This is a genomic window from Ralstonia sp. R-29, assembly GCF_049913345.1.
Classification (GTDB): Bacteria; Pseudomonadota; Gammaproteobacteria; order Burkholderiales; family Burkholderiaceae; genus Ralstonia.
Genome location: NZ_CP184379.1, coordinates 112,185 through 169,855 on the forward strand (window position 1 = coordinate 112,185; position 57,671 = coordinate 169,855).

The following is a 57,671-nucleotide window of genomic DNA, read 5'->3' on the forward strand; positions in this document are numbered from 1 at the left end:
TCAGTAGCAGTCCCTTTCGCTTCAAGCTCTTGCACTCGCAGCTGAGCAACAGCAAGCGCGCCAGCAAGACCGGGCGCTGTCTGTGTGCGGTTATTCCGGGGCACTTCACCGTCTTTGATGTCCGAAGTCTTCCGAAGACCGGCGGTCTTGTTCAGCAGGGATTCCCGCAGATTGTTGCTCATTGTTCGTTCCTCCACTTCTCGGCGTACGTCTCATCAATCCAGCGGCAGTAGTCGACCAACGGCTGCCGAATACGCTGAAGGGACTTTGCTGCGCTATGGGAGCTGCTCACGTCAAACACGGTTGAAAACGCCAACGCGCCGGTACTCATTACTGAACTCGCCGGCACCTCGATGGAATGAAGCCACTTCTCATATGCTGACTCCGCCCATGCACGAACAACCGGCGCGGACGAGGTGCGTCCGTAGTCGACCTTCGACAACACTAGTGAAACGAAGTCGTACTTCTTGCCTTGTTCGTATTGAAGGAAGCTCTTGGACACGTCCGAGAACAATTTCCAGAATGACAGCGAGCTAATGAAGTCCAGGCTCTCAGGAACCATCGGCATGACCATAGCGTCGGCCGCCAACAGAGCATTGAGATTCATGTAGGAAAGCGACGGCGAAGTGTCCATCAGAATGTAGTCATACTTCGCGCGCAGTGGCTCGAGCCCATCGCGCAACACGGTCCAGAACTTGAAGCCTGGAGTGACTCGCTGCATGGCCGGTAGGTGAAACTCTGCCCCAATGAGCTCGGTATGGGCGGGGAGCACATCCAAGCCGTCCCAATATGTCGATTGGATTTTTGACTCCAATCCACCTGGCATCTTTTGGTCGTAGATAAATGGCAGCACCGTGTCGTCCGACGTGACATCCTTCTCGGCATACAACCCACACAACTCCGAGAGCGACGCTTGCGGATCCAAGTCCACTACAAGTACCTTGCGTCCACGGAGCGTCAGCCCCTGTGCGATGCACATGGTTGTAGTGGTTTTGGCAGACCCCCCTTTAAGTTGGGCTGTAATCAAGATCTTCCCCTTGCCATCGCCAGTTCCAGAAGCCAGCGGTGTTTGGTAGATGTCGCTGACCTTCTGGACCCACGTACGTGCTTCCGCTAGGGTGAACGTACGGGTCCTACCGGTGCCGGCAGCAGTCCCAGCGGGCAACTCACCATCTCCTTTCGTCGCCAGATACTGGACTTGCGAATGCGAGATGTTGCACATGTCGGCAATCTCGCCTGTCTTGAAGACCGGTGGGGTCTTCCTTGGTCGTGGTGCGAGAATCGTTTCGCGCAGTTCGTCGGTAAAAATCGTGACCTTGTCTGCAAACTGGCTAATCTGCTCCAGCGTAACAGTCCGGTCGATCGCCGGAAGTTGGATCGTTTTTACCATTCTGAGGTTTTCCAGAAAAATTCGACAAACCTCAGAATATAGCAAAATGTAGAAAGCGTCTTTAGTAAACGGTAGATTCTATTGAACAGCTCGGCACTTTTCGACGCTTTAGTTGCAGAAACGCTTCGCCACCGGACAGTTCCCAAATAGCACCCCCGAGTTGATCGACCCTCGATAGGATCCCAATTCCGTCTTCAAGGTGAGGTCCGTTGTGCTGGTTAACACGGAAGTGCATTTTTACGACTCACATCCCGTGCACGACCTGACCTGCGCTTCCCATCCCGAAATCTCCGGCACGGAAATGGTGGAGGCACGAACCATCTGGTCCTCTATCCATTGAATTCTGCACAATCAGTCTCACCATCGAACTCCACGCTCGGCTTATCCGCACAATGAACCTCACCCTGATTGAAGGGGTATGGGCACATCTTGAACACAGCCATGACGTCATTCCGCGCGCACGCACAATGCACCTCACCATGAAGGAGCCCGAGAACCTTCGCGTCACCCCTCCTCCTTCTTAGAAGCCACGGTTTGTTTGTTTTCTTTTTCAAAAACAACCGACCAACAAACCAACAGAAGAACTCGATACTGAATAAATTCAAGGACTTAGGTTAGGAAAGGTGCGGTCTGTTGTGCTTGAGGTGAGGTTTAGTGTGCTGGCAGGTGAGAGCAGTTGTGCGACAAGGTGAGGCGCCTGACTACACCAAGGTGATCCCGCGTGTGCACGATCAATTCGGATACCCGGTGGGTGAGGTAGGTTGTGCGTGCGCCTGTGGATAACCCATAGGCCTGCATTCAGTAAGGCTTCCCGGGCATCGAACCACATTTGTTGGTGAGGTAGGTTGTGCAGGGGCAGGGGAGGTTGGTTGTGCGGCTGTCCCTTGAACGCTACGGTGAGGTTCTATGTGTTGACTGCTCACCATCGCGTGCTACAGTCCACGGGACAGAAAAAGGGCAGACCTAGCAATGGCAGCGGACAACCCAGCAGATGGCACCATCAAAGCGACATCACGGCAGATGGCGCTCGCACTGTTCGAGGACATGTTCGATACCGGCGTGCCCATCAACGAAGCCAACCGGGAAATTGGCTACCAGCGCAACAACCTCTTCACGGAGATTGTCAACGTAGGCCTGCCAGCACGCCGCTTTCTCGACGCGGCGTATTTCCTCATCGCACAAGACGCTTCCGAGAAGGACTTCTTCAACGTCGACCTGAGTTACTTCAAGTGGCTCATGCGGTATGACAGCCGCAACCTCAAGCACCTGAGGTCCGTTGCGGACGAGTGCCAGAATGGCAAAATTCGCGTTACCAGCACGCCGCCGGGTCAAGAGCCGCGCGACGACGACTCGTGGGTGTCAGTGCAGTTGATGGGTACGGTGGCCATGCATCGTGGTCGAATTGGATTTCGCGTACCTCCTGAGCTACTTCCCCACATCCGTGACCCACAACGCTCGCATTGGTTGAGCCTTCGCATTGCCACGGCGTTCACGCGAAGTCTGGCTCGTGCAATTTACGACCGCATCCTGCCAAGTGTTCAGCAGGGCAGGACCGACTGGATACCGCTCGAGGAGGTCCGCAATTGGCCAGGAAAGATGGGCGCGAATGCGGCCATCTTCAAGTACTTCAAGCGTGATTGGCTGGAGCCTGCCGTGAAGGAAATCAACGAGATTTCCGACATCGAGTTGGAGTACGAAACGCGCAGTGAATCGCCTTCGTCGAAGAAAATTGACCGCATCCGGTTCGTGAATTTGAAGCGCAAAGAAACCGCCGACGCAGTCCTTGTGAATCTCTCCGATGCGAGCGACTTGTACATGACGCTGAAGAATGAGTTTCGCCTGTCGACAGAGCAATTCACGGAAATCTCTGAAAACCGGAGCACGTGGACAGATGATCGGATTCTGCAGGCGCTGGAATACACCCGATATCGCATCAATCAGGGCGTGGTGAAAAAGAGTCCGGCCGGGTATCTCATGCAGGCCTTGCGAGGCAACTGGGCCGTCAGCGAAGCCGAGCTGAAGATGAATACCATTCAGGGGAACCTGCTAACGGCCGAGCGCAAACTAGCAGAGGAGAAGTCATCAGTCCACAAGGCAGTCCAGACCAGCACGGCCATGCACGACGCGGCGACACGAGACCGGGTCAACGATGAAATCCAGTCCGGACGCAAGCACTTCACTCAAGCCGACGCGAAAACACGCAAGGACCTTGTTCGGACGTTCCTTGCGTCCCCACTGCACGGCAAGATTATGGTGCGCCGACATAAACTGACCCCCGCCGATATCACCGAAAGCAACGTCCTGGCTCTACACACGGACATCGTCACGTCCTTCTGCCAGTTCGTCTGTGGGAAGATTAGCAAAGCGGCCCGCGCAGGCGACAACACCTAACTCGGCTTCACTTGACTGCGACGCAAAGTTTGCGCCGGCCTCAGCGGGGTATCCGTGTGCTCGGGACCTAGCACTGTTGCGCTGATGCTGCGCGCGTAAGCGCCTAGCACGCAAGTGGAACCCTTGCTCGTTTTGCGGGCAGGGCATTTGGTAACTGCCCCCACGGTTTCAATTCCTACGATACCCACAGTCGGGCAGATCTTCAGGCTCGACAGAGATGGCCGCTTGTGGTGTCTCGAGGTGAATTTCTTGCCAGAAATGACTGCGACCAGCTTGCGTCCTCAATCGGCCGCAGCCAGTGGGATTTCATTCTCGTTGCTTTGTGAGCAGATTTGCCTTGCTGCCATTGCGTGGCATTGGAGCAAGCAGAACGTCAGACCGAGTGGCGACCTCGATGGACCGGTGGCGGCCAGTCAGCCCCAGCCGGTCAGACTAAATCTCCCTTCAATCGAAAGGAGATAGTCATGAACACGCTAACGAACACCGATTGGCCGCGAGCGCCATGGAACAAAGGGAGATTGATTGGTCAGAAGCTGCCGCTAAAGCTCAAGGAGATTTGGGCCATCCGCGTACGCCTGCAACTTTCGTCTCGTGTACGAGATCTCGCCATGTTTAATCTTGCCATCGACAGCAAGCTTCGCGCATGCGATTTGACCAAGTTGAGGGTGCGGGACGTTTATCACAGTGAGCAAGTTGCCAGCCGCGCGACGATCATGCAGCAGAAGACGCAAAGGCCGGTACATTTCGAGATCACCGAACAGACCCGCGAGAGCGTGGCGGCATGGATAGGGCATGCAAGACTGCACGCACCCGACTATCTGTTCCCTAGCAGAATTCACGACTCTCCGCACCTGTCGACGCGCCAGTATGCTCGGGTTGTCCATCGGTGGGTCGCATCAATTGGCCTGGACGACACCGCTTACGGTACCCACACGATGCGTCGGACCAAGGCGTCGTTGATCTATCGTCGCACAAAGAACCTCCGGGCTGTCCAGTTACTGCTCGGCCACACGAAACTTGAAAGCACGGTCCGCTACCTTGGCATTGAGGTAGAGGACGCGCTTGAGATGGCGGAGCAGACAGAGGTCTAGCGTGGAAGCTCTGGTAGCGAGGGGGCGCTGACCGCCCATTCGCCGCCAAGCGAAGGGGGGCGGAACCGAACAGGTTGGCGAACCGGACCACAGGAGCCGGCAGGGCCGAAGCCCTCCTGCCCGGCCCGCCCATAGGAGCTGCCAGACGTGCGCATACAAAAAAGCCGCGCGTGAGAATGCCAAGCGCGGCTAGTCGACGTCGAGCGACGGCGTCGCGGTCGTCTGCTGTCGGCCAATAACAGTCAGCAGCAATGACCCGCACCGCCATCGCCAAACTGGCCGGCGATGCGAGCCGCGAGGTAATCCCTACACCCTCGCCTCAATCAAATCCGCAATCCGGAAGCGCTACGCCCGCGCGGATTCTGCGGCCTTGGCCAGTTCCGCCATTGCCTGCCTTGCGGAACGAAGCTCTTTATCGCCTATCCGACCGGCCAGTTCTGCTTTGGCTGAACGCCACACCGGGAGCGCATCCGCCACGAGTCGGCGCCCAGATGCCGTGAGGGCCAACTGCTTTCCGGCACGGCCGCGTCCGCCAGTGGCGTGGACCAAATCGCGGCTTTCTAGATTCTGAACAGATCGGCTGAGGGTCGTGGCGTCGACCCCCGCCTGATCCGCTAGCTCGACCAGAGTCGCCCCCTCGGCTTCACCGATACCAACCAAGAGGCTGAATTGCTCTGCCGTCAGCCCGAGCGGCTTGAAACAGGCGTTGTAGTAACGCGTGAGTGAGCGCGCCGTTGCGCGCGCCTGGAAGCCCGGACACTCCGCCGCAACGTTCTTCAAAGCTTCTGGATCAAAACCCTTCATGTCTCCCCCCGGTTGACAACCCTGCCCTCCGGTAATAATGTATATGCATTATTTCGGGGGCACAATGCCAGCATACGTACACGTCAATCTACGCATCATCGACTCCGCCAAGCAGGCGGCGCTTGCTCCACGCTTTCAAGCTGCCCTGCAAGAGGCAGGTGGGCGAATCTTGCATTTCGGTCCTGTTGCGCAGGTTCTGGAGGGGGACGAGGCCCCGTTGCCGATGGCCGGCGTGTTCGAGTTCCCGACGCTGGCGCAAGCGCTCGCCTTCTACAATTCCGAGACTTATGCGCCGATCAAGGCCGATCGTCAGGAAGCCCAGCAAGCGCGGATGTTCATCGTCGAAACGCAGGCCTGATTGACCGCTTCCGGCCAACTGCAGCCGCTCACGTGGGCCAAAGCACCGAGAGCGAGATGACAGCAACCAAATGGCGACTCCAAGCAGCGAAAGGCGCTTGTTTCTGCTCCAGAGGTATTCAGTCAGACTTTGCGGCGGCTCCGGGCGATACGCCGACCACATCCAGACAAAGCACACCGAGCCTAGCCGAAGGGTCGATGACCGGGTCCAGTGCGATCGGGGTGTGGGAAGCTACGCAAACTAGCCTTAGTAGGGGCAGCGATTGCTACACGGACAATTGTTTCAGAGGTTTGGTCGATTCTGCTAACACCGACGGCCGGGCAATGAGGCATCACTGATCATACGGGCTATGTTGCCGGCTGCCGTTTCTGGCGCAGTTCCTTGATAGCGCTTCGCGAAGAGATCCGCTTGCAGTTTCAACGATGAAGTCGACAGCGCGGCCCCGAGCACTGTGCGAGCGCTTTCTAGCGTGCGAGGCGGTTCCCACATGATCCCTGCGCCAAGGTCCTCAATGCGTCGCGCCGCCAAAGCTTGCTCAATGACCTGCGGAACCATTAACAGCGGTACCCCAGCCAGTAGTGCGTCAGCCATGGTGCCGGTTCCGTAGACCACGGCGAGGTCCACGCCCTGGAGCGTGGCATTCAAAGCGACCGGGCGCGGCAAAATCTTGAGGCGCGGCGAACTCAGTCGTTTTATATCGTCTGCCGACATACCAGGCGAAACGCAAAGCACTGTCGCCGCTGTGTCCCTGAGTGCTGCAAGCATGTGCTCGAATCCGGGGACGGACGGGCGAAGATAGGCAAAGATGCGGCGACTCGCACCCGCTGGCCATGGGCACTCAACCGCGTTCGTCAGCATGGAGACGGGGCCAACGTACAGGACATCAGTGCGCGCCCCATAGTGGTCCAATTCCGGAAACGTCGTTAGTACAGTCGGCAGATTGGTGAACAAGTCCGCTACACGCAATATCGGGGCTTGGCCAAATCTGTCCAAAACCGAATTGAAGGTATGCAGCACGACTGAATCTGCTTGCTGCAACCGCTCGACGGGAATGCCTTCCCACGGCCGGATGCTCGGAAGCGGGCTGACGGCAGGCGGCAATTCGAAGCCAATGCAGGTCAGCACAGCAGGTAGCCCGAGAGCGCGCGCCGCGAGGAGTGCCGTTGGTGCGTGGTTGATCACCACAACGTCGGTTCGGTGCAACTCAACGAGGGCCGCCCATGCCTTGACGCGTGCGAGGATGCCAAGCACATCCCCGTATCCGGCCCCAATCAACATTTCGGAGTAATTCGCTGGGGCGTAACTATCTTGAGGGGTGCTTGCGGCAGCCGGGGCTTGGACAAATTTGAAGCCGGCTGGCGACAAAACCTGCTCGGCGACGCGCAAGTCCTTTACCGAGAAAAGCACGTCATGGCCTTGTTTTCGTAGCACTTCGGCTACTGGCAGATCGCGCGCGAGATGCCCGAGATTGGCGCCTAACTCCCAAGCGAACAGGATGCGGCTCATGCTGGAAAAAAGTAATACGAATATCTGATTTTCAAAAATTTCAACTGCTGTAGCGAAACATGCACACCCACCTTAGGAGGTGCTTTTTCCCAGACGTCTTGCTGCTACGCTCCGTGCCCAATAACAAACGCGTCCATACGCGTAGCACGGGGAGTTTTCAGCATGACCGAGGGCAATCACGTCAACGCCACCGGGAGCGTAGCCGATAAAGTCGGGGCTACGCGCATCAGCACGGGCCTTATTTGCGTCTGCATTGTGGCCGGACATCACCAGCGGCCAACGGATGCCAATCAACTGGCGCGCTCGCTTGCGTTCGAGCCTGGCCGTCTTCTCTCGGACGTGGATGTACTTCGGGCTGCAGGAGAGATTGGCCTGAAGGCCAAGTTCGCATCGTCCTCCTGGGAGCGGCTCGCGCGTACCCCCTTGCCTGCCATTGCAACGTTGGACGGCGGGGAGCGCGTTGTTATCTTGCGCATCCTCTCGGATGACAGAGTCGTCGTGGCAGATCCACGGCAGCCGCGCGCCACGCTTTTTACTCGCGAGGCATTTGAAGAGGTCTGGACGGGACAGCTTTGTCTCATCAAGACCAAGCTCCGGCTCGACAATCCCAATCGCCCTTTCGATATTGCGTGGTTCGTTCCAGCAATCTGGAAGTACAAGCGCATTCTGGGCGAGATCCTGGTCGCGGCTTTCGTCATCCAGCTGTTTGGCCTGGTCACACCGCTGTTCACCCAGGTCATCATCGACAAGGTGCTCATGCACAAGAGCTTGTCGACGCTACACGTGCTGGCAGCCGGCATGCTGATCCTGATCGTGTTCGAGGCCATCCTGAGCGTGCTCAAAGCGCAGTTGATGGCGCATACCTCGAACCGAATCGACGTTGGGCTGGGGGCGAAGCTGTTCAAGCATTTACTGCACATCCCTCTGCGCTATTTCGAGGTCCGGCGCGTCGGCGACACTGTGGCCCGCGTACGCGAACTTGAGGGCATTCGCCAGTTCCTAACGGGTTCGTCCATCAATGTCGTGATGGATCTGTTGTTCGTAGTCATCTTCATCGCGGTGATGCTGCTGTACAGCCCGCTTCTGACGGCGGTTGTGCTGGCGTTCATTCCGCTATTCGTTGCGCTTTCGCTGGTGATGCGCCCGCTGATGCGTGAGCGGTTGGAAGAGAAATTCGATCGCGGAGCGGAAAGCCAGTCTTACCTGGTGGAGGCCGTTACTGGCGTGCAGACCGTGAAGGCCATGGCGCTGGAGCCGATTCTGTACAAACGCTGGGAAGAACTGCTGGCGCGGTACGTCACTGCGTCCTTCCGGACCTCACATCTATCCGGGATTTCCGGCGCGCTGGGGCAATCCATTCAGAAGCTATCCACCCTCGCCGTACTATGGGTCGGCGCCTATCTGGTGATGGAGAACAGCCTGACGGTCGGGCAACTGATTGCATTTCAGATGCTGTCTGGGCGCGTGATTTCGCCGGTGCTGCGTGTCGTCCAGACATGGCAAACGTTCCAGCAGGTGGGGCTCTCGGTTGAGCGATTGGGCGACATTCTCAACACGCGTGCGGAGCCCTCACTCAATCCAAACAAGGCGAGCCTTCCCGCGATCCAGGGCGCCGTGCGGCTGGAGAACGTGCGCTTCCGCTACAACGTCGACGGCCCTGAAATCCTGCGCAATCTCTCGTTCACCATTGAGCCAGGCACGACCGTCGGCATCGTGGGGCGCAGTGGTTCCGGTAAGAGCACGCTCACTCGCTTGCTGCAGCGACTGTATGTACCTGAATCTGGGCGCGTGCTCATCGATGGCGTGGACTTGCAGCAAGCCGATCCGATGTGGCTGCGCCGCCAAATCGGTGTCGTGCTACAGGAGAACTTCCTGTTCAACGGCAGCGTCCGCGACAACATTGCCATCCACGTGCCCGGCACCTCGATGCAGCGCATTGTGGAGGTTGCGAAGCTCGCCGGCGCGCATGACTTCATTCTCGAGCTGCCCGAGGCGTATGACACGCCGGTTGGCGAACGCGGCACTGCGCTTTCCGGTGGGCAGCGCCAGCGCATTGCCATCGCTCGTGCCTTGCTCGCCAACCCACGCATCCTGATTTTTGACGAAGCGACCAGCGCGCTGGACTACGAGTCGGAGCGGATCATTCAGGACAACCTGAGCAAGATCTGTGAGGGGCGCAGTGTCTTCATCATCGCGCACCGGCTGTCTACCATTCGCCATGCCGACACCATTCTGGTGATGGACAAGGGCGAGCTGGCTGAGCGCGGCTCACATGCGGAGTTGCTCGCGCGCGGTGGCATCTACGCGCATTTGTTCGCTCAACAAGCGGGGCCCGAATATGCCGCTGCTTAAGTTGATGAAGTTTGACCGGGCAGATGCAAATGGCCAGACAAAGGCCGAACGTCGGCGTGCCCGTCGCAATGCCCCGCTGACTCCGTTGGAGCAGGAGTTTCTCCCGCATCTGTTGGAAATCCAGGAGACACCACCCTCTCCAGCGCATCGCAAGGTGATGTGGAGCATTGTCGGGCTCGTGGTGATTTCGATTGTGTGGTCGTGCATCGGCCAAATCGCAGTCGTAGCGACGGCCCCGGGTAAGTTCATCCCCGACGGGCGGATCAAGCAGATCCAACCCCTGGAAGCGTCGACCATCAAGGCGATCCATGTGCAGGAGGGCCAGCACGTGCGGGCGGGTGACCTGTTACTCGAACTCGATCCGGCCATTAGTGGTGCTGCGTTACAGGCAAGCTCAGACAAGTACGCCTACAACCGCCTGGAGCAAGCGCGGCTCGCCGCCGAACTGACGCACGCCGCGCCTGACTACCGCAACGCTGACCCTGCATGGGTTGCGCTGCAGGAAAGTACGCGCGCCGCGAGGGAAGCAGCGTATACCGCCAAGCGGGAGCAAGCGCGCTCGCAAGTCGAAGAGAAAACCCACAGTTTGGCTGCAGCCCAGGCCACGCTGACGAAATACCGAGAGAACACCGCCATCAGCGAAGAGCGCGAATCCAGCGCGCGACCACTGGTGGAGACCGGTGCCATCTCGCGCGTCGACTACCTCCAACTCAAGCAAGAACTGACCAGCAATCGCAACGATCTTGCTGCGCAAACCAAAACGGTGGACGAGCAACGCGCAGCGCTGCAAGAAGCCCAAAAGCGTCTAGCCGAAGTCGAGCACGACCACCAGGCCGAGGTCTACGGGCAGTTGAGCGACAAGGTGGCCAACGAGCCGGGGCTGCGCGGCGATATGGAGAAGAGCCGCGAACTGCATGAGCTGAAGTGGCTCAAGGCGCCGGTGGATGGCTGGGTGCAGAAGATCAACGTGACGACGGTGGGTGGCGTCGTCAATCCTGCCCAGACGCTGATGACCATCGTGCCGGACGGCATGCCGCTTGTAGTCGAAGCCACGCTTTCCAACGACGACATCGGTTACGTCAAGGTGGGGCAGCCGGTAGAACTCAAGGTCGACACCTTCCCATTCCAGAAGTACGGGACGCTGAAAGGAACGCTAGTGTGGGTGAGCCCCGACGCAGAAGAGAAAAGCAGCGCTTCCATCAGCGATGAGAACGGCGCGGGAGGAAATCAGCCAGAGAAAGCTATCCAGAACGTGAAGTCGGTGAAGGATGGCTATGTCTACAAGGTGCGTATCCGGGCGGAACGGAGTGGCTTTGTGGTGGATGGAAAGCCTGCGCCACTGCAAGCTGGGATGACGGTACAGGCCGATATTGCAACCGACCACCGCCGAATAGTCGAGCTCCTGCTGTCTCCATTGGTTAAGTACTTGGATGAGGGTGCCAAGATCAGATAAAAACTCTGAATGCGAAGAGCGCTATGGGGCTCTGTCAATACTCTGATGATCTTGGACCAAAATTTCAAACAAATGACTGCGGGTGTCTCTTTTTTTGAGGAAATATTTTTGGAGGTGAAATTGAAGAGATTTATTTTTCTCGCTTTCGTAATTTTTTTGATCGACCCAGTGCGGCCTGTATTCTCCCAAGAGGCGAAGGGTGTTCCATTCATCCTAGGTGGCAATGCTTTCGCCAAAGAATATTGGGAGGCGGAGCGCTTTAAGACTCGTATTCATCTGTCAAAGAAGGCTGTTGTCTACATTGCCCCAGATGACCACTACTATCCGGTTGCCTTGGATGAGGCTCGATTAAAGAGAGTCGGATGCGAGTACGTCGTTGATGAATCTGATGGGGTTTCTAACCTTGTCGAGCTACTTGAATCGGGCGGAATAAGAGAGGCTAGTTTTTCATTGCAGAAATTTGAGCCTAGGGAGGCCATATATTTGACCCTAAGCGATTCCAGTGAAATGAGTTTGATGTTCGATCGCGAATATGATGGGCAGGCAAACATACTCGGCCGCGTAGGGGGCAAGCTAGTCGTTGCGGACAAGAATTTAGCGATAAGCCTCTATCGCTGGGCCGCTAAGCAACGTCCTGTTGAAAAATGCGAGTCCTTCATTAGTAAGTATCGATGATCGTCTTTATATTTCGAACTATAAATTTTGTGAGGTAATACTTTGACCATTACTAGCCATGATCTCAATGTGCGCGGCGCTACTGTCGATGACATTGCATCACTAAATGCGGCACTTGCATATCTTCAGCGCAGTTCAACTGCGAGTGCGCTGCTCGATCGCCTGAGGAGCGCCGGAACCGTCATCAATATTGTCCATGGAAATCAGGAAGATGAGTATGCAAACAATGCCATCAACTGGAATCCTGATACTGCCCTGATGGTGAGTGCGGGTGGACTTGTTGTTGGTGTGGTTTCGGCTGCTGTCGACCTGGTTCACGAGATTGCCCACGCTCTCGATAAAAATATTGTTGATGAAACGAAGATTCCGGATCCAGATTATAAAAATGATGCCGAGAAGACCGCAATTCAGCAGGCTAACGTTGTGGCTTCGGAGCTTGGTGAGGCGCAGCGGCTTCACTACGACGATGGCACAATCAATCTGACGAACTCGACCGAGCATACCGTTGCTAATAGTGATGGAAGCATGGCTCTCCAGATGAATACTCCGGATGGTGGCGCCACGGTGACGATGGGCTCGCTTAATGGGTACGACATAATTGCAGGTGTTGACCTTCCCCAAGCAACGGTTAGCGGAAACAAAGTAATAGCAGATAATGCAAGAATCGATGTTGTAAACGGTGCGCAGGTTTCGGTAGTCGGGTCAGGGGACAAGGTTTCGCTTGGCAATGGGGCAAGCGCCGATATTACGTCGTCCGGAACAAATACCGTAACTTGCGATAACAACACCGTAACCGTCTCCGGTAATTCATCTGTTTCTTGTGTCAATGGCAATGTTCAAGCTACGGACAAAAGCCCTAATGCCAGCGTCGACGTCTCAGGTACAGGCGCCTCTGTCGCGGTAAACGATGGGACGGTTCGGTTGGATGATGGTGCCCAAGCAACAGTCTCGGGAGATGGTGTAACGGTAACGACTGGGGCCGGCTTGAGTTGGGGCCTGACAGGCTCAGCGAACGTAGCCACCAATGCTGATGGCAGTGCGTTGACTGGAACGGTGGCGAATGAGGCGGGCGGTATCACCGCGTCGGTGTCCATGTCGCTGGATGTCCAGACTGGCGTAACGACGACATCCGTTACGGGCTACGACCCGGTCACCGGCGTTCAAATTGGTCGCACCGTCCAAACAGATGATGGACACGGTGACCGGACCACAACCAACTACGATCCGAAAGGAAGCGTTACCTCGGAAAAAGACGTCACGACTCAAACTGACGATCAAGGCAACGTCACCACGGTAACGACGACCACCAACTACGATCCCAATGCGGGGGTGGAAACGGGACACAGCGTTAGCGTCAACGACGGTCATGGCGACACCTCAACCAGCACCTATGACGGCAACGGCAACCTGACCTCCTACGGCTGGCAAACCGAAGGCGGAGCCTCCGGCTCCAACACCTACGGCTCGAACGGTCAGATCACCAACGAGTCCTGGAACGACGGCCACGGTAACTCCGGCAGCAACAGCTACGACTCGAATGGCACGCTGGAATCCTCCTCGTGGCAAACCAATGATGGCCACTCGGGTACCAACAACTACGATCAGAACGGCAATCTGGCCTCGGACTCGTGGCAATCCCCGAACGGGACGAGTGGCACCGACACGTATAACTCGGATGGTTCTCGCGCGTCTGACACCTGGCAATCGGGCGGCAGCTCCGGATCGGATAACTACAACCAAGACGGGTCAGTCGCCAGCTCGAGCGTGACCACCGTTACCACCAATGCTGACGGCTCTGTCACCACCTCAACGCGAGAGGACAACTACTCTACCGGCGGCGGTGACAGCTATGGTGGTGGCTATGGCGGTGGCTACGGCGGCGACTATGGTGGAGGTTACGGCGGTGGCTATGGTGACATCTACAACGACACGACCGTCACCACCAACCCGGACGGGTCGTCGGTAGAAGTCGTCAGCACCAATCAATACGGCTACGGAGATACCACCACGACAGTCACGTCGGCAGACGGCTCGTACAACACGACCGAGACGACGGCGATGGGTATTACTTGGGAAACGTCATACAACGCCACCACGGGTGAGTACGACCATTCCACCATCTATAACGACGGTTCGCGTACCGACACGCAACAACAGGCGGACGGGACCACCACGACTACCAACTATGACGCAGACGGTAGTATGGAACGCAGGGAGGTCACAGATGGATCGACCACCACAACGACCTACGGCGACGGGACGGTCACTGTGGATCAGCGTCTCGGTGATAACAATCATCTGATCGACACGACCAACCCCGACGGCTCGCATTCCGAAACGCGCACGTCCAATGAGGGAAGCGACGGCATCACCGACAACTATGATGCAAGTGGTCGCTTGATCAGCGAGGACGGTCACCTCGCTTCGATACCGAGTGACTACACGTCGAACGGAACCACTAGCAGCAGTTGGGAAACCACGTACAACAGCGACGGCTCGAGCTCAACCCATGAAGTTGAGATGGCAGGGAATGGGCAGGTCACGCACGACACTGAGACGGACTCGGATGGCCATACTGTCAGTACCACTACGACGGTCGAGGTGAACGGCGTCTCGGATCAAACGACGAAAAACGCTGATGGATCGAGCTCAACGGCACACTGGGACGACAACGGAAACTACCATTCCACGGATTACGATCCCGAAGGCCACATCACCCAAGACGTGTCTCGGAGTTCCGACGGCTCGTACTCGGATGTGAGCTACGACACTGCCACTGGTAGCACCACAACGAACGGCTACGACGCCTCGACGGGTACATATTCCACCCGAGAAGAGTCGCACGATGCCAGCGGCGCTTACCGAGACGTCGAAACCGACACCCACGCTGATGGCAGCTCCCAGACAACTGAAATCGATACGATCAACGGCATCTCGCTGACACACATCACCGGCAGCGATGGAACGGACCAATATGAGATCGGCAGCTCTAACATCACGGTGGATCAGTACGATCAGTACTGGCAGGACTATTTTGCGGGCGACGGTGCCAGCAACGATCCTGGCGCAGGCGACCCGGGCACGGGTGATCCCGGTGCAGGCGATGGGAGCAACAGCACTCCCGATATGCCAGCCGGAACAACGGACCAGCAGGCAGCTGCGTAGTAAGTAACGGAGGCGAGCCGTGCGAGAGTGCGGCTCGTCTTTTTTTTGTGATTTGTCCGCTTTCCGTCGTGGCAGCAAAGTTGTCTTTCATGTTCGATCGTCTCGCACCCGTTCTAATAACAGCGCTTTGGTGCAGCGCATGTCATGCCGCTGGAGTTACCGGGGGAGCCGAATCGGATGGTGCCGTGCCGTGTCAGGGCTTGAGTGCGGAGCCGATTGCCCTGAGCAAATCGCTGCAGATTGCATCACAGGGGCAGCCGCAGTACTTGATGGCAATCCAGGACCAGGAAAAGTCCAAGGCAGGTGTGCTGAAGGCTTGGTCAGCCTTTCTGCCTTCCGCTGCCGCAACGATTGAGAACGACCGCTACAAGCCGGCAAACGGAGGCACTCCCGCAATCGTCGTCGGTAACTCCATCGTAGGTGGTAACGGCCAGGGGTACACCAGTTACGGCGCTGTCAGCGTGAATCTGAACCTATACAACGGCGGCCGGGACGTCGCCAGTTATCGTGGCAGCAAAGCGCTGGAACGCGCCAGCGAAGCGACACTCGATGCCACGTTCGCTGACACCCTACAGGCTGTCATCGTTGCCTATGGCGACTTGTATAAGGCACAACTTGCCGTGGATGAAACTGGGCGGGTTTTGAAGAGCCTGAAAGTCATTCAGGGCACGGCAACGGAACGCTATCGTGATGGCCATGGGACCACCATCGCCATCGGGAAGGCACGCAATGACGTGCTGGATGCAGAGCGCCAGCTCTACCAGGCTTGCCACACGCTGCGCGATAAGTCGGATGCGCTGGTCAAATCCATGGGTGCGGATGTGTCGCCGGGCAAAGTCCTGGTCGCGAGCGGCAATGTCCCCTCCGCGGATACGGAGATGGCCGATGCCGCCACCATGGATGCCGTGGTCATGGCTGATCCGGCCGTGATTGCAGCACGCCAGCAAGTCGACGCAGCATATGCAAAGGTCGATCAGGCCCGTGGTGCTTTCCTGCCTGTTGTCAGCGCTTTTGCCAAGAAGGATTTCCTAGGGCAGAGCCTCTCCGGCTTCGGCTCAGCCAACGGCGCATTGGGATACCAAAGCTATCGCGTGGGCGTATCGGTTCAGCAGCCGCTGGGCCCATTCACCACCGAGTATGCCGACCTGGAGACCGCGAAGGCCGATGCACTCCGGCAGGAAGCCGCGTTACAGCAAGTCATTGTCGACACGAGAAATCGGCTGCACGCGGCTTTCAATGCCTTACTTGAGGCGAAGGATGCTGTTCGAGCGGCCAAAGACAGCGTCGAGGAATCGCGCCAGCTGCTGGCGCTTACTGAATCACTCTACAAGGCTGGGCGAGTCGCCATCGATAGCGTCGAACAGTCGCGCATCGACGTTCGAAAATCGGAGCGCTTATTGGACGAGCAGACCGCTGAGCTGCGTGTCGCTGGCTGGCGATTGTCCAGGTCTATGGATGCGCGCTCTTTTGCGGACCGAGTGCTTGGAACGATTCCTTCGCCATGAAGAACTCTTTTGGGCCCCGAGAAGTGGGCCGGCTCTGATGCTGGATGGTGGTGTACGGGGGCATCGGCCACTGCTCAGGAGCAGGTGCGCCGCACATCAGAATCCGCACCGGATAGTTGAAAGGTAAACACGGACAGATGAAATATCTTCTGCCAAAACGGTCCACGGCATATCACCAAGTGTTCCTGGCGTGGCTGGGAGTTGCAGTCATGCTCAGCGCGCACGGAGCGCCGCGCGAGGTGGATGGTCGTGAGGCCAGGGCTTTATGCCAAGACCCAACGGTCTTCTATCCGGTGGAGGCGCAAAAGTCGCGCGCTGAAGGTCGTGTCGTTGTTGACACAGTAGTCGATATCGGTGGAAACGTCAGTGAGACAAAACTTACCAAATCGTCCGGAAGCGCGGTCCTGGACGACGCGGCCCTCCGGGCTGCCCGGACTATCAAATGTGTTCCGTTCCGAGACCCTGAATCGGGCACCGTAACGTCGGTCCATTTCCTGAAGCCATTTGTGTTCAGACTGGAGGACTAAGAGCAGTCATCGGTTCACTGACCGCTCTCGGCCGAGGCTGTGTGAAAACACCCCGATGGTCGCCTATATTGAGCCAAGCGTTTTGAAGCGAGGTGGCCGTGAAGCGATTCATCGAGGGTGAAGACCGCCAGCAAGTGACGTTACTGCCTGCGTGCTTGGATGACTATATCGGCCAGGACAATCCAGTACGTGTCGTCGAAGCCTTCGTCGAAGAACTCGATCTTGTGTCCCTTGGGTTCGAAGGCGCTCAGCCCGCCGCCACTGGCCGTCCTTCGTACCACCCGGCGGTACTGCTTAAGCTCTACATCTACGGCTACCTCAACCGCATCCAGTCCAGCCGCCGCCTGGAGCGCGAAGCCCAGCGCAACGTCGAGCTCATGTGGCTCACCGGGCGGCTGGCGCCGGACTTCAAGACCATCGCCGATTTCCGCCGCGACAACGCAGCTGGCATTCGCAACGTCTGCCGCCGCTTCATTGGTCTGTGCCGAGACCTGAAGCTGTTCTCGCAAGCGATCGTGGCCATCGACGGTAGCAAGTTCAAGGCGGTCAACAGCCGCGACCGCAACTTCACGCCAGGCAAGATTGACGGCCGGCAGAAGCAGATCGAGCAGAGCATCCAACGTTACCTCGATGCCCTGGAAACTGCCGACCGCACGCAGCCCGCAGAAGTCGAGGCGAAGGCCGAACGCCTGCAGGACAAGATCAGGAAGTTACGCGAGCAGATGAAGCAACTCGATGACACGAAGGAGGCGTTGAAGAACGAGCCCGACGGGCAACGTTCACTTACCGATCCCGACTCGCGATCGATGAACTCGCAGGCCAAGGGAACAGGTTTGGTGGGGTACAACGTCCAGGTGTTGATTTGCACCGAATCCTGACCCAGGATTTGCATCGAAAACTGACCCACCCCAAAGGCTGTTAGGTGTCGCTTTGTGCGGGTTGTTTGGCGGTGCGTTTCTCCTTCTTGGGCTGGGTGGTGCTGTGCTTGAAACGATAGCTATCGTTGCCGGTTTCAACAATGTGGCAGTGGTGCGTGAGGCGATCCAATAGCGCGGTGGTCATCTTGGCGTCCCCGAAGACGCTGGACCATTCGCCGAAGCTCAGGTTGGTGGTGATGATGAGGCTGGTGCGCTCGTAGAGCTTGCTGATCAGGTGGAACAGCAATGCGCCGCCGGTCTGGCTGAACGGCAGATAGCCCAGCTCATCGAGGATCACCAGGTCGGCATACATGAGTCGCGTGGCCAGATGGCCTGGTTTGCCGGAGACCTTCTCCAGTTCCAACGCGTTGACCAGCTCCACGGTCGAGAAGAAGCGCACCCGGCGGTGATGGTGCTCCACCGCCTGCACGCCGATGGCAGTGCCGAGATGGGTCTTGCCGGTCCCGGGGCCACCGACCAATACGATGTTGTGCGCTGACTCCAAGAACTCACAGCGGTGAAGCTGCCGCACCAGCGCCTCGTTGGCCTCGCTGCAACTGAAGTCGAAGCCAGTCAGGTCTCGGTAGGCCGGGAAGCGCGCCACCTTCATCTGATAGGCCAGCGAGCGCACCTCGCGCTCGGTGAGCTCGGCCTTGAGCAGACGCGACAGGATGGCCACGGCCGACTGGTAGGCCGGCGAGTCCTGCGCCGCCAGGTCGCCCAGCGCTTGTGCCATGCCGTGCAGCTTCAACGACTTGAGCATCTCCAACATGACTTCATGCTGCATGATGCACCTCCCGATCTCGCAAGCTGTCGTAGCGGCCGACGTTGGCCTGCGGTTCGACGTGCAGCGCCAGTGCCTGTGGTGAGGTGATCGGTGCCACGGGCTCGCCTTCCAGGAGGCGGCTGAGGATGTTCAGGATGGTTTGCTTGGACGGGGCACCCGCCTCCAGTGCGAGCTCCACCGCAGTGAGCACGGCCTGTTCGTCGTGCAACAGCACCAGCGCCAGGATCTCGACCATCTCGCGATCGCCACCAGGGCGTTTGAGCAGTGTGGATTGCAGGCGTCGGAAGCCCTCTGGCAGTTCGGCGAACGGTGCGCCGTTACGCAGCGCACCGGGCTTACGCTGCAGCACCGCGAGGTAGTGGTGCCAGTCATAGATTGTGCGCCCCGGAAGATGGCTACGGTCGATGTGCCGCACGTGCTCGGCAATCACCTGGCCTTCGGCCACGAACACGAGCCGATTGGCATAGACGCGCAGACTGATGGGCCGGTTGGCAAACGACGCCGGTACGCTGTAGCGGTTGCGCTCGAAGGTCACCAGGCAGGTTGGTGAGACGCGCTTGATGTGCTCCACAAAGCCATCGAACGGCTGCCCCACGGGCATCAGGTGTGGCCGCTCCAGCGACCAGGCCTCCCAGAGGGTCATGTCCAGCTCAGGATGGCGGGTCTGCTGCCACAGCCGTACGCACTGGTCGGCCAGCCAGTCATTAAGTGCCGCCAGAGAGCCGAATGCAGGGATGCGTTGCCAGATGCGGTGACGGCTGTCCTGCACGTTCTTCTCTATCTGCCCCTTCTCCCAGCCCGAGGCCGGGTTACAGAACTCGGCGTCGAACAGGTAGTGGCTGACCATGGTGCTGAAGCGCAAGTTGACGTCACGCAACTTGCCCAGGCGCACGCGATCCACGGCGGTCTTCATGTTGTCGTAGATGCCGCGACGCGGGATACCGCCCCAGGCCACAAAGGCGTGGTGATGGGCATCGAACAGCATCTCGTGGGTCTGCAGCAGATACGCGCGCAGGAAGAATGCGCGGCTGTGGCTGAGCTTGAACTGAGCCACTTGCAGCTTGGTGCGCTCGCCGGCGATGACCGCCCAGTCCTCGCTCCAGTCGAACTGGAAGGCCTCACCCTCTGCGAAGCGCAGTGGGATAAAGGTGCCTCGCCCCGACGTGCGGGCTTGCTCCTGTTGCTCCTGGCGCCAGCGGCGAGCGAATGCGGCAACGCGATCGTAGGAGCCGGTGAAGCCCAAGGCACACAGATCAGTGTGGATCTGCTTGAGTGTGCGCCGTTGCTTGCGTGGCTTGTTGGCCTCGGTCTTGAGCCAAGCGGAGAGCTTGGCGGCATGGCCGTCGAGCTTGCTCGGACTCTGCCGTGCAGGATAGGCCGGTGCCGTGGTGTCAGCGCGCAGATAGCGCCTGACCGTGTTCCTGGAGATGCCCAGGCGTCTGGCGATCTCGCGCAGCGGGATCTGGTCGCGAAGATGCCAGCGTCGAATGATGCTCAGTATGGCCACGTCGATCACTCCGATCTCCCGCTCGTTGCCGAGCGGGACAGTGTTCTATACGTGGGTCAACATTCGATGCAAAAACCTACCTCGGGTGGGTCAGGATTCGGTGCAAATCAACATCCGCACACTCGACGCAATCAGCGGAGCACCCCTCGCTCGCACGCATTCGTGAACGTGCAGCGCAATTCGGGTGTCAAACGCAGCCTCAAGTTGATACAGAGGGTCATGATTCCGTGCAAGTCAACAACTACGATCGATGAAGGTGGTGCAGTACGGGCGGGAGTTCGCGCCACCCGTTTTGCTGTTTCGACTCAGGATGATGAAGACAAAGCCATGCCGTTGACGCGACGGTTCGATGCCACGGTTGGAGCGATCACGGCAAAGGCGCCGATCGACGACAAGGACACCGAAGATCTGGAACTGACTGGCTTTCTTACGCGTGCGTGGCTTGAGTTGGTCAATCGCAGACCCAACCCGGTGCCAGCGTGCCCGCGTTGCGAATGCACACGAATCCGCCCCGAAAACCCCAGGAGAGCGGAGCAGCTTCCCACATTCTTTTGCCACGGCTGCAAGCGGCAGTTCAATCGGCTGACGGGAACCCCCTTCACACAGCTCGCCAACCGCAGTGCAGGCGCAGCGATGATTCCGCTGCTTTCTCGGCAGATGTCACTGCAACAGGCGGGCCTGCGGTTGGGCCGCACGCAAAAGGCGGTGCTCTCCTGGCTGCTGGCGTTTCGGCGCTGGCTGCTCGAACTCGATCCGTCGGGACGCTGGGAGGCCCGAGTGCGGCTCGGTGTCCGAGTGGCGCCGCATGCAACATGCGTTCGCTGCGGCTTCGAAGGCGGTTTCCAGTCCGGCGGATTCGATCCCCAAGGACGCCGCCGCATCCGCTGCCCGAACTGCGGCCGCAGCCGGCTGCTCGACGCGCTTCAGAAGGAGGGGCAGGCGCGCAATGCGGTGATCGTGCAAGATGCCATCGACACTGCCTTGCGAGTCAAGCGCCAAACTTTCCCGGAAACGTCGATCCCGCACATCGCACGCGCGGCATCCCTGCGTGACGCGGCGCCGAAGGTGGGCGAGCGGCATATGCCACGACTAGACACCATCGAATTGCCGGAGCGCCGCCGCGCGCGCAGCCGTACGGCGCGCATCGAAGACGCCGAACTGACGGCGTTTCTACAGCCCCGCGTCGAAACAGCGCTTGGCGATAGCAGGGAGTCGGCCGCGTGCCCATGGTGCGGGAACGCACACACCGAATACCACGCCGTGCCTAGACCGAGCGGACTGCCGGGATTCCGGTGCAGAGCCTGCTTAGCGTACTTCACACGGGTATCCAATACGCCCCTGACGACCCCAGTCGTGCGCAATCTTGCCCACCGCTTGATCCCGATGCTCGGGTGGAGAGAGCACAATCAACCCGCAGCCGACGAACTTGGCATCCGGCCCCAGACATTGCAGGCTTGGATACGCGGCTGGCGCCAATGGCTGCTCTTGTTGGACCCAAGCGGCGCAATGGAAGCGCGGCTCCTGCTCGGTATCCGAACAGCCAAGACAGACGTCTCCGACAGCAGCCCTGTGCTGAGGGGAAGACCTCGCAAATCCAATCGGCGCAAGTTCCAGGAGCGAATTCGCCGCGACGATGCGAGTGATATCGGCAGCGGAACGGCAAGGGAAGCCGCTGCGTGGGTACCAGAATCTCCCCACACCGAAGGTTCGCTCCCGGCCAATGGATGGATCAACTGGGCATCTACGCGAGAGTCAAAGCGCCGACGCTGGACATCGCGCACCTGGCGCAAGGCTTCGGATGGTTCGTCATTCCTCCGTGCGGATGGCTTCCTGACACGGGTGGTAAGTACCGCCACGGCTTGGCATTTTGAGATCAGCGCCGTGGGCGAGGAACACATCCTGCGCTCTGGCGACGGTTTCCGGAATGGCGAAGCAGCGCGTCTGGCGGCATTCGATGCTATTACGGGACTGCTGATGGCACCTACCTACTCGGCGGGGAATCGAGCGTCATTCATGGGGCGAGCTGGCAGCCAATGAATTCAATGATTTGAATATCTGATTTAAAGTCACATGAATGTTTCTCAATGTTAATAATGCGATTGTAATATTTGTCTTAAATGGGGTGCACATTTAAACTGATGCGCCCGTATCGTTCTGGTGTGCTGGGCATTCGGATCAACTGACATGCCCGTGATGGACGCCACCACCCTCCTGCAGAACCTTTTCACACCCACACGCCGCCTGTACACGCTGGAAGGCGATGGGCCGCTTGCGGACCTTGCGGTGGAAGCCTGGCTCGGTCGGGAAGCGCTGTCCGAGCTGTTTGAATGGCGCGTGGTGGCCGTCAGCGCCAATGCGCGCATTGCACTCAAATCATTGCTGGGCCAGCGCGTCACGCTGGTCACGACGCTGGCCGACGGCACGCAGGCCAAGCGTACGGGTCTCATCCGGCTGGCTGAGAAGCTTGGCGCGGATGGCAGCCTCACCCGCTATCGCCTGACAGTGGTGCCCTGGTTCTGGCTGACCACGCAGCAGCGCCACAGCCAGGTGTTCCAGAACCGGCCGCTGGCGGACATCGTTGAACAGGTGTTGTCGCCCTACGATCCGTATGCATCGTGGCGTTACGCCGCCGGCGCCGAAGCGCGCATGAGCGCGTTCGGCACGCGCAGCCACATCGCGCAATTCCGCGAGACGGACTTTCACTTCGTCACACGCCTGCTGGCCGAAGCGGGACTGGGCTTCACCACGGTCGAAGATGACCAGGCGCACGGGGGCCATACGCTGCTGATCTTTGCTGACAGTACGCAACTGGCTGAAGACGCAGAGTCGGCTGCGGCGGGTGGCATCCGCTTCCATCGCGCGCACAGCCTGGAAGAGCGCGACGCCATCCAGCAGTTGGCCTGCCACAGCCGCACCACCGTGGGCGGAGTGGCCGTGGCCGCATGGGACCCGGAAGGCAAGCAGAACGCGCGTGCGCATGCGCCGGCGCGCTTCGCCACCAGCGCGGGCAGCCCCGACGCGTATCTGTCGATCAGTCCATCGCTGGCCCCCGATGCCGGCAACGCACAGCGCATCGCCGAACAGGTGATGGAGAGCCTGGAAGCGCGGGCGCTGCTGCTCTTGGGGCGCGGCACGGTGCGCACGCTGCGCAGCGGTACGCGTATGCAGGTCGTGGATTGCCCGCACCTGCCGCAAGACGTGGAGGGCGCGTACCCGCTGCTGATGGATCTGGTTGAGCACTGCGGCATCAACAACCTGACAGCGGACACGCATCTCGCACTCGGGCAGCGCCTGGGCGGACTCGATGCCGCACTGACGTTCGACACACCGCCCACGCCGCCAGAAGCCGGCCCAGGCCCGTTCGGTTTCATGGCTGACGAAGAGTCGATCGAACGCAGTACGCCCACACGTGAGGTGCTTGCCGCTGCGCACGCCCACGGCTACGCGGGTCAGTTCCGCGCAATCGATGCCCGCCGCCCTTGGCGTCCGGCAGTAACGCACCCCGACACCGGCCGCCTGTATGCCGAGCCGACCGCGCAGGGCGTGCACAGCGCCATCGTGGTCGGCCCCGACGGCCAGACCCAAGCAGGCGGCGATGGCGAACACCACGCAACCCCGGCCGGAGAAATCCGCGTTCGTTTCCCTTGGCAACTGGGGGAACGTCAAGACGATCGGAGCACCCGCTGGATGCGTGTGGCACAGCGCCAGGCCGGCGCCGGCATGGGCTGGCAGTGGTTGCCGCGTATCGGTCAGGAAGTCCTGGTCAAATTCCAGGAAGACGATATCGATCAGCCGGTGGTCATCGGCGCCCTGTACAACGGCCAAGGCGAGGCCGGCATTGCACCAACGCCAGGCGGGCAGGGCGCTGGCGCCAGCGATGCCACCGCGCTGTATAAGCAGGGCAGCGACAACGCCGGCAGTGCGCAAGGCAACGTCGCCGGCGGCCACAGCCCGGCGTGGCACGGCATGGGCACAGAGACTGACGGCCACCGCAACGCTGCCGCGCACACCGGTTTCAAGAGTGCAGAGCACGGCGGCAGCGGCTATAACCAACTTGTCTTTGACGACAGCGACGGCCAGTTACGCACGCAGCTCGCCACCACGCAGCAGTACACCCAGCTTAACCTGGGCTATCTCGTTCATCAGCAGGACAACCGGCGCGGCAGTTTCCGGGGCCAGGGCTTCGAGCTGCGCACGGATGGCCATGGTGCCGTGCGCGGCCAGTCCGGACTGCTGCTGACCACGTACCGCGATGCCGTGAGTGGCAAGGCCGTGCCCACCGGAGACAACGCCGCCGGCATCGCGCTCATCAAGCAGGCCAAGGCGCTGACCGCATCGCTGGGGCAGGGCGCCGTCACACACCAGACTGCGGCACTCGCCACTGCTAAAGACGGCACAGCACCGCTCGGTAAGCAAGAGAAGTCTGCGGCCGGCATGGTCGACGGCAAGGCGCTCGATGCGGCCAAGCAGGATGCCACTGCCGGCAACATGAGCACGCAGGACAAGGTGCCGCACCAGGGCGAGGCCATGGTGCACGCCACCGGCCGCGCAGGGGTGGTCTTGGTGGCGGGCCAGGACCTGCAACTGGCCAACGGCGAGAGCATTGCGCTGGGCAGCGGCCAGGACACCAACATCGCCGTCGGCAAGCAGGCGCGCGTGCATGCCGGGCAGGCGATCGGCATCGCGGCAGGCTTGTCCAAGGCGGGTGACAACAACACCGGCCTGCAGCTGACCGCTGGCGAGGACAACATCGACGTGCAGGCTCAGCACGATGCGCTCAAGCTGATGTCGCAGCAGGACTTGAAGCTCGTGTCGGCCAACATGAACGTGGACTTTGCGGCGGCCAAGCGCATCCGCCTGGCGACCGCCGCTGGTGCGGCCATCACGCTGGAGAACGGCAACATCACCGTCGAGTGTTCCGGGCCGATTACCTACAAGGCGGCGGAACGCTCCTTTAATGGGCCGGTGAACCAGTCCTATTCGCTCCCATCATTCCCGCAATCCGTGTGCCTCGAATGCTTGCTGCGAGCAGCGGCGGCTGGCGCGCCGGTGGCGGGCGTCTAAGGCATCCACGAATCCCCAAATTGCTATGTACCTGGCCGTTGATTCTCACCACCCGAAAAACTGGCTCGATGGCTTGTTGCAGACGATCGAAGCTGCATCGGACGTTCATTGGTTCGCGCTCGTCGATGGTGTCTTCGACCATGATCGCAAGCCTTTTGCCTCGCCAGTTCCGAAAATGCCTCTGTACGGGCAAACCAGCACGCTGCACGAACTGCTGCCGGTTTCGCCATACCTTATCCCGCTTGAACGGCACGCCGACGCCCCGCTGCGTGATCTGGTGACTGGCCTTGGCACGCATTGCCAAGGCCGGCCGATGCTGAGCTTCCTCGCTTCTTGGCAGCCCGCCGATCAATTGGTGCGGGTGTGGCAACCGTGCCTGCAGCCGGTGGTGGAAGAAGACGGATCTCGCTACCTCTTGCGCTTCGCTGACACACGCGTCCTGCCCGCCCTCCCTGGCGCCATGAATCCCACTGCCTGGGCGCAGTTGACCGCACCACTCATGCACTGGTGTTATGTCGACCGGGCTGGCACCTTGCAAACGCTGTGGCTTTCGGAGTCGCATGTGGAACCCGCGACATACCAAAGCGCGCAACTGGTCCTGCCGCTGAGCGATATTGATCGGATGGTCGATGCGGCCATGCCGGATGCCATCATCGACCTGATGGAGAGGATGTCGCCAGGCACATTGCCGGATACGGATAAAGCACAGGTCTATCGCCTGGTCGCGCAAGCCAGTACGCTGGCGAAGGCGCACAGTGTCGATGCGACACCGGATGTTGTGCAACTGGCGGCTTACGCACTTGCGACTGATGGGGCTGGATTGCGGGAGCCGGAGCTATTGGAGGTCCTCGGGAACCCACGTCGCAACCCCGACGCGTTGCGAGATTTTCTGCGTGCATGCACGAGTGTGGCCAGCGAAACATGACCAGTATGAACGTGACGACATTGAAGCAAATCTGCACGGTTGTTCTCGCAGGTGCGTTGTTCAGCCTAGCTGGGTGTAGCAAGGCCGAAGCACCGATGGCCGCCGTCGAACAAGACGACTCGCTTGGGGGCTCCATCGGCGTATTGAACTACACCGATATTCCGATCGGTGTTGTGTACGTGAATGGCCAGTGGGGTGGGTCGATGATGCCGCACTCCGGAGGTACTGCTTGGACTACGGCCATCTCGGTTCCCAAGAATTGGGACCCGAACTTCAAAGTGACGGTCAAGTGGAGCGACGACGAACTCTACGAGAAGGACAAGAACGCGCTCTACGCGAAAGAGGTGCCGCTTGAGAAGTACCCGCCTAAGGGCGCTTCCTATCTGTACGTTGCATTCTTTCCAAATAAAGAGGTGAAAATCTATCTGACAAACTGGCTTCCTGGCTGGGAAGGCGATCCGTACCACCTTGAAGACCCGACCGATGCATGCTTAAAAAGAAAGCCTCCGAAGGACAGGGAGACTTGCTACGCCCCAGAATATCGCGAGGAATATCGGGCGCTACAGAAGCAGAAAGCACAGGGCAAGTAGTTGCGGCCACCGTCCATATAAGTCACGAAAGACCGTTCACTGAAAGCGCTGCTTCAAGATGACCACTGTTAGTTTTGCGCCGGAATGCCCGGACAAGCCGTTTGAACTATCAAAAGATGACGTGAATCGCCGACAGGCACGGATTGAGGTCAATCTGAAGGGTCCGCAGCCTTGCGAAGAGGAACTACATTTTGGTTTTTTCTTCGATGGCACTCGCAACAACTCCGAGAATGATCGGCCCAGGAAAGCGCACAGCAACGTCGCCAGGTTGTTCGATCTCTTCGATATCACTCCGCGACCCACCGAATTAAAGAGATACCGATTCAAGAGCTATGCCGCTGGAGTTGGCACACCGTTCTATAAAGAGGTGGGAGACCTTGGCATCGGCATCTGCGCCGTCGCGGGCTCCGCTGCTGGATGGGGCGGTGAAGCGCGCATCAACTGGGGTCTGCTGCAGATGCATAACCACCTGCACGCCCACTATCATGGCCAACCGTTGACGGATCAAAGCGCTGACCGTGACTTGGTCAAACAGATGAGCGCGGATCTCAATGCGCCCGAGGTTCAAATTCCGAACCTTGGCAGTCCCGCCACGATCGAGGGCCAGCTGCAAAGCAAGTACCGGGCCCATGGCGAATTCGATCGCAACCTGCGCGCTGGTGTGGGGTCGATGGCGTCCATGACGGCCGTGGCCCGGACCAACTGGCGCGAGGTCAACACCAAGGGGCGCCGCCGGGTGTTGGACGAGCGCAAGGCTGCACTGGCGAAGGCTCTGGGCAACATGCCCAAAGAGCGCAAGCCCATCATCAAGCGCATCCGCCTGCACGTCTTCGGTTTTTCGCGCGGGTCAGCGCAAGCCCGCGTGTTCTGCAACTGGCTGCGGGACGCCTGCGATGCGAACGGCGAAAAGCTCAGCCTGTGCGGCATCCCGGTACAGATCGATTTCCTCGGGCTGTTCGATACGGTCGCGTCTGCCGGCATCGCACAGAGCATGATCGAAACCATGGCCTCGGGGCACGGTGCCTGGGGCCAGAAGCGCTGGATGCGTATTCCTGGCCAAGACCTGGTAAAGCGCTGCGTGCACCTGGTGTCTGGCCATGAGGTCCGTGGTTCTTTTCCGCTCGATAGTGCGCAAGGCGCGACGGTGGAGGAATTTGTCTACCCCGGCGTGCACTCCGACCTCGGTGGGGGATACGAGCCGGGGGAACAGGGGCGCGGCCGCCGCATCGACTGGACTCCGGACGACAGCGCCAAGCTGTCACAGATTCCTTTGTCGCATATGTACCGGGAAGCAGTGATTTCGGGGGTGCCGTTAAGAAGTCCGACGTTAGTGCCGCGCGAACTGCAGGACCAGTTCAAAGTCGATCCCGACCTGATCAAGGCGTTCAATGCTTACCGGAGCGCCACTGCGGACACCAGTGCAGCGACGACGCCGGAGCTGATCCACCATCACTACGGTTATTTCCTGCGCTGGCGACACCGCTGGTTGGGAAAGGTCGCGAGCATGCCAAGCGTGCAGCATGCCGCGAAGTGCGATCAGGTGGACCTTGCTTGTGCTGATGCGGAGCTGGCCGAGGAATTGGAGTGGGTTAAGCGCTACGCGAGCTACGAGAACGTCGTTCCGAGTTGGTCCAAAGGGCACTATTCCGGGTGGATCATGGAAGGAGGCAAATGGGTCACGGAGGCCGCCGGGGCAACCCTCGGTGCCATCGTGGCTGGCGTGGCCGGCGCCGGCGGCCGCCCACTGCTTCAAAAGGAGGTGCCGGAAACGCCTGGTGGGCCGGTGGCCTGGATACCTGCGGTGGGCGCAGTTCAGGGTGCGACGCTGTTCTTCCGCGCCAAACAGGCGATCAATCTCAAATTCGGCAGCTGGGGCCTGGTCAAACAGGCGTGGGAGAACACGGACGTGCCGGCCGCCGTCGATCTGTTCTTCTCCCGGTACGCCCATGACTCGCGCGCCTGGTTTAAACCTCTGGGGGCTGACAATGACGTGTGGGTCCGCAAGCAGCAGGACGCGCTGAATGCGACCGCTGCAAAGGACGCCGCCATTAAGAATCCCGGGCCGCCCAAGATCACGCCAATGACGGCCAAGGTCGGCGTCATGCCGCCACCTCCATTGACGACAGCGGAAAAGGCCCAGCTTCAACTGCAAGCTCGCCTCAAGCAACAGCGTGACGCCAAAGGCCAGACGGAAGAAGACGCACTCAAAGACCCGGCTTATACCGAACAGCTGCCACAGCAGACCAGTGGCCGCGAACTCTGGCAGATGTGGGGATACCTGCGCTGGCGGACCGTGTACGACGACAAGTACATGGACCATCGCGCAAGCTTCCCGCAGCTAGCCGACCTGGACGCCGTTGCGCTCAAGCGCCGCATGAAATCGCTCGATTCCCAATACAAGCAATTGCGCATGCGTTCAGAGGAGCTTGGCAAAACGTTGAACAGCTTCGGCAGTTCGGGAATGCCGCCGGCGGACACGCTCAACGAGATGGCCGGTTTGCATCAGAGCATGCAGGCCACAGAGGAAGAGATGAATGCCATCACGGCGTTCATGGAAGAGTTGGATGGTCGGCAGGATTAGCCCAACACATGCACGGTATGGCGCCAAGTGTTTGGCGCCTGGCCATCTTTAATGGAAGCCCCCATATGAGCGATCTTGTTGTAACCGATGCAGGTAACCACCAAAGGACGGACACCACCGAGGTGATCTTCCGTGGAACGCCGTCACAGGCGATTAATGCGCCGATCTTCCTGAAAGCACTTGTGGTCACCACGATTGCGGTCACCGTCTACGTTTCCGCACATGCGCGCTGGCCAATTCCTTGGTTCGTGCTGCCAGCCTTACTGCTGGCGATCGCGGCACGCGTCGGACTCGCTTGGTTGAGCACCGCCTTCACAGAAATCATCATCGACACGGAACGCATTACGTGCCGGCAAGGCATTCTGAGCAAGCGTATTTCCAGCCTTGAACTGTTCCGAATCCAGGACGTGACCTCGCTGCACCCGTGGTGGCAGCGCCTGTTTGGCATCGGCACTGTGGTAGTCATGAGCAGCGATTCAAACACCCCCGAGTGGCGTCTTCCAGGCATGCGGAATGCCGAGCAGCTGCGGGGCAATCTGAACCGAGCAGCGATTGCGCTTCGAGACCGTAAAGGCATCCGCGAAGTCAATATGGGCCGCGTTTGAAGATGCCCTAGGCGTTCAAAGGGAACATGTGCTGCCGGTGCCAGGCTGCTGTTGTCTTCATAAGACGCGCAGCTAACGCAGAGGCTCTTTCTCGGTCCATCTGGCAGTGAGTTCGATGGAGAACGGGCGGCGCCGGATCATCTACTTCCCAGACTGACGCATTCGACAGTTGAAGTGAGCGGCGTTGCGGAGAAACGAATTGAATGTGGTGTGATGTCTGAACAAGAAAACAAGAACGCACGACGTGTTCAGCGGCGGACGACTGGCGACAAAATTCACGGCACACGTGCTAAAGCGCTGCACGTCCCGGTGTGGCGTGACGGCATGTGGACTAGGCCGGGCCTACCAACATTCGGTTGGGCCTGTGTCGCGGTGGAAGCACGAACGAACGCCGAATGCGTGTGTATGGCCTGCAACAAGGCTTTCGATGGCCCATCGCATTTGCTGCGTCACGCAAGCTATAGCGGGACGGCGCGCGTTGATCCAACTTGCAGCGCAAACATGCAAAGAACTGCGGCCGCAGCACACGCATCGCCGGTTTCAATGGTCATGGATAGAGCGGCTAAGCGAGGGCGCTGGCTGGGCCGAGCGTGGAAACGAAATGCTGACGGACAATCAGTACTTAACACACGAGAGGTCCAGACAATAGTGAGCTTCACCGGAAGGACGTGGGGTTTTACTGTTCGTCCCAAAAAGACGGAGGACGTTGAGTGGAAACGGTCAGGTTTTCGATCATGCGACGAAGCCAAGCTGGCCGCGTTCGATGAGATCACCAGGCGTCTGAAGCAACGAGGCAACAACGAGACGCGGTCAACGAGTGAGAAAGATGCCTAGCGCTGGAAATCGCCGCCTGGCTCCGGATCGATAGGCCGCTACCAGTCGTTCACTAATGCCCGCGACCTCGCGGGCCTCATAAGGAAGCGTAAGTCAAAGATCCCAATGCTGTGTGCCATTCAGTTGCGCACGCCAGCGAGCGAGATTCGTGGGGTCGTTGGTCTCGCCTCGGCTGAGCCCTCGATTGACGAATTTCTGGATGGTCAAGTTGCCGTTGAGCGTTTCGACGATTTGCGTCGCCTGCGCCCGGGGGCCTCCGCCTGTGAACCCGAGGTTGAAGTGAATGACGCGACGGCGGCTTGGTCCGATCACGAGGCTCGGACCGCCGCCCCCGCCCGAACCGCCTTGCAGGCCCATCCGCGGCGTATCGACGATTGGCAGATTCCACTGGAACCCGTTGCGGGCAATCCAATGCTTGGTGTCCTTCTCGCTCGTGGTGGCGCGCAATTCCGCGGGGGCGTTGGGCGAGTCTTTCGAGAACGTGTAGCGGTAGCCGTTCCAATGCAGGAAGGTTCTGGAGGCGGAGTTCACTTCGTACATGTCCTTCGTTTCCTCGCCGCGATGAATCCACGTATCGGCGTTCGCGTCGAATTCAAACCACTCGATGGTTTCGCTCCAGACGAGTTGCGGGCAGTCGATCCCTTCGCCAGCCAGGGCGCCGAGATTTCTTGGACGCACGTTGAGTTGTGCCAGCAGGGCAAACGAGTGTCCGGCAGGGCCATTTCCGGGGCCGCCAAGAGCTTGGATGCTGTCGATGGTCACGTGTGGAACGGTCATGGAGGCTTTCAACATAGCGGGCGATGGAGGCGTTGATTTGATGGACGGCGGCGATCGCTATGGGATTGCCGCCAGTGTCACTTGCGCGGGGTTGCCGATCCACACGGCAAGCGCCGAGTAGTTGTCCATGTGTGCGGAGGCGCGGCCATGCTTGCGGACCTCTTCGGCAAGCAGCACAAGCCAGTCATCGACCGTATGCACGATGCGCAGGCAGTGTTCGATCGTGCGATCCGGCAATTGCTGCCAGACGCCGTCGGTGCAAAGGAGGAAGGCGTCGCCATCGCGTATTGGCACGGCTTCGCCAATGTTCGGTTCGGCATTGGCCTGGGCACCAAGCGCACGGTGCAGCAAGGATGGGCTGATGTCGGCATGAACCGCATGACCGGCGTCCGCAAGCTGCTGCACGAGAGTGTGATCGCGCGTGCGCTCGGCCAGCAGACCGCGGCGGAACCGATACAGGCGGCTGTCACCCAGATGCGCCCATTGGGCGATGCACTGTTGTCGATCGATGAGCAGTGCCGCCACGGTGGCGGCCATGCGGTCTTGTGCAGAATCCCGCCTCTGTTCGGCCAGGATTGCGCTATTCGCCGTATCGATGGCGGTGCGCAGTGTCACTTCTGGCTGGCCGGCATACTGGCCGGCGCAAGCCAGCAGGGTCGAGATGGCCAACTGCGAGGCAACCTCGCCGCCGGGGCTACCTGCCACACCATCACTGATAACGAAGCAACTGTAGGGCTCCCGGCTGACATGTCCGATTGCATCTTGGTTTTCCTGCCGGCTTCCCGCATGGGAGAACTGCGCGTGCGATATCTTCATGTGATCGCAGTTCAGCCGCGGGTGCGGCCGCGGTAGCGCTCAACTTCCGCATCGTAGGCGGTAAGAAAGGCTTTGCCGAAGACGGATGCGAAATCATCTTCGATGGCGAAGACGGTCTCGCGGTGGATCGTGGCATACCGATCCCACAAACGTGCCTTGTACAGCGCCGGCACACCGAGCTCATACCACCGAGGTGGGTTGTCGCGCTCGCGCAGGCGCGGCGGCGCGAAGCGGGCCAGCAAATCCATCAGTGCCGCGCGCATGCCGGCCACCATGCCGATCTGGTGGGCGTGCAGATCCTGGAATGCGTCGCTCACCGCGTTCTGCGGCGACATGAACCCCGGGAATGGCAGGCCGAACATCTGCCTTAGCACCGCGCTGCCGTCGGGCAGCAGTTTGAGCGGGTTGTTTTCGCGGTCCAGCAGCATCGTCATGTCTGCCTTGACCTCGCGCTTCAGGATGCTGCGCGATGACAGCAGCTCTACGGTGCCATTCGCAAACAATGCCAGTAGCTGACCGGCGATGAATAACTGTTCCTCCGACCATTGTGGGGGCTGCGCAGAGGCATCCAGCCCGGCACCTTCAAAGAACGCGCGCCATAAGGTATCCGGGATGACCGGCTGTGCTGGGTCTGGAGCCGCTCTGGGTGCGGTCGCGTCGGTCGCATGGTCGGAAACGCGCGGAGCAGACGGTGCCGGCACCGCTTGGGGAATGCGGACATGGCTCGCCCAATCCGGGGCATGATCGGCCTGAGTGATGGGCGGTACCGCCTGAGGTCGCTGCGGAGGCTGCTCCAACTGCAAGGTGCGATCGGGTCCGGGTGTCGCCGGGCCGGACAGCGCATCCACGCCATCCCGCGATGTCGGCGCAAATAGATCGAGCGGGTCGGTCGATAACTGCTGCAGATCGTGCGTTGGCGCCGCCGATGGACGCCGCTGGTCGGGCGTGGCGACCTGAAGCGGTGGTTGCGCGGTTGACTCTACATCGGCCGCATCCTTGCTGCCGAAGTGCGCATGCAGGACATCGCGCAACTTGTTGCGCATGCTTTTCGCACCGGTGTGTGGGGTAGCGCCGTCCACGATCATGCGCGGGTCGGCGGCGCTGTCCAGTTCGGCGCGCAGCAGGTAGGGGCCGATGCGGACGATGTCGCCCACATTCAGGCGCGAAGCCTGCGCATATCCGATCGGGGTGCGGTTGATTTCAATCGGGGAGACGCTGCTGAGGTTCTTCAGGGAGCAGGCGTCCTCCGCGACCTGCAGCAGCGCTTGCAGCCGCGAGATCTGGCGCGTGTCATCCTGCAGCACGAGATGGTTGTCGTGATCTCTGCCGATGGTTCCGCCGGGCGGGCGAAACACGACAACGGTTCGATCGTCGCGGCCCACGGGTTGACCGGCGTGCTCGATAACGGTCAGTTGCATAGTCAGTACATCGTCGAATAGGGGGAGCGTTCGAATCGGTCTGTGCTGCTTATGACGCCGCCATGCGCTTGTGTCGCACAAACTCGAACGCGGGCCCCCACACCGGATGCCCCCGTTCTGCGGCGGTCAGCTCAAAGCGGGGATTGATGTCGAGGATCTTTGCGAACTCGCTGCGGCATAGCGCGACGCGATTCGTGACGCAATAGCTGAACGCCAAGAGCTTGTGCGCCTCGATTCGCGTGTCGGCATTCGCACTGTCGATCTCGGGGGCGTGGCCCAGTAGCGAAATCGTGCGCGCGTAGTCGCCGGCGCTGTATGCGACTTGGGCGCTGTCGACCCGTGCCCGTGCCATGGATTGCGTCGGTGATGTCGTTGCACAGCCTCCGGTGCCTAGCGCAATGCTGAAAACAAGATAGAAAAATGGCGAGTGCTTCATTTCACGGGAATGGATGGAGGCTGAGAGCAGAGTAAATCGCAAGATAGCGGGATTCTAGTCCCCGGCGATATGCGGTCGGATAATTAAGGTACATCTTGTTTCATTCGTGCGCGCTAATTTTTTAGTGAGTTCCAAACTTCGACTTGCGGACGGAAAACGTTGCACTATAGTTGCCTGACTTTTGGCGGCTGCAGCTTATCTGGCCAAGCTCACATTCACATAGCGTTGATATCTTCACTCGCCTCGCGAAGCTAGCGATAAAGGGGCGGGCCCCCCTCCAGAGGCAGGAAGGGCGCGCGGTGGCGCGCGCTCGCCCCTTGTGTGGAGGCAATTCCTTTTCTTTGAAAAAAAGAAACACGACTAATTCTCCCATGTGATTTTTATTTTTTGATTGCAATTTTTACCGAGATTACTATTTGTTGAGTCCGTGTAAAGAATTTTTTATGTCACATGGTTCTTTTGCTAATGTGATTAATTCGATCATGAAAGAAAGTAAATGAGACCGTGCATTATTGTCGGTGTTGTTTCCATGTCTGTGGGTGTGCTCCAGTTAACCGGATGTCGCACCCCCGAGCGGACCGCTGTGCCGTATTCGGTCACATTCAATGTTGCCGCGGATGCCAATCCGGATTCCAACCGAAAGCCTGCACCGATCGTCTTGAAAGTATTTCAATTGAGGGCGGCCTCGGCATTCGACAGTGCCGACTTCTTCTCGCTGCAGGACAAGCCGGAAAGCGCACTCGGCGGGGAACTGCTGGGCGTCGAGCGGGTGATCCTTCAGCCGGGGGACTCGCGCACGTTGCACTACTCCGGCAATGTCGATGCGCACGCGGTGGGTGTGGTTGCCGAATACCGACTGCTTGAAAAGAGTCGCTGGAAACTGAGCCTGCCTCTGCCGCAGGCCAAGCGCACGAGCCCCTACCGGTTTTGGTCGGGCTCGGCGGACGAGATCAATCTGCCGATCACCGTCAGGAATGGCGGCATCGCGTTCGGCCACGACACGCAAGCCCGGCCATGAACGAATCGCTGTTTTCTCCGGCGCCCGTGGTGGCGTTGCGTCAGCGCGTAGTCTGGACGGAGGGAATGTTCCTGCGTCCGCAGCATTTCCAGCAGCTCGAACGCCACTGGGAGCAATACATTCGCCTGCGGTGCGAACCCTTCCAGAGCTTCTTCTGGGGATTCGACGAACTGGAGATCGATCGGGAACTGCTCGCGCTCGGCAAGGTTGCCTTGCTGGCCGCATCGGGGGTCATGCGTGATGGGACGCCATTCAATCTGGCGCACATACAGGACTGCCCAGAGCCGTTCGACGTACCGGCCGATGCGAAAGACCAATGCGTTGTGCTAGCGCTCCCGTTGTGGCGCGGTGGCGCAGAAGAAGTCTCGTTTGGTGCGCCGGAGCATACCGAGCTTGCCCGCTATGTGGTGCGTGAGCATGAGGTGGCCGATACGAATACGGTCGCGCTGGGCCCGGCACTTCTCCAGACCGGTCGTCTCAACGTGAGGTTGATGCTCGAAACCGAATTGACTGGAGACTGGCAGGCGCTCGGTGTGATCCACGTCATTGAGCGCACGTCCAATGGGGCGTTGCTGGTCGATGACAGCTACATTCCTCCACGCTTGGTGGGGGGGCGCGATCCCGTACTGCTGCGCCACACGCGCGAGTTGCATGGGCTGCTCAACCAGCGCAGCGAGGCGCTTGCCGAACGGCTTTCGCAGCCGGGCCGCGGGGGCGTGTCCGAGGTGGCTGATTTCCTGCTGTTGCAGTTGGTCAACCGATACCTCGCGCTGTCGTGGCATGCGCAGCAAAGTGTGGCAGCACACCCGGAGTCGCTCTTTCGCGATTGGCTGAAGCTGGCCTGTGATCTCAGCACCTTCACCGCACCGGGGCGACGCCCGTTGGTGCTGCCCGTGTACTGCCACGACGACTTGCGCGCGTGCTTCGGCGCGTTGATCGCGGAGTTGCGTCGTTCTCTATCGACGGTGCTGGAGCAGAACGCTATCCAAATCGAACTTCAGGACATCGGCAATGGCGTGAGGGTGGCGACGATCGCAGATCCGACCTTGCGGGAGCACGCTGGTTTTGTCCTGGCCGTGCATGCCGACGTGCCAGCCGATGGTCTGCGCACACGTTTCCCAGCCCAGGCCAAGCTCGGCCCCGTCGAGCGCATCCGCGATCTGGTGCAGTTGCAGTTGCCAGGCATCGGCATGCGTCAGTTGCCGGTCGCACCTCGGCAGATTCCCTATCACGCCGGCCATACCTATTTCGAAATCGATAAAGACAACGCGCTGTGGCAGCAGATCGAACGCTCCGGTGGGCTGGCGTTCCATATCGCCGGTGACTTTCCCGGCCTTTCGATGGCGTTCTGGGCGATTCGTGGTTAGAGGCGGCATTACCGATGAACTCTTCGTCCGATTCCTTTGCGGCCGGCGCAGGCGGCTTCGTTCCACCTAATCCGGGCGGCATGCAGCCGGCGGCCACCAACAGCACGCCGGGCGCGTCAGACGCGCACGCGCCGTCTGGCCAATGGGTGACCAGCGGCAGCAACCCGCTGGTTGCGGCGGCCAATCCGCTGCTGAACCTCGTGCCGCAAATCCGTTCAACCGTGCATCATCCGAACCCTGAGTGGCTGCGTGAGCATCTGGTCACGGAGATCCGGCAGTTCGAGGCCCGTGCTCAACAGGCCGGCGTTGCTTCAGAGGCGATCATGGCAGCGCGTTACTGCCTTTGCACGGCGCTCGATGAAGCGGCGGCGCTGACTCCGTGGGGCGGCAGCGTCTGGTCTTCGCACAGTCTCCTGGTGTCGTTCCACAACGAAACGTGGGGCGGCGAGAAGTTCTTCCAGGTGCTGGAGCGCCTGTCGCATCAGCCCCGCCAGCATCTGGATCTGCTGGAACTGCTGTACTTCTGTCTGGCGCTGGGGTTCGAGGGCCGCTATCGCGTCATCGACAACGGACGCTCACAGCTCGAAGGGTTGCGGCGGCAGTTGGTGCAGACCATCCGCACGGCGCGCGGCGAGTTCGATCCGGCGCTTTCGCCGCATTGGCGCGATGTACCTACGCGTACCGCCACGCGGCGTCCGGCTGTGCCGCTGTGGGTGTGCGCAGTGCTGGCGCTGCTGATTGGTTTTGGGGTGTTCGCCGGCTTGCGTCTCGCGCTGGCGAACCATTCGGATCAGCTGTTTGCCGCGATTGATGCGCTGCATCTGCCGCAATTGATGCCAGCTCAGCCCGCACCTCGGTCGGCGTTGCCACCGCGCCTGGCAAAGTTTCTGGAACCGGAAGTACGAGCGGGGCTGGTATCGGTGCGTGATGACATCGACCGCAGCGTGATCGTATTGCGTGGCGACGGCTTGTTCGAGTCAGGTTCGACGGTGGTGATCGATCGCTATGCGCCGGTTCTGTTCCGGATCGCCGAGGCATTGAACAGCGTGTCAGGTGGCGTCCGCGTGGCGGGCTATACCGACGATGTGCCCGTGCGCACCGTGCGCTTTGCGTCGAACTGGGATCTCTCGCGCGAACGCGCCGAAGCGGTCCGCAGCCTGTTGGCGCCTCGGCTTGCCCAGCCGCAGCGGATCGTTGCCGAAGGGCGGGGTGCAACGGATCCGATTGCGCCCAACGATAGCCCCGCCAACCGCGCGCGTAATCGGCGCGTCGAAATCACCTTGATGCTGGCCCCGGAGGGCAGCACGCCACAGGCGACACGGGAGACGCCGTAAGCATGAGCCACTTTCTCGAACGCATCGTGGGGCAGTTGCGACAGCGCGAGGTCGCCACCTTTATCGGCCTGGTTGCACTGGCTGCCTTGATCTGGATAGCTGGCCCCCTGCTGGCATTTGCGAACCATCGTCCTCTCGAAGGGGTGGGGACGCGCTGCGTGACAATCGCGGTACTGTTTGCCATCTGGGCGGCGCGCATGCTCTGGCGCAACTGGCGGGCGGCGCAGCTTAATGCCCAGATGCTCAACCAGTTGCGCACGGGCGCGCTCCCTCCGGCGGCACAGGGCGCGGCGGAGCCCAATCTGGAAGAGCTGCGCGGTCGCTTTGACGAAGCTGCCACGCTGCTGAAGAAGGTCAGCTTTGCATCCACCGAAGGGGTTCGCAAGGGCGCATCGCGCTGGCTCGACCGCATGTCGCGCCAGTATTTGTACCAGCTGCCCTGGTACGTGTTCATCGGCGCACCCGGCTCGGGAAAAACCACTGCCCTGGTCAATTCCGGGCTCAGCTTTCCGTTGGCCGAGCAGTTCGGCCGCGCTGCAATTCGCGGTGTGGGCGGTACGCGCCACTGCGATTGGTGGTTCACGAACGATGCCGTACTGATCGATACCGCTGGCCGCTATACGACCCATGAAAGCAATCGCACGCTGGATGAAGGCGAATGGAATGGCTTCATCGGTCTGCTGAAGAAGTATCGCGCGCGCCAGCCGTTGAATGGCGCGATATTGACGATCAGTGTGGCCGATCTGCTCGGCGTGTCCGAGGCGGAGCGCACGCAGCACGCGATGGTGCTGCGCCGCCGCCTGCAGGAGCTGCGCACCCAGCTTGGCATCCGGTTTCCGGTGTACCTGCTGGTGACGAAGGCAGATTTGCTGGCCGGTTTTGCCGAATACTTCAGCGCCTTTGGCCGCACCGAGCGCGCCCAGGTCTGGGGTTTCACCTTCGCGTTGGACGATAGCACCGCACCGGGCTTCGATCTGCGGACCGCGTTCGATCGCGAATACCAGTTGCTGCATCGGCGGCTCAACGATGCGCTGCCGGAACTGATGGCTGCGCAGACGGATGCCCGGCATCGGGAGATGTCCTATCTGCTGCCGCAGCAGTTTGCCGATCTGCAGGATGTGCTGGGTCAGTTCGTGGCGGAAGTGTTCTCGACGTCCAGCTTCGAGCCGATGCCGTTGCTGCGTGGCGTCTATCTGACCAGCGGCACCCAGGAAGGCACGGTATTCGATCGTGTCATGGGTGGCATCAAGCGTTATCTGAAAATCGAAGGGGTGCCGCCGGTGGCGCAACCCGGGTCAACGGGACGCAGCTTCTTCCTTAAGAGCCTGCTGCAGGAGCACATCTTTCGCGAGGCTGCGCTGGCCGGTAGCAATCTGCGTTGGCATCAGCAGCGGCGTGTGCTGACGATGGCAAGCTATGTCGCACTTGGCCTGGTGTGCTGCCTGGTGCTTGCAGCGTGGCTGCGCAGCTATTCGCGCAATCGCGCGTATCTGGACGAGGTCGCCACTCGCATTCCTGCGGTGGACGCCCAACTGGGTCGCGCCAAGTTCACCGACACGGCCGACTTTTCGCAGTTGTTGGTTGCTCTGGACGAACTGCGGGCGTTGCCCGGGGCTGGGGGTCTGGATGTGAAAAACCCGCCGCTGGCCTTCCGCTGGGGGCTGTTCCAGGGAACGAAGATCGAAGAGGCTGCCGACGGCACTTACCGCCGTGCGCTGGAGCGGGTGCTGCTGCCGATCGTGGCACGCCAGCTGGAGGCGGCGTTGCGCGATGCCAAGCCCGGCGACAACGAGTACGCCTATGCCGCGCTGAAGGCTTATCTGATGCTGTACGACAGCGTGCACTACAACGCCGCCTTCGTGCAGGCTGTCTCAGATCTCGAAATGGCGCCGCTGCTGCCCGCAGATTTTCCGGCGGCGCAGCGTGCAGCGTTGCGCGCGCATCTCGCCGCGCTGTTCGGCGAGCGGGTGGTGGTGTCGCCGTTTGCGATGAACGAGCGGCTCGTTGCCGACGTGCGCGACCGCCTGCGGCAGGTTCCTTTTCCGCAGCGCCTCTACGGCCAGCTCGTGCGGACGCTGCGTGCAAGCAGCGCAGCCTATGACTTTAGCGTTGCGCGGGCCGTGGGTCCGGACGCATCCCTGGTGTTCCGGCGCCGCAGCGGGAAGACGCTCGATGACAGTTTGCCCGGCCTCTATACGCCCGAGGGTTATCGGAACGCATTCGAGCCGCGCCTGGCCGAAGCGATCGATGTGTTCGGGAAAGAGGAGGGCTGGGTGCTGAACCTGGGGGCGACCAGGGCGCCGAGCACCGCGGATGTCGACGCCTGGACGCGCGGTATCCGCCAGCTATACCTGAACGATTACATCAAGACGTGGGACGACTACCTGGCCGACATCAGCCTGCAGCGCGGCATGACACTGACGCAAAGCATTCAGATCGCGCGCACCTTGTCAGCGAAGGATTCGCCGCTGGTTCGACTGGTCAAGGCGCTGGCCAGCGAGACGGCTCTCGGCACGGCCGGCGGCGATGACAGTGCGATCTCAGCCCGCGCCGAGGACAAAGTGGATGAGGCGCGCAGCTCGCTGTCTCAGATATTCGCTGCACCGGCGGCGAGCGAGCGGCGAGCGGCGCAGCCTGCCGCCAAGCCTGAACTGATCGTGGACAGCCATTTCTCCGGCCTGCGGCAACTGGCACCAAACAGCAAGGGCGAGCAATCCACCGCACCGATGGATGACGTCGTCAAGATGCTCGATGCGCTGTACACCTACCTTACTGCCACTGACGATGCGCTGCGCTCCGGCGCGCTGCCGCCGCCATCCGACGTGCCGGACAGAATCCGCGCGCAGGCCGGGCGGCTACCGACACCGCTGCGCGAGATGCTGTACGACCTATCGAACGCGGCCAACGGCAATGTTGCCGCGGTTGAGCAACGCAACGTTGCGCAGCGCGCGAATGCCAACATCGGTGAGTTCTGCCGGCAGGCGATCAACGGTCGCTATCCCTTTTCGCGCGGCGCGTCGCGCGATGTCGCCCCAGCGGATTTCGCGCAGTTATTCGCACCCGGTGGCCTGATGGACGACTTCTTCCAGAAGAACCTGCAATCGCTGGTGGACACCTCCGTCCGGCCCTGGCGTTTCAACCGCCGGTCGGACGATTCAGCCAGCGCCAATCCGTCGCTACTGGCCTCGTTCGAAAAGGCCGCGGTGATCCGCGATGTGTATTTCGCGGGCGGCGCGCGCACCATGCAGATGAAGGTCGAGATCAAGCCGATCAGCATGGATCCAGCCATCTCGGAGATGGTGCTGGATGTCGATGGGCAGATCGTTCGCTATGCGCACGGGCCGCAGGTGCCGACCACGGTGCAGTGGCCTGGCACGCGCGGCAGCAATCAGGTCCGGCTGCAGGTCTCGGGATCATCGGGAGCGGCCGGCGGCTTCGTCACCGAGGGGCCGTGGGCGCTGCACCGGTTGTTCGATCGGGCCGCGCTGTCGGCAGGGCGTGCGCCCGAGCAAACGGTGGCGAGTTTCACAGTGGACGGCAAGCCGCTGGTCTTGCAGGTCACGGCCAGCAGCATTCGCAGCCCGTTCCGCTTGCCGCAGATGGAGTCGTTCTCGTGTCCGGCGAAATTGTGAGGGCCGCCATGTGTTTCGATGACGGCGACACGCTGCCCGCCTGGTACGGAAAGATTCCTGGCTCGGGCGACTTTGTTAACCGCAGGCTCCCGCAGGCGCTCGCCAACTGGTGGGAACGCTGGCTCCAGCAAGGGATGAGCGCGATGCGGCAGCGTGGTGATGGCGAGATCGAACGCTACTACACCGTGGCTCCGGTCTGGAATTTCCTGATTCCCGCAGGCGCGGGAACGCATTGGGTCCAGCCCGGCTGCCTGGCACCGAGCTGCGACCGGGTCGGGCGCTACTACCCGGTGGTCGTGACGCTGCCGATGCGCGTGTCCGACTACCGCAGGGAACTGCCGGACGTCGCAGATCCGTTCTATTGGCATGTCGGAACGACGTTGCTGGACGCCATTCTCCATGCACGCGCGCCCGAACATCTGGAGCAGGCACTGGCGCAGGCCCGGCTGTGCGCCGACACCGGGGTTGCCGCCCGTAATGGAGAGGGTGCGCGCGTGCTGGCCGAGCCGGTCACGCCGATTGCTCCGATCGGGTGGCCCGGCCTTTCGCAGTATTTCGACCCGTACGGCGCTACCAGCTTTTGGTGGACCAATCGCGCCGATGGGTCCGCGCTGCGCACGCTAGCGCATACCGGGGTGCCGGATGCCGGGTTTTTCCTTCGACTGTTTGGCCCGCAATCGGGCACATGAGGCGAAGTCGGGGGGTACGCACGAACATGAAGACGACAGGGCAAGCGGGTTGGATCGGGTGCCGCGCAAAGGCAGCGCCGCACGCAAGAGAGAGAGGCAGTGCATGATGGAGCAGATATCGAGAGAGCAGGAGCAAGCGTCTGGCGCTGGCAGCGCCTCGAGCGAGCATGCGGCCCGGCCGCTGCCAATGGGCCATCGCTTGGGAGAACTGCAACTTGACGCCGTGCTTGGCATCGGCGGTTTCGGGATCGTCTACCGCGCGTTCGACCGGACGCTGCAACGGGTTGTGGCCATCAAGGAATACATGCCGTCGATGCTCGCCATCCGGGGTGGCGACCACACCGTTGCGCTGCGCGCTGAGCGGTTCAACCAGGCCTTCGACGCAGGGCGTAGCGCGTTCCTCAATGAGGCACGGCTGCTCGCGCAGTTCGATCATCCTGGGCTGGTCAAGGTTCTGCACTTCTGGGAAAGCCATGGCACCGCATACATGGTGACCCCGTTCCATGAGGGGCAAACGTTCAAGCAGTTGTTGGACAGCGGCGTGCGGATGAACGAGACCCAATTGCGCAACGTCGTCGCGGCCCTGCTGGGGGCACTCGACACGCTGCACCGCGCGCAGTGCTTCCATCGGGACATCTCGCTGGACAACATCCTGATCCGGCCCGATGGCGGGCCGGTGCTGCTCGACTTCGGTGCAGCGCGCAAGAAGATCGGCGATCTGGTCGACGATAGCGGCATGATGCTCAAGCCCGGCTATGCGCCGATCGAGCAGTACACCGATGACCCGGCATTCACGCAGGGACCCTGGACCGACCTCTATGCGCTTGGCGCAGTCATGCACGCGCTCATCACAAGTGAACTGCCGCCGGCTGCGGTGGTGCGCAGCATCCAGGATCACTATCAGCCGCTCGCGACCCGCGTGCAGTCGCTCCATGAGCGCTATAGCCCGGCGCTGCTCGCGGCGGTCGATCATGCGTTGCAGTTGCGTATTGCTGACCGTCCCGAATCGGTCGCCGAATTTGCGGCGGAACTCGGCCTGCACGGCATCGAGTACACACCCTATGCGCCGGCGCAGAGGCCGCCCGAACCCTCCAGAAATAGTGAGACTGCGCCGCATATAGCGCCACAACCGAAGCCGGAGGCACCGTACGTCGAAGGGTCTGGCTCAGCCGCACCCGATGCATCGCCTGATACACCGCCCTCGGCGCCAGCCACCGACGCGGCGGTGCGACGAAATGATGATGCCTCTGCAACAGCGGCGCCATCCCCGCCGGCAGCGGCTGATCCCGCTCCCGATATTGATAACAATGCCGATGCCGATGCCGATGCCGCACCGCCTGGGTCGCCGACCGTCACGACCGATGGGCATTCCCGCCGGATGCTCAACTGGGTGAGCAGCGTGGCACAGCGGAGGAACGTGCGCTATGGGGCCGGCGTGTTGCTTGCGGTGGTGATCGTCGGAATCGGGGTTGTCAATCTTGTCCGGCTGCCGCACCGGTTCGCGACCACGGTCGCGCAAACGGGGGCGACGCCTGCTCCGGAAAGCGCCAGACCCGGTGGCGCGACCGTGCCACCGAGCGTGCAACGCGAGGCAGCATCGCCGGCACCGGCCGCGTCGCCGTCGGTCGCTGCTCCTGCAGTGGCGGCAGCCAACGCGTCTCCACCGCTTGCCCGCAACGACGCTGGCTCAGCAGGCGCCAGCGCAAGCGACGCGTTGGCAGCCAGTCTCGATGCATCGGAAGTGGTCGTGCCGATGCCGGCGGCCCCCGGAGCGGCCCCAATCGATGCAGCGGCCGCCGGCGGCGTGCTGCCGCAGCAGCCCCCCAGGCCCATCGATGCCGTGGCGGTGCGCTTTCGCGTGCGGCCCTGGGGGGAGATCTACGTGGGTGGCGTCAAACGCGGGGTAAGCCCACCGCTGAAATCGCTTGTACTGAGTCCCGGCCTCTACGTGATCGAGATCCGAAATGGAAATTTCGCCCCGCTGCGGCGCACGCTGAAGATCGAGGCGGGCAGCAAACCGATCAGCATCGAATACGCGTTCGAGTGATGGCGCTATCGGCACCCCAGCCACTGACAGGAAGACCCATGCCTCGCTCTGAATTGATCGAATCACTGCTCGCCGAGGTTGCGCCTGACGCACCCTGCGGGCCGAATCTCGAATATGAGCCGGACTACCTGCTGCTCGAACAGAGCGCCACAGGCAAGCCCGAACAGCAGTACGGCGACACCGTGATTCCCGCAGAGGCGCCCGATTGGGCGGCGGTGGAACGCCTCGCCCTCGACCTGATGCGCCGGACCAAAGATCTGCGTGTAGCGGCACATTTGACACGTAGCTGGACCGAACTGCGCGGCGTTGTCGGCTATGCGGACGGCCTTGCGCTGATGGCCGGGTTGCTGGACGCATGGTGGGAGGGGGTGCATCCGCAGTTTGGCAGCGGTGACGAGCACGACCCCACCCCGCGCATGAACGCGCTGGCAGAAGTGATCGGTGCCCACGACTGCGCACGGGCTGCGCGCCGCCAGCACCTGCTCGATCGCTTGAGCGTGAAGAGCATCGAGCAGGTGCTGGACGGCCAGGGCGCTGACCTGGAGCACTACCCCGGCGGGCGGGACCGCCTGCAGGCCGATCTGCGCAGCGCCAGCAACGAAGAGCATTCAGCATTGCGCGCCGGCCTTCACGCGCTTGACACGCTGGATGCGATTCGCCAGCGCGTGACGTCGCAGCTCGGCGCCGAATGGTCGCCGGAGGTGAGTGACTTCGAACGGGCATTGCACCGCATCCGTGCCGAGGTGTTGTCCGCCGCCAGCCCGGAGCAAGCGGATGCGGGGTCGGCGTCCGGCCATCCGGGCGATAGCGCCGCCGCGCATGACAAAGCGGCCGCGAGCACCACTCACCTGTGGCGCGCCGCCGAGTTCGCCAGCCGCGACGACGTCCGGTTTGGCCTCGAAAAGATGTGCCGGTACTTCGAGCAGCACGAGCCGAGCCATCCCGCACCGATCCTGCTGCGCCGTGTACAGCGGCTGCTCACGCTGGACTTCTACGAAATCATCCGCGACATCGCACCCGAAAGCCTGCCCCGCCTGGACTTGCTGAGTGGGCATCCGCGTAGCGAGTGACGGGCAACGCTATTCATCATCGCGCAAGCCACAGAGAGGACCTTATGAAAGAGACCAAACGCAAGGCATCGGCCAGTGGGCAGAAATTCATCGCCCGCAACCGCGCACCGCGTGTACAGATCGAATACGACGTCGAGGCCTACGGCGCTGAACGCAAGGTGCAGTTGCCGTTCGTGATGGGCGTGCTGGCCGATCTGGCAGGCAAACGGGCAGAGCCGCTGCCGGAATTGGCCGAGCGCAAGTTTCTTGAAGTCGACATCGACAACTTCGATGAGCGCATGAAGTCCGTCGCGCCGCGCGTTGCGTTGCAGGTGGCGAACACGCTGACGGGTGAGGGCATGCTGAACATCGACATGACGTTCGAGAGCCTCGACGATTTCTCGCCGGCAGCGATTGCGCGCAAGGTTGACGCGCTGCGTCGCCTGCTCGAAGCACGCACAGAGTTGTCGAACCTGCTGTCGTACATGGACGGCAAGCACGGCGCGGAACAGCTGATCGAAAACGCGATCAACGACCCGGGGTTGCTGAAGGCGCTAGTGAGCCCGTCCCAGCCGGCGGACGGTACGACCGAGACGCAAGCCACGCCGGGTGACCAGCACTGATCAGGAGCCATCATGACGAATCAGGTACAGACCACCCCGCAGGGGAGCGCCCACGACGCTATCGCCCACGACGAATTTACGGCGCTGTTGCAGAAGGAATTCAAGCCCAAGACCGAGCAGGCCCGCGAATCGGTCGAGCGGGCGGTGCGTACGCTGGCGCAGCAGGCGCTGGAGAACACGGTCGGCATGACGACCGATGCCTACAGTTCGGTCAAACGGATCATTGCCGAGATCGATGGCAAGCTGACCGCGCAGATCAACCAGATCCTGCACCACCCGGAGTTTCAGGCGCTCGAAGGTGCGTGGCGCGGGCTGCATCACCTCGTGAACAACACCGAGACCGATGAACTGCTGAAGATCAAGGTGCTGCCGCTGTCGAAGGCGGAGCTGGCGCGCACGCTCAAGCGCTACAAGGGCGTGGCGTGGGATCAAAGCCCGTTGTTCCGCAAGGTGTACGAAGAAGAGTACGGACAGTTCGGCGGCGAGCCGTTCGGATGCCTCGTCGGTGATTTTCATTTCAATCACAGCCCGCCCGACGTCGAGATGCTCGGCGAGTTGTCGAAGATTGCGGCAGCAGCGCATGCGCCGTTCATTGGTGGTGCGTCTCCCGAGCTGATGCAGATGGATTCGTGGCAGGAACTGTCGAACCCGCGCGATCTGACGAAGATTTTCCAGAACACGGAATATGCCGCGTGGCGCAGCCTGCGCCAGTCCGACGACTCGCGCTACGTGGGTCTGGCGATGCCGCGATTTCTGGCACGCCTGCCATACGGCGCGCGCACCAACCCGGTTGACGAATTCGATTTCGAAGAGGAAACCGAGGCGGCCAGCCATGATCGCTACACGTGGTCCAACTCGGCATATGCGATGGCGGTCAACATCAACCGCTCGTTCAAGCTGTATGGCTGGTGCTCGTCCATCCGCGGGGTGGAATCGGGCGGAGCGGTGGAAGGCCTGCCGTGCCACACCTTTCCCACCGACGACGGCGGAGTGGACCAGAAATGCCCAACTGAGATCGCCATCAGCGACCGCCGCGAGGCCGAACTGGCAAAGAACGGCTTCATGCCGCTGGTGCACCGGAAGAATTCTGATTTCGCCGCGTTCATCGGTGCGCAATCGCTGCTGCAGCCGACGGAGTATCACGACGCCGACGCCACGGCCAATGCGCGCCTGTCGGGCCGGCTGCCATACCTGTTCGCATGCTGCCGGTTCGCGCACTACCTGAAGTGCATCGTGCGGGACAAGATCGGGTCGTTTCAGGAACGCGAAGACATGGAACGCTGGCTGAACGACTGGATCATGAACTACGTCGATGGCGATCCCCTCAACTCATCGCAGGAAACCAAGGCGCGCAAGCCGCTGGCGGCTGCGCAAGTCGTCGTCGAGGCCATTGAGGACAACCCTGGGTACTACGCGTCCAAATTTTTCCTGCGCCCCCACTATCAACTCGAAGGCCTCACCGTATCGCTGCGGCTGGTCTCGAAGCTGCCGTCGGCCAAAGCCGCGGCCTGATGTCTCTCAATCGTCAACCACCTAAGCGGAGCAAGCGATGGGCGTAGCAATGTTTATGAAAGTCGATGGCGTGACCGGTGAATCAGCGGACGCGCAACACAAGGGCTGGACCGATATCCAATCGTTCTCGTGGGGTGCGAGCCAACCGGGCGCCATGGCCAGCGGCAGCGGCGGCAACGCCGGCAAGGCCAGCTTCAATGATCTGGTGGTGGTGGCCTACATGGATAAAGGCACCACCGCGCTGATCAAGAACTGCGCGAACGGCAAGCACCTGGGCACGGTGGAAATTTCGGCCTGCAAGACGGGGGGCACGCAGATCGAATTCATGCGCGTCACCCTGCAGGAGGTACTCGTCACCTCGGCCCAGGTGACGGGGGTGGATCCGAGCGACGCGGCCGATCGCCTGCTGATGCACTACGGCTTTCAGGCGGCCAAGGTCAAGAAGCAGTACTGGCAGCAGAACGACAACGGCGGCAAGGGCGCCGAAGTGTCGGTGGGCTGGAACATCAAGGAAAACGTAGAAATGTGACGGGACAGGACTGCCGCATGGAAGACACGCTATTCCGCCGCCCGGGGCGCATCGGCATGCGCGCGGCCAGCAAGGCCCACGACCGGCTCCAGCCAGCGCTGCTCGATCGCCTGACCGACACGGCGCCGCAGCAGCGCGCTGAGTCGCCTGACGCACAGATGATCGACGGCGAGCGCCTGCGTGCGGCAGTGCTGCGCGACCTGACCTGGCTGCTCAATACGGCCAACGCGGAAGACGGGCTGACGGATTGGTCCGCATTCGAGCAGGCGCGTGCCTCTGTCCTCAACTACGGCATACGTCCCCTTGCCGGGCGGCAGATATCGGGCCTCGAACTGATGGAGATCGAGACGTCAATGCGCAATGCCATCCTGCGCTTTGAGCCGCGCATCATGCCGGACAGTGTTGAGGTGCGCGGGCTGCCCGAGGGCGGGGCGGGCAATGCCGCGCCGGGGTGGCGCCAGAACGTGCTGATGTTCGAGATCAGGGGGACGCTGTGGTCAGTGCCTTATCCCGTGGAATTCGTGCTGCGTTCGGACCTGGATCTGGAGACAGGCGCGGTCTTCCTGCAATCCGTGACTGGTGCCTGAATTGATGGATACCCGTCTGCTCGATTACTACAACCGCGAATTGGCCTATCTGCGCGAGCTCGGGGCCGAGTTCGCCGAACAGTTCCCGAAGGTGGCCGCGCGCCTGCGTATGCACGATGCCGGGCCACCGGACCCGTACGTCGAGCGCTTGCTCGAAGGCTTCAGCTTCCTGACCGCGCGCGTGCAATTGAAGATGGACGCGGAATTTCCGCGCTTCACGCAAGCGCTGCTGGAGGCGGTCTACCCCGGGTATCTTGCGCCGCTGCCGGCGATGGGCATCGCGCAGTTCACGCCGATCATGAACGAGGGCAGTCTCACGCAAGGCTATCAGCTGCCGGCCGGGACGGCGCTTCAGGCGCCGGTGGCAGAAGGCGAGCAGACCGCATGCGAATTCCGCACGGCACACGATCTGACGCTGTGGCCGCTGGAACTGACGCGGGTGAAGCTGAGTGGGGTACCGGCAGACCTGCCACTGGCCGGGTTCGCACAGCGCAGCGCGGTGCGTGCGGCATTGCGCATCCGGCTCAAGGTGCGTGGCGCCGCGAAGCTGGCGCAGCTGTCTCTCGACCAGTTGGTATTCCATTGTGCCGGTCCGGACAAAGCGGCACTGCAACTGCTGGAACTGGCGACGGCCCATACGCTGGGCGTCGTGTGCCATGAGCCGAGCCATCCTGCCCGGTGGCTGCACATCATGGGGCGGGAAGCGATCGTGCATCAGGGTTTCGCAGCCAACGAGGCCCTGTTGCCGGACGACGGCCGGAGTTTCCACGGCTATCGGCTGCTGCGCGAGTACTTCGCGTTTCCGGCCCGCTTTCTGTTCTTCAGCATCAACGGCTTGCGGCCGGCGCTCGCGCGCGCCAGCGGCGACGAGTTCGATCTGACCCTGTTGCTGGGCCGGCATGACGCGGAGCTTGAAAGCACCGTCGATACGCGGCACCTGGCGCTGCACTGTACCCCGGTGGTCAACCTGTTCGCCCGGCGCGCGGACCGCCTGGCGGTCACGCCCGCTGTGCGTGAGCATCATGTGGTGGTGGACCGTAGCCGACCGCTCGACTATGAGGTGTACGCAGTCGAGCGCCTGGTCAGCGAGCAACGCGAAGACGGACAGGCGCGGGAATTCCGGCCATTCCATGCCTCCTTCGGCCGCGACAGCGGCAACTTCAACGCGTACTACGCGACACGCCGCGAACCTCGGCTGGTGTCTGCGCAGGCCCGCGCCAACGGCACCCGTACTGGGTATGCGGGCAGCGAGACCTTTCTTTCGCTGGTGGACAGCCAGTACGCGCCGTTCGATGAGGCGATGCGCTATCTCAGCGTCGACACGCTGTGTACCAATCGCGATCTCGCGCTGCTGCTGCCGCCGGGCGATGCCTGTCGGTTCTCAATGAAGGTCTCGGCGCCAGTGGAGCGGATTGCGCTAGTGCGCGGGCCGACGCGACCCCGCGCGCCGATCGGCGAAGCGCAGAGCGCTTGGCGGCTGATCTCGCATCTGGGGCTCGCGCGCCATACGCTGACCGATCTCGACGACGAAGAGGGCGCACGGGTGCTGCGCGAGTTGCTCGACCTGCACGCAGACCCGACCGACGCAGCCATGCACAAGCAGATCGAAGGCGTACACCGTGTCGCCTTCCGGCCGGTCTTCCGCCGTCTTCCGGCGGCGGGGCCGATCATGTTCGGGCGTGGGGTGCAGGTCGAAGTCACGGTCGACGATCAGGCGTTCTCCGGAGAGAGTCCGTATCTGCTAGGCGCGGTGCTCGAACAGTTCTTCGCGCGGCATGTGTCGATCAACGCCTTTGCCGAATGTGCCCTGCGCAGCCTTCAGCGCGGGCCACTGGCGCAATGGCCATCCCGTGTCGGTTGTCGGCCTGTGATATGACGTCCGTTTCTCTGCCACCTGCCGATGCGGCACGGCGCGATGCCTGGTGCCGAGGCTTGCAGAAGTCGCCGCATGCCTACGATCTATTCCAAGCATTGCGCTGGCTGGACGCACTCTCGCCCGATCATGCTCCACTCGGCCAGGCGACACATCCGCGGGATGAGCCTGTCAGGCTCGGCGAGACGCCCTCGCTTGCGTTTGCGCCGGCAATGCTGGCAGCCGTGCGCGATGACGGCGAGCGTCCCCATCTCTTGATTAATGGCTTCGGGCTGTTCGGGCCGAACGGGCCGCTGCCGCTGCATCTGACCGAGTATGCACACGAGCGGCTGACACAGTGGGATGACCCGACCTTCACCGCGTTCGCGGATGTGTTTCATCACCGGCTGATCGTGCTGTTCTATCGTGCCTGGGCGGATGCACAACCCACGGTCAGTCTCGACCGCCCCGAGCGCGCACGCTTCGATGCATACCTCGCGAGCCTGATCGGCCGCTCATCGCCAGAAACCACCAGCCGTGCCGCGGACTGCATCGCCCCCCATGCGCGGTACTTTCACGCCGGCCATCTGATCCGGCATACGCGCAATCCGGAAGGGCTCGTCCAGATAGTGCGGTGCCACTTTGACGTGCCGGCCCGTGTGGTCGAGCACGTCGCACAGTGGATACGCGTCGATCGTGCCCAGCGTAGTGCGTTGCGTGCCGATGCGTCGGTACCGCCGCTCGGCGGCATGGTGCTGGGCTGCGCGGTGCGGGACGCGCAGTCGCGCGTGCGTATCGTGCTCGGGCCGCTGACGCTCGCGCAATACCGCCAATTTCTGCCGGGCGGAACCTATGAACGGCCACTGAGGCAGTGGGTGCGCGAGTATGCCGGTATCGAATTCGACTGGGATGTCCAGCTCGAACTCGCACACGACGAAGTGCCGGCGCTGGCGCTCGGCGGCACGCATGAACTTGGCCGCAGCACGTGGATTGGATCGCGCCTCGCTCCCGGACCTGCGCGCGATCTGGTGCTCGACTACACGGTTCGGCATCCTGAGCCGCCGCCGGCTGGCCTAGCCTCGCGCGCGGGCGGGCCTCCATCTCCCTGAACTCCGCTGAACGCATACCACTATGTCCGACATTGCCCGAGTCAGCCTGTTCGGCAAGCTGAACCCGTTCCTCTACCAAACGCTGGAGCAGGCCACTGGCTTTTGCCGGCTGCGCGGCAACCCCTATGTTGAGCTTGCTCACTGGCTGCACCAGATGATTCAGCGCCAGGACAGTGACCTGCATTGCATCCTGCGGCACTTCGAGATCGATGCCGGTGCGGTCGAGCGAAGCCTGATCGGCACGCTGGAGCGCTTGCCGCGCGGCGCCGGCTCGGTATCGGACCTGTCCGCGCACATTGACGACGCAGTCGAGCGCGCGTGGGTCTACGCCACGCTCAAATACGACGCCACCCACATTCGTGGTGCGATGCTGTTACTCGGTCTGGTCAAGACGCCGCCGCTACGCAACGTGCTGTATGCGATCGCACGCGACTTCGAGCGCATCGTTCCTGACGTGCTGGCCGACAAGCTCAACCTGATCGTGACCGGCTCGCCCGAGGAAGCACCGTTGCCCGACACGCTGCCTGCAGCCCGCCGGGACGGTTCCGCGCTCGGCCGCTACGCAGTCGACCTGACAGCGCGCGCGCGCGCGGGCGAGATCGACCCGGTCGTCGGCCGCGATAGCGAGATCCGCCAGATCATCGATATTCTGCTGCGACGGCGGCAGAATAATCCCTTGCTCGTCGGCGAGGCGGGCGTCGGGAAAACCGCTGTCGCAGAGGGCTTCGCGCTGCGCATCGCGGCAGGCGATGTGCCGCCGGCCTTGCAGGACGTTGAACTGCACCTGCTGGACATCGGCCTGCTGCTGGCTGGTGCCAGCGTCAAAGGCGAGTTCGAGAGCCGTCTGCGCGAGGTGATCGATGAGGTGATGTCGAGCGAGCGGACCACGATCCTGTTCATCGACGAAATCCACACGCTCGTCGGTGCCGGAGGTGCCGCCGGTACAGGCGATGCGGCGAACCTGCTAAAACCGGCGCTCGCGCGTGGGCACCTGCGCACGATCGGCGCGACGACATGGTCCGAATATAAGCAGTACTTCGAGAAAGATCCCGCGCTGACGCGGCGGTTCCAACTGATCCAGGTGCAGGAGCCGGAAGAGGACGCCGCGCTGACCATGCTGCGTGGGCTGGCGACGAAGCTGGAGCAGCACCACCGCGTGCTTGTGCTGGGCGAAGCGCTGGATGCCGCCGTGTCTTTGTCGCATCGGTATATTCCGGCGCGCCAGTTGCCCGACAAGGCGATCAGCCTGCTCGATACCGCATGCGCTCGCGTGGCCGTGAGCCAGCACAGTGTGCCGGCGCCGATTGAGGACAGCCGGCGCCGCATTGCCAGCCTGCAGGTGGAGCGCACGATGGTCGAACGCGAGTGCTCGATCGGCTTGGGTGACACGTCGCGGCTGGCGAGCCTCGATACCGAGATCGCCCAGGAAACCACCGTGCTCGGCGAGCTGGAATCGCGCTGGCAGGCCGAGCGGGAGGCGCTGTCCGCCATCGTCGCGCGGCGTACCGAGTTGCTCGATGCGGTATCGCGGCAAGCCATGGAGGCATCTGAGCGTGCCGCGGCGCAGGCTCAGCTTGACGCAGCCTTGCGCGAGCTCCGTGCGCTTCAAGGCGAGACGCCGCTCGTGTTGCCCGCGGTGGATGCGCACGCAGTGGCTGCCGTGGTGGCCGACTGGACAGGAATCCCGGTCGGTCGCATGGTGCGCAACGAGACACAAGCGGTGCTGCGGCTGGCCGACACGCTTGGCGAGCGCGTGATCGGGCAACACCATGCCATTCAGATGATCGCCGAGCGCATCCAGATCGCGCGTGCGCGGCTGGACAACCCGGTGAAGCCGCACGGGGTCTTTCTGCTGTGCGGCCCCTCTGGCGTAGGCAAGACCGAGACCGCGCTGGCGCTGGCCGACGTGCTGTATGGAGGTGAGCACAACGCCATCACCATCAACATGAGCGAGTTTCAGGAAGCGCATACCGTGTCGACCCTGAAGGGTGCGCCGCCCGGCTATGTCGGCTATGGTCAAGGCGGCGTGCTGACCGAAGCGGTGCGGCGGCGGCCCTACAGTGTGGTCCTGCTCGACGAAATCGAGAAAGCGCATCGCGACGTGCACGAGATCTTCTTCCAGGTGTTCGACAAAGGCTGGATGGAGGACGGGGAGGGGCGGTTCATCAATTTCCGCAATACGGTGATCATCCTCACATCCAACGTAGGCACGGAACAGGTCATGCGGCTGTGCCACGATCCGCAGCGGCCGCCGGATGCGCAGACGCTTGCGGACACACTGCGCGCACCATTGCTGGAAGTGTTTCCTGCCGCGCTGCTCGGGCGGCTGACCGTGGTTCCGTACTACCCCTTGTCGGATGCGATGCTCACGCGCATCGTTGACCTGCAACTGCGGCGCATCGAGCGGCGCATCGAAGCGAACCACGGCATTCGGTTGACCTGCACCGCGTCGGCCACCGCCATGATTGTCGAACGATGCCGCACGATCGAATCGGGTGGCCGCATGGTCGACGCGATCCTGAATCACACCATCCTGCCTCGCATCAGTCGAGAAATTCTGTGCACGACAATCGAAGGGCGTGCGCTGGCCGCGATCGAGGTAAGCGCGGCCGCCGGTGAATTCGCCTATGGGTTCGAGGAAGAGAGGGCAGCATGTCTCGAATTTTCACACTGATCAGCCCCCTAGGCGATTCGCTGAAGTTCTACCGGCTGGAAGGCGAGGAGGCGCTCGGGCATCTGTTCGAGTATCGCGTTGAGGCGCTGGCCGACAGCCACAGCCTGTCGTTGCGCGACCTGCTTGGCAAGTCGGTGACCGTGGAGGTCGAACAGCAGGACGGCACGCCGCGCTATCTGAATGGGCTGATTGCCCGCGCGTCGCTGACTGGCCGCCGGGCCGCTCGGCACTATGCCTACGAACTGGTGGTCCGGCCCTGGCTGTGGCTGGCCACACGGCGCTCGGACTGCCGGATCTTCCAGGACAAGACCGTCCCGCAGATCGTGCAGGAAGTTCTGGCGCCCTATGGGTTCCCCATCGAAAACCGGCTCACGGAAACGTATGTGCCGCGCGAATACTGCGTGCAGTACAACGAAACCGATGCTGCGTTCGTGTCGCGGCTCATGGAGTTTGAAGGCATCTACTACCACTTCAAGCACGCTGCTCAGGCGCACACGCTGATGCTGTGCGATGCGATGGCGTCCCACACCGCGCTACCGCAGGATGCGACGATCCCGTTCATCGGCCCTGACCGCACGGCCATCGCCGACCAGGAGCATATCGACAGCTGGCTGCCGGCGCAGGAGGTGAGCGCGGGCAAGCACCAGGCCAGCGATTACGACTACACAAAGCCGCGTGCCGATCTGCTGGTGCAGCGGGTGGACCCGCGCGGGCACGATCACGACGGCTATGCGTCGTTCGAGTGGCCCGGAGGCTATCGCGATGACGGGGCCGGTACGCAGTACGGCCGTGTGCGGCTCGAAGAACTGCAGGCTGCGCATGAGCGCGCTAGCGCCAGCACCAACGTGCGCGGCGTGGCGCCCGGCTACCTGTTCACGCTCGAACGCTGCCCGCGCGACGACCAGAACCGTGAATACCTGATCGTGCGGTGCCAATACCGGTTCCAGGAGAACCCGTACGCCACCGACCACAGCGACAGCGATAGCGATAACGAGGTCCGGCACGATACACAGATGCTGGTGCAGCCGTCGAGCCTGCCTTACCGAAGCCCACGCGCGACGCCGGTGCCACGCACGCATGGGCCGCAGACGGCCACGGTCGTCGGCCCCGCCGGGCAGGAGATCTGGACGGATCAGTATGGCCGGGTGAAGCTGCAGTTCCGTTGGGACCGCTATGGGCAGTCGGACCAGAACTCGTCGTGCTGGGTCCGCGTATCGAGCCCGTGGGCGGGCAGCGGGTTCGGCGGTGTGCAGATTCCCCGCGTCGGCGACGAGGTGGTCGTGGATTTCCTGAACGGCAACCCCGACGACCCGATCGTGACGGGGCGCGTCTACAACGGCGAGAAGATGCCACCTTGGGGGTTGCCGGGGAGTGCGACGCAAAGCGGGCTGCTGTCGCGGTCGTCGCCGGGCGGGACGACCGAGCATGCGAATGCGTTCCGGTTCGAAGACAAGAAAGGCGCGGAACAGCTGTGGATGCACGCGGAACGGAATTTCGATGCGGAGACGGAACTCGATCATTCGCTGTCGGTGGGGAATAACCATACGCATACAGTCGGGAATAACGAGACGATGCAGGTAAAGAACAACCGGCAGAGGAGCGTCGGGCAGAACGAGACGGTGAATATCGGCAAGAACCGGGTTGCGCAGATCGGAGTGGATGAGACGCATGGGGTTGGTGGGAACCGGACGCGAACGGTCGGGAAGAAGGAGACCGTGACGATCACATCGGATCGCGAGGCAACGATTGGCGGCAGCCACACGGAAACGGTCACGCATGGCAAGACGGAAACGATCGGCGAAGGCAAGGCGCTGAACGTCGGGCAGCTTTATCAGACAACGTCGCAGGACATGAAGACGCTGGTTGCTTCGTCGCATACCGAGGAGATCGGTACGCGGACGTCGACGATTGCGAACGCGCATACCCTCATGGTCGGCGGTGAGCACACCGTCAGTGTTGGTGCAAACCACACCACCAGCGTGCAGCACCAGATGCTCGTCAATGCGGGCGACCAGCTTGCGCTCATCTGCGGGATGTCGAGCATCGTGATGAAGCGCGATGGCACGATCACGATCCAGGGTGTCAACGTCGCATCGACCGGCACGGAAAGCCACAGCGTGAACGGCAAGACGGTGACATCGTCCGCCACGGGCGAGCACACGGTCGAAGGCACCATCTTGAAATTGAATCCGTGACGGAGGCCCGCGCGAATGCAGAACTGGCAGCCAACCAATCCGGTGGAACGCAGATTCATGGACGCGCATACGGACTGGACGCGTTTCGCGCAGGACAAGGCCGCGCGGTTGATGGTCTGGCAGACCGACGAAACGGACGCACAGCTCGTGCGGCTGTATTTCCAGGTTCAAGATGAAACGTCGTGTGCGGTGCGGACGATGCGCGCATCGTTCGTCGATGAATCGAGCTATGCGAAGGCGCTGACGGACGAACTCATCGCCTTCTACGACAGCCGGCGTGAGGCATCCCTTGCGCAGGGCGTGCGCGCCGATTGGCAAGCACCGCCCAGCGACGGAACGCATCCCGTGCTGTATTTGCTCAAGGTTGCCGACAGTCTGATGCAACACCATCTGGACATTTTTCCGTCAATGGTGTTCGTGCTGGAGCCGGCGAAAGTGCGTAACGACGCAGCATGGGTGCGCTGGATGGATGGTCTATTGTCAATCATCGCGGCCGCTCCGAAGCTTGGCGAACGTGTGCGCTTTGTCTTGCCGCGCATGGATACCGCGCCGTTCGCAGCACTGATGCAACGGCAACCGGCCGCTGTGCGCATCGTGCACGGCAAGTATTCGATGGCGAGCGTGCCGCGCGAATTGCTGGCGGAATCCGGTGAGCGAGGGGCGAGCGGCGAATTCCGGCGGCAATTTGTGATGCTGACCGAGACGATCGAAAGCGGCAATCCGGCTCGGCTCGAGGACTTGCGCACGGCGGCGATGAAGGTTGCGGAACGCGAGCAGTGGTTTGACCAGTGCGTTGTCGTGCATCTGATTGCGGGGGCCGCATATCTGAAATGGCGTGACCGGGAGCACGCGATCGATGCATACCGCAGCGCTGCCGACAGCGGCATGCGCGCGGTCGAAGCAGGGCATCCGGCCGGGCACAAGCTTGTCGCAAACGGCCTGTTTGGCGAAGCGAGCGTGCACCTGATGCACAAAGATTT

41 protein-coding genes and 2 pseudogenes (2 of these 43 cut by a window edge) are annotated in these 57,671 nt (G+C 61.4%); 33 read left to right on the forward strand and 10 right to left on the reverse strand.

The window, feature by feature from the left end:
- Positions 1-182: the beginning of a ParB/RepB/Spo0J family partition protein gene (locus ACN9M1_RS26840; protein ID WP_426400935.1), read on the reverse strand. The gene continues 790 nt to the left of window position 1, outside the view; the window shows 182 of its 972 coding nt (coding positions 1-182); the start codon lies at positions 180-182; its stop codon lies beyond the left edge, outside the window.
- A complete protein-coding gene (locus ACN9M1_RS26845) occupies positions 179-1,390 on the reverse strand; it encodes a ParA family protein (RefSeq protein ID WP_426400936.1) in 1,212 nt (403 codons plus the stop codon). The genes ACN9M1_RS26840 and ACN9M1_RS26845 overlap by 4 nt, the downstream gene beginning before the upstream one ends.
- Before the next feature lie 969 nt (positions 1,391-2,359).
- Here ACN9M1_RS26845 and ACN9M1_RS26850 point away from each other — a divergent pair.
- The 3 genes and pseudogenes from ACN9M1_RS26850 to ACN9M1_RS26860 all read left to right on the forward strand — a co-directional run bounded on the left by ACN9M1_RS26850 (position 2,360) and on the right by ACN9M1_RS26860 (position 4,872).
- Positions 2,360-3,781 carry a replication initiation protein gene (locus tag ACN9M1_RS26850; RefSeq protein ID WP_426400767.1) on the forward strand — a complete coding sequence of 474 codons (1,422 nt, stop codon included), beginning with the start codon at positions 2,360-2,362 and terminating at the stop codon, positions 3,779-3,781.
- A gap of 201 nt (positions 3,782-3,982) precedes the next feature.
- Positions 3,983-4,129, forward strand: a pseudogene (locus ACN9M1_RS26855) (D-alanine--D-alanine ligase); the annotation flags it as partial.
- Positions 4,130-4,245: 116 nt separating this feature from the next.
- On the forward strand, positions 4,246-4,872 hold the full coding sequence (locus ACN9M1_RS26860) for a tyrosine-type recombinase/integrase (protein WP_426400768.1): 627 nt from the start codon (positions 4,246-4,248) through the stop codon (positions 4,870-4,872).
- Between the two features lie 345 nt (positions 4,873-5,217).
- On the opposite strand, the gene ACN9M1_RS26865 is transcribed toward ACN9M1_RS26860, so the two are convergent.
- On the reverse strand, positions 5,218-5,676 hold the full coding sequence (locus ACN9M1_RS26865; protein ID WP_426400769.1) for a MarR family winged helix-turn-helix transcriptional regulator: 459 nt from the start codon (positions 5,674-5,676) through the stop codon (positions 5,218-5,220).
- 64 nt (positions 5,677-5,740) lie between these two features.
- Here ACN9M1_RS26865 and ACN9M1_RS26870 point away from each other — a divergent pair, with 64 nt between their 5' ends.
- Positions 5,741-6,034, forward strand: coding sequence for a DUF1330 domain-containing protein (locus ACN9M1_RS26870; protein ID WP_426400943.1), 294 nt, complete (start codon positions 5,741-5,743; stop codon positions 6,032-6,034).
- A 303-nt stretch (positions 6,035-6,337) separates the two neighbouring features.
- On the opposite strand, the gene ACN9M1_RS26875 is transcribed toward ACN9M1_RS26870, so the two are convergent.
- On the reverse strand, positions 6,338-7,540 hold the full coding sequence (locus ACN9M1_RS26875) for a glycosyltransferase (protein ID WP_426400770.1): 1,203 nt from the start codon (positions 7,538-7,540) through the stop codon (positions 6,338-6,340).
- Between the two features lie 162 nt (positions 7,541-7,702).
- On the opposite strand from ACN9M1_RS26875, the gene ACN9M1_RS26880 reads away from it, so the two are divergent.
- The 7 genes and pseudogenes from ACN9M1_RS26880 to ACN9M1_RS26910 all read left to right on the forward strand — a co-directional run.
- Positions 7,703-9,892, forward strand: a complete 2,190-nt coding sequence (locus ACN9M1_RS26880) for a peptidase domain-containing ABC transporter (protein WP_426400771.1) — start codon at positions 7,703-7,705, stop codon at positions 9,890-9,892.
- Positions 9,879-11,345 carry an HlyD family type I secretion periplasmic adaptor subunit gene (locus ACN9M1_RS26885; protein ID WP_426400772.1) on the forward strand — a complete coding sequence of 489 codons (1,467 nt, stop codon included), beginning with the start codon at positions 9,879-9,881 and terminating at the stop codon, positions 11,343-11,345. The genes ACN9M1_RS26880 and ACN9M1_RS26885 overlap by 14 nt, the downstream gene beginning before the upstream one ends.
- Positions 11,346-11,390: 45 nt before the next feature.
- Entirely contained in the window at positions 11,391-12,020 is a 630-nt protein-coding gene (locus ACN9M1_RS26890; RefSeq protein WP_426400774.1) for a hypothetical protein, read from the forward strand.
- Positions 12,021-12,062: 42 nt separating this feature from the next.
- The gene (locus ACN9M1_RS26895) at positions 12,063-15,185 is read left to right on the forward strand and encodes a beta strand repeat-containing protein (RefSeq protein ID WP_426400775.1); all 3,123 of its coding nucleotides are present in this window, start codon (positions 12,063-12,065) and stop codon (positions 15,183-15,185) included.
- A 269-nt stretch (positions 15,186-15,454) separates the two neighbouring features.
- The gene (locus tag ACN9M1_RS26900) at positions 15,455-16,690 is read left to right on the forward strand and encodes a TolC family protein (RefSeq protein WP_426400776.1); all 1,236 of its coding nucleotides are present in this window, start codon (positions 15,455-15,457) and stop codon (positions 16,688-16,690) included.
- 209 nt (positions 16,691-16,899) lie between these two features.
- Positions 16,900-17,217 carry an energy transducer TonB gene (locus tag ACN9M1_RS26905; RefSeq protein WP_426400944.1) on the forward strand — a complete coding sequence of 106 codons (318 nt, stop codon included), beginning with the start codon at positions 16,900-16,902 and terminating at the stop codon, positions 17,215-17,217.
- Between the two features lie 98 nt (positions 17,218-17,315).
- Positions 17,316-18,089 (forward strand): annotated as a pseudogene (locus tag ACN9M1_RS26910) (transposase); the annotation flags it as partial.
- A gap of 46 nt (positions 18,090-18,135) precedes the next feature.
- Here ACN9M1_RS26910 and istB read toward each other — a convergent pair.
- Positions 18,136-18,921, reverse strand: coding sequence for an IS21-like element helper ATPase IstB (gene istB / locus ACN9M1_RS26915; protein WP_021197713.1), 786 nt, complete (start codon positions 18,919-18,921; stop codon positions 18,136-18,138).
- Positions 18,911-20,437, reverse strand: a complete 1,527-nt coding sequence (gene istA, locus ACN9M1_RS26920) for an IS21 family transposase (protein WP_426393936.1) — start codon at positions 20,435-20,437, stop codon at positions 18,911-18,913. Before istA ends, istB begins: the two co-directional genes overlap by 11 nt.
- 153 nt (positions 20,438-20,590) lie before the next feature.
- On the opposite strand from istA, the gene ACN9M1_RS26925 reads away from it, so the two are divergent.
- The 6 genes from ACN9M1_RS26925 (at position 20,591) to ACN9M1_RS26950 (ending at position 30,193) form a co-directional block, all read left to right on the forward strand.
- Positions 20,591-22,465 (forward strand): DUF746 domain-containing protein, encoded by a 1,875-nt coding sequence (locus ACN9M1_RS26925; protein WP_426400778.1) that lies wholly within the window; start codon positions 20,591-20,593, stop codon positions 22,463-22,465.
- A gap of 156 nt (positions 22,466-22,621) precedes the next feature.
- Positions 22,622-25,492 (forward strand): type VI secretion system Vgr family protein, encoded by a 2,871-nt coding sequence (locus tag ACN9M1_RS26930; protein ID WP_426400945.1) that lies wholly within the window; start codon positions 22,622-22,624, stop codon positions 25,490-25,492.
- A 25-nt stretch (positions 25,493-25,517) separates the two neighbouring features.
- On the forward strand, positions 25,518-26,417 hold the full coding sequence (locus tag ACN9M1_RS26935; RefSeq protein ID WP_426400779.1) for a DUF4123 domain-containing protein: 900 nt from the start codon (positions 25,518-25,520) through the stop codon (positions 26,415-26,417).
- Positions 26,414-27,007: a DUF3304 domain-containing protein gene (locus ACN9M1_RS26940; protein ID WP_426400780.1), complete on the forward strand. Its 594-nt coding sequence runs from the start codon at positions 26,414-26,416 to the stop codon at positions 27,005-27,007. Before ACN9M1_RS26935 ends, ACN9M1_RS26940 begins: the two co-directional genes overlap by 4 nt.
- Before the next feature lie 58 nt (positions 27,008-27,065).
- The gene (locus ACN9M1_RS26945; protein WP_426400781.1) at positions 27,066-29,588 is read left to right on the forward strand and encodes a T6SS phospholipase effector Tle1-like catalytic domain-containing protein; all 2,523 of its coding nucleotides are present in this window, start codon (positions 27,066-27,068) and stop codon (positions 29,586-29,588) included.
- 65 nt (positions 29,589-29,653) lie between these two features.
- Positions 29,654-30,193 carry a PH domain-containing protein gene (locus ACN9M1_RS26950; protein WP_426400783.1) on the forward strand — a complete coding sequence of 180 codons (540 nt, stop codon included), beginning with the start codon at positions 29,654-29,656 and terminating at the stop codon, positions 30,191-30,193.
- Positions 30,194-31,120: 927 nt separating this feature from the next.
- On the opposite strand, the gene ACN9M1_RS26955 is transcribed toward ACN9M1_RS26950, so the two are convergent.
- The 4 genes from ACN9M1_RS26955 to ACN9M1_RS26970 all read right to left on the reverse strand — a co-directional run bounded on the left by ACN9M1_RS26955 (position 31,121) and on the right by ACN9M1_RS26970 (position 34,474).
- Positions 31,121-31,789: a hypothetical protein gene (locus ACN9M1_RS26955; protein ID WP_426400784.1), complete on the reverse strand. Its 669-nt coding sequence runs from the start codon at positions 31,787-31,789 to the stop codon at positions 31,121-31,123.
- Between the two features lie 72 nt (positions 31,790-31,861).
- Positions 31,862-32,620 carry a PP2C family protein-serine/threonine phosphatase gene (locus ACN9M1_RS26960; protein WP_426400785.1) on the reverse strand — a complete coding sequence of 253 codons (759 nt, stop codon included), beginning with the start codon at positions 32,618-32,620 and terminating at the stop codon, positions 31,862-31,864.
- Between the two features lie 11 nt (positions 32,621-32,631).
- Complete coding sequence (gene tagH, locus ACN9M1_RS26965) at positions 32,632-34,038, reverse strand: type VI secretion system-associated FHA domain protein TagH (RefSeq protein ID WP_426400787.1); 1,407 nt, start codon at positions 34,036-34,038, stop codon at positions 32,632-32,634.
- A gap of 49 nt (positions 34,039-34,087) precedes the next feature.
- Positions 34,088-34,474: a TssQ family T6SS-associated lipoprotein gene (locus ACN9M1_RS26970; RefSeq protein WP_426400789.1), complete on the reverse strand. Its 387-nt coding sequence runs from the start codon at positions 34,472-34,474 to the stop codon at positions 34,088-34,090.
- 496 nt (positions 34,475-34,970) lie between these two features.
- Between ACN9M1_RS26970 and tssJ the strand changes: the two genes are divergently transcribed.
- The 16 genes from tssJ to ACN9M1_RS27050 all read left to right on the forward strand — a co-directional run.
- A complete protein-coding gene (gene tssJ / locus ACN9M1_RS26975) occupies positions 34,971-35,492 on the forward strand; it encodes a type VI secretion system lipoprotein TssJ (protein ID WP_426400790.1) in 522 nt (173 codons plus the stop codon).
- Complete coding sequence (tssK, locus tag ACN9M1_RS26980; RefSeq protein WP_426400791.1) at positions 35,489-36,859, forward strand: type VI secretion system baseplate subunit TssK; 1,371 nt, start codon at positions 35,489-35,491, stop codon at positions 36,857-36,859. The genes tssJ and tssK overlap by 4 nt, the downstream gene beginning before the upstream one ends.
- Before the next feature lie 14 nt (positions 36,860-36,873).
- Positions 36,874-38,193, forward strand: a complete 1,320-nt coding sequence (locus tag ACN9M1_RS26985) for a DotU family type VI secretion system protein (protein ID WP_426400792.1) — start codon at positions 36,874-36,876, stop codon at positions 38,191-38,193.
- Between the two features lie 2 nt (positions 38,194-38,195).
- Positions 38,196-41,825 carry a type VI secretion system membrane subunit TssM gene (tssM, locus tag ACN9M1_RS26990; protein ID WP_426400793.1) on the forward strand — a complete coding sequence of 1,210 codons (3,630 nt, stop codon included), beginning with the start codon at positions 38,196-38,198 and terminating at the stop codon, positions 41,823-41,825.
- Positions 41,826-41,833: 8 nt separating this feature from the next.
- The gene (gene tagF, locus ACN9M1_RS26995) at positions 41,834-42,514 is read left to right on the forward strand and encodes a type VI secretion system-associated protein TagF (protein ID WP_426400946.1); all 681 of its coding nucleotides are present in this window, start codon (positions 41,834-41,836) and stop codon (positions 42,512-42,514) included.
- A 103-nt stretch (positions 42,515-42,617) separates the two neighbouring features.
- The gene (locus ACN9M1_RS27000; protein ID WP_426400794.1) at positions 42,618-44,561 is read left to right on the forward strand and encodes a serine/threonine protein kinase; all 1,944 of its coding nucleotides are present in this window, start codon (positions 42,618-42,620) and stop codon (positions 44,559-44,561) included.
- 38 nt (positions 44,562-44,599) lie between these two features.
- Positions 44,600-45,631, forward strand: coding sequence for a type VI secretion system protein TssA (gene tssA, locus ACN9M1_RS27005; RefSeq protein WP_426400795.1), 1,032 nt, complete (start codon positions 44,600-44,602; stop codon positions 45,629-45,631).
- Positions 45,632-45,675: 44 nt separating this feature from the next.
- Positions 45,676-46,233 (forward strand): type VI secretion system contractile sheath small subunit, encoded by a 558-nt coding sequence (tssB, locus tag ACN9M1_RS27010; RefSeq protein WP_426400796.1) that lies wholly within the window; start codon positions 45,676-45,678, stop codon positions 46,231-46,233.
- Between the two features lie 12 nt (positions 46,234-46,245).
- On the forward strand, positions 46,246-47,745 hold the full coding sequence (gene tssC, locus ACN9M1_RS27015; protein ID WP_426400797.1) for a type VI secretion system contractile sheath large subunit: 1,500 nt from the start codon (positions 46,246-46,248) through the stop codon (positions 47,743-47,745).
- A 37-nt stretch (positions 47,746-47,782) separates the two neighbouring features.
- The gene (locus ACN9M1_RS27020) at positions 47,783-48,274 is read left to right on the forward strand and encodes an Hcp family type VI secretion system effector (protein WP_426400798.1); all 492 of its coding nucleotides are present in this window, start codon (positions 47,783-47,785) and stop codon (positions 48,272-48,274) included.
- Between the two features lie 56 nt (positions 48,275-48,330).
- Entirely contained in the window at positions 48,331-48,861 is a 531-nt protein-coding gene (gene tssE / locus ACN9M1_RS27025; RefSeq protein WP_426400948.1) for a type VI secretion system baseplate subunit TssE, read from the forward strand.
- Positions 48,862-48,865: 4 nt separating this feature from the next.
- Positions 48,866-50,737 (forward strand): type VI secretion system baseplate subunit TssF, encoded by a 1,872-nt coding sequence (gene tssF / locus ACN9M1_RS27030; protein ID WP_426400799.1) that lies wholly within the window; start codon positions 48,866-48,868, stop codon positions 50,735-50,737.
- Entirely contained in the window at positions 50,701-51,822 is a 1,122-nt protein-coding gene (gene tssG, locus ACN9M1_RS27035) for a type VI secretion system baseplate subunit TssG (RefSeq protein ID WP_426400800.1), read from the forward strand. Before tssF ends, tssG begins: the two co-directional genes overlap by 37 nt.
- Positions 51,823-51,844: 22 nt before the next feature.
- A complete protein-coding gene (tssH, locus tag ACN9M1_RS27040) occupies positions 51,845-54,496 on the forward strand; it encodes a type VI secretion system ATPase TssH (RefSeq protein ID WP_426400801.1) in 2,652 nt (883 codons plus the stop codon).
- Complete coding sequence (locus tag ACN9M1_RS27045) at positions 54,475-56,691, forward strand: type VI secretion system Vgr family protein (RefSeq protein WP_426400802.1); 2,217 nt, start codon at positions 54,475-54,477, stop codon at positions 56,689-56,691. The genes tssH and ACN9M1_RS27045 overlap by 22 nt, the downstream gene beginning before the upstream one ends.
- 15 nt (positions 56,692-56,706) lie before the next feature.
- Positions 56,707-57,671, forward strand: the 5' portion of a protein-coding gene (locus tag ACN9M1_RS27050; RefSeq protein WP_426400803.1) for a hypothetical protein. Its footprint extends 301 nt past the window's final position; 965 of the gene's 1,266 nt are visible here — the first part of the coding sequence; it begins with the start codon at positions 56,707-56,709; its stop codon lies beyond the right edge, outside the window.

Coding starts and splice junctions, on each gene's coding strand:
- tssF (WP_426400799.1), top strand. CDS start 48,866: ATGGATACCCGTCTGCTCGATTACTACAACCGCGAATTGGCCTATCTG.
- tssE (WP_426400948.1), top strand. CDS start 48,331: ATGCGCGCGGCCAGCAAGGCCCACGACCGGCTCCAGCCAGCGCTGCTC.
- tagH (WP_426400787.1), bottom strand. CDS start 34,038: ATGCAACTGACCGTTATCGAGCACGCCGGTCAACCCGTGGGCCGCGAC.
- ACN9M1_RS26970 (WP_426400789.1), bottom strand. CDS start 34,474: ATGAAGCACTCGCCATTTTTCTATCTTGTTTTCAGCATTGCGCTAGGC.
- ACN9M1_RS26880 (WP_426400771.1), top strand. CDS start 7,703: ATGACCGAGGGCAATCACGTCAACGCCACCGGGAGCGTAGCCGATAAA.
- istB (WP_021197713.1), bottom strand. CDS start 18,921: ATGCAGCATGAAGTCATGTTGGAGATGCTCAAGTCGTTGAAGCTGCAC.
- ACN9M1_RS26870 (WP_426400943.1), top strand. CDS start 5,741: ATGCCAGCATACGTACACGTCAATCTACGCATCATCGACTCCGCCAAG.
- ACN9M1_RS26900 (WP_426400776.1), top strand. CDS start 15,455: ATGGCAATCCAGGACCAGGAAAAGTCCAAGGCAGGTGTGCTGAAGGCT.
- ACN9M1_RS26930 (WP_426400945.1), top strand. CDS start 22,622: ATGGACGCCACCACCCTCCTGCAGAACCTTTTCACACCCACACGCCGC.
- ACN9M1_RS26875 (WP_426400770.1), bottom strand. CDS start 7,540: ATGAGCCGCATCCTGTTCGCTTGGGAGTTAGGCGCCAATCTCGGGCAT.
- ACN9M1_RS26960 (WP_426400785.1), bottom strand. CDS start 32,620: ATGAAGATATCGCACGCGCAGTTCTCCCATGCGGGAAGCCGGCAGGAA.
- ACN9M1_RS26860 (WP_426400768.1), top strand. CDS start 4,246: ATGAACACGCTAACGAACACCGATTGGCCGCGAGCGCCATGGAACAAA.
- tssK (WP_426400791.1), top strand. CDS start 35,489: ATGAACGAATCGCTGTTTTCTCCGGCGCCCGTGGTGGCGTTGCGTCAG.
- ACN9M1_RS26935 (WP_426400779.1), top strand. CDS start 25,518: ATGTACCTGGCCGTTGATTCTCACCACCCGAAAAACTGGCTCGATGGC.
- ACN9M1_RS26940 (WP_426400780.1), top strand. CDS start 26,414: ATGACCAGTATGAACGTGACGACATTGAAGCAAATCTGCACGGTTGTT.
- ACN9M1_RS26850 (WP_426400767.1), top strand. CDS start 2,360: ATGGCAGCGGACAACCCAGCAGATGGCACCATCAAAGCGACATCACGG.
- ACN9M1_RS26945 (WP_426400781.1), top strand. CDS start 27,066: ATGACCACTGTTAGTTTTGCGCCGGAATGCCCGGACAAGCCGTTTGAA.
- tssC (WP_426400797.1), top strand. CDS start 46,246: ATGACGAATCAGGTACAGACCACCCCGCAGGGGAGCGCCCACGACGCT.
- tssJ (WP_426400790.1), top strand. CDS start 34,971: ATGAGACCGTGCATTATTGTCGGTGTTGTTTCCATGTCTGTGGGTGTG.
- ACN9M1_RS26985 (WP_426400792.1), top strand. CDS start 36,874: ATGAACTCTTCGTCCGATTCCTTTGCGGCCGGCGCAGGCGGCTTCGTT.
- ACN9M1_RS27000 (WP_426400794.1), top strand. CDS start 42,618: ATGATGGAGCAGATATCGAGAGAGCAGGAGCAAGCGTCTGGCGCTGGC.
- tssG (WP_426400800.1), top strand. CDS start 50,701: ATGGCCATCCCGTGTCGGTTGTCGGCCTGTGATATGACGTCCGTTTCT.
- ACN9M1_RS26950 (WP_426400783.1), top strand. CDS start 29,654: ATGAGCGATCTTGTTGTAACCGATGCAGGTAACCACCAAAGGACGGAC.
- ACN9M1_RS26905 (WP_426400944.1), top strand. CDS start 16,900: ATGCTCAGCGCGCACGGAGCGCCGCGCGAGGTGGATGGTCGTGAGGCC.
- ACN9M1_RS27020 (WP_426400798.1), top strand. CDS start 47,783: ATGGGCGTAGCAATGTTTATGAAAGTCGATGGCGTGACCGGTGAATCA.
- tssB (WP_426400796.1), top strand. CDS start 45,676: ATGAAAGAGACCAAACGCAAGGCATCGGCCAGTGGGCAGAAATTCATC.
- tssH (WP_426400801.1), top strand. CDS start 51,845: ATGTCCGACATTGCCCGAGTCAGCCTGTTCGGCAAGCTGAACCCGTTC.
- ACN9M1_RS26865 (WP_426400769.1), bottom strand. CDS start 5,676: ATGAAGGGTTTTGATCCAGAAGCTTTGAAGAACGTTGCGGCGGAGTGT.
- tssA (WP_426400795.1), top strand. CDS start 44,600: ATGCCTCGCTCTGAATTGATCGAATCACTGCTCGCCGAGGTTGCGCCT.
- ACN9M1_RS26885 (WP_426400772.1), top strand. CDS start 9,879: ATGCCGCTGCTTAAGTTGATGAAGTTTGACCGGGCAGATGCAAATGGC.
- ACN9M1_RS26845 (WP_426400936.1), bottom strand. CDS start 1,390: ATGGTAAAAACGATCCAACTTCCGGCGATCGACCGGACTGTTACGCTG.
- tssM (WP_426400793.1), top strand. CDS start 38,196: ATGAGCCACTTTCTCGAACGCATCGTGGGGCAGTTGCGACAGCGCGAG.
- ACN9M1_RS27045 (WP_426400802.1), top strand. CDS start 54,475: ATGTCTCGAATTTTCACACTGATCAGCCCCCTAGGCGATTCGCTGAAG.
- ACN9M1_RS26890 (WP_426400774.1), top strand. CDS start 11,391: ATGATCTTGGACCAAAATTTCAAACAAATGACTGCGGGTGTCTCTTTT.
- tagF (WP_426400946.1), top strand. CDS start 41,834: ATGTGTTTCGATGACGGCGACACGCTGCCCGCCTGGTACGGAAAGATT.